We start from the raw sequence: 57,671 nt of genomic DNA, 5'->3' as shown, positions 1-57,671 counted from the left end.
TCGCCGGATAGCGCAGGGGCGTGTTGCACAGGTTTTTGCGACCCGTGGCGATCTGCATCACTATCAGCAGCGCCATCGGCGCGTACCCGGTTCACTGCTCTATTTTCCCACCAGAATGCCCGCTGCAGCCGTTGAATCTGTCCCGTCGGAGCCTTTTACGCTGTTGCTGGGAAACTCGGGCGATCCGAGTAACCGGCATATCGAAGGCTTAAAAGCGATTCACGCGCAGTTTGGCGAGCAGGTGCGTATCGAGGTCCCTTTGGGCTATCCGCCAGGTAATGAGGCTTATATCAGCCTCATTCAGGCCACTGCCGATGCGCTGTTCCCGAACGGGCAGGTGAATCTGATGCGTGAAAACCTGGCGTTTGATGATTACTTAGCCCTGCTGGCGCGCTGCCATATCGGCTATTTTATGTTTGAACGTCAGCAAGGGGTGGGAACACTCTGCCTGCTGATCCAGGCCAACGTGCCGTTTGTCCTGACCCGCAAAAATCCATTCTGGCGTGATGTGGCAGAGCAGCAGCTTCCGGTATTGTTCAGCGAAGATACGCTGTCGCCTGCGGTGATCGCCGAGGCACGTCGTCAGCTGATGAGCTGTGATAAACAGGCTATCGCCTTTTTTGCGCCGGGTTATCTGGCGGGCTGGCGAGCCGCGTTACAGCTCAGCGAAGGGGAGTTGTCATGAGTCTTATGCAGTTTGGCGGCCTGCTGGTGGTCTATCTGCTGTCGCTGGTTTTTATTCTGACCCTGACCTGGCGGGAGTTTAAGCGCGTCCGTTTTAACTTTCATCTGTTCTTCACGCTGCTGTTCTTACTGACCTTTTACTTCGGCTTCCCGCTGACCTCCGTGCTGGTGTTTCGCTTTAATGTTGAAGTGGTGCCGGTTGAGAACCTGCTGGAGGCGCTGCTGTCGGCCACGGCGTTTTACGCCATTTATTACGTCAGCTATAAAGTGCGGCTGAAACCCGCCAGCGCGTCTCCGGCGAAGCCCTGGCTGCAGATGAATCGCGTCGAAACCCATCTGACCTGCGTGATCCTGGCGCTGGTGGCGCTGGGTACCGTGACGGTGTTCTTCATTCATAACGGTTTTCTGCTGTTCCGCCTGACCGCCTATAACCAGATTTTCTCCAGTGAAGTGTCGGGTGTAGCGCTTAAGCGCTTCTTCTATTTCTTTATTCCGGCGATGCTGATCCCCTACTTTTTGAGCCCGACGCGCCGCAACTGGCTGCTGTTCCTGGTGGTGACCGTTGCCTTTGGTTTACTGACCTACGCGCTGGTGGGCGGTACCCGAGCCAATATCATTATTGCGTTTGCCCTGTTCCTGTTTATCGGGATTACCCGTGGCTGGATCACTTTGTGGATGCTGGCAACGGCGGGCGTGCTGGCGATTGCAGGAATGTTCTGGCTGGCACTGCGCCGCTATAACCTCGACGTTATGGGCGATGAAGCGTTTTATACTTTCCTCTATCTGACGCGTGATACCTTCTCGCCGTGGGAGAATCTCGCCTTGCTGCTGGATAACTACGCCAGAATTGAGTTTCAGGGGCTGGCACCGCTGTGGCGTGATTTCTACGTTTTCATTCCGACCTGGCTCTGGCCGGATCGGCCGCTGGCAGTGTTAAACAGTGCTAACTACTTCACCTGGGAAGTGCTGAACAACCATTCTGGCCTGGCGATTTCACCCACGCTGATAGGGTCGCTGGTGGTGATGGGCGGCGTCTGGGCGATTCCGATCGGTGCGGTCGCGGTAGGGATGATTATAAAAGCCTTTGATGCAATCTATCAGCGTGGCTGTCTTGAGACCAACCGTTACACCGGCGCCATCCTGCAAAGCTTCTGTTTTGGCGCGGTCTTTAACATGATCGTGCTGGCACGCGAAGGCCTTGATGCGTTCGGTTCACGCGTGGTGTTTTTCTGCATCATTTTTGCTGCCTGTCTGGGCATGGCTAAATTACTTTTCTGGTTACTGGATCGCGCAGGTTTGATTCGCGACCGCAGCAGGCGGGTGTTGCACAGCCCGCTCTGAGTAGCCTCTGGGATTGACGGAAGATATGACAAAGTTAACTGAGACGCCGCAGTACCGGATTCGCGGCGTTGAGTTGTATGGCTTCGAAAACATGCCGTCGGCGGTGAATTTTCTGATGCCGCCGCACAGCGTACGCAGCGGTATTTTAGTGGCGATTAATGCGGAGAAGATCCTGACCGCTGAGCGGGATGAGGGATTACGTACGCTGTTAGCGCAGGCGGAATATGCATACGCCGATGGCATCAGCATTGTGCGCTCGATTCGTAAAAAGTATCCACACGCGTCGGTGCAGCGCATTGCGGGTGCTGATTTATGGGAAGCGCTGATGGAACGCGCCGGGCGGGAAGGGACGCCTGTATTTCTTATCGGCGGTCGTCAGCAGGTGCTGGATGAAACCTGCGATAAGCTACGTCGTCAGTGGAATGTGAATATTGTCGGGGCGCAGGATGGCTATTTTGCGCCAGCCGATCAGGATGCGCTGTTTGCCCGGATTGCGGCCAGCGGCGCGAAGCTGGTGACTGTAGCGCTGGGGTCGCCCCGTCAGGAGCTATTGATGCTGGCGTGCCGTGCGCACTGGCCTGATGCGCTCTATATGGGCGTGGGTGGAACGTACGATGTTTTCACCGGCCATGTGAAGCGAGCGCCTGAGATCTGGCAGCGGTTGGGGCTGGAGTGGCTCTATCGTCTGATTCGGCAGCCTGGCCGCCTGCGCCGGCAATTAAAACTGCTTAAATATTTGCGCTATCACTGGCGTGGCGATCTCTGATATTGCTGATAAATGCCGCATTTTTACGCGTTGTGAGAGAGGAAATGCACTATTTGTCGACAAAATGCACAAAGCGTAATCAAACACGTCTTTTTATTTAAAAAGCACTAGACACGATGGGCGCTTATCTCTAGTATGCACATCCGCAACGGCGCTACGCGCCCGTAGCTCAGCTGGATAGAGCGCTGCCCTCCGGAGGCAGAGGTCTCAGGTTCGAATCCTGTCGGGCGCGCCATATCGTTTGTGCGCATGAGCTTCGGTGGTTGATTTACCGCGGTTGGCAGTAGAGATTTAAATGCTGCAGGTTTTTAACTTGTGACATTAAGTATTGTGGTGGCTATAGCTCAGTTGGTAGAGCCCTGGATTGTGATTCCAGTTGTCGTGGGTTCGAGTCCCATTAGCCACCCCAGATTTTGCTGGGAAACGCGAAGGTGGCGGAATTGGTAGACGCGCTAGCTTCAGGTGTTAGTGTCTTAACGGACGTGAGGGTTCAAGTCCCTCTCTTCGCACCAGGCAAAACAGTTAAAAAAATCGGCGAGTAGCGCAGCTTGGTAGCGCAACTGGTTTGGGACCAGTGGGTCGGAGGTTCGAATCCTCTCTCGCCGACCATTTTAGAAACCTGTCTGAAAAGACAGGTTTTTTTTCGTCTGCAGAAAAGAGGATGAGGACCTCCGAAGGAGGTTTGAGCCGAGCGTAGCGAGACAACGTTGCTTCAGCAACGGCCCGCAGGGCGCTGCTCGCAGAGCAGAGTAATCCTCTCTCGCCGACCATTTTAGAAACCTGTCTGAAAAGACAGGTTTTTTTTCGTCTGCAGATAAGAGGATGAGAATTTCTGCGGGAGATTTGGGTAGGGTGCAGAGGGGCAGCGTAGCTGTAAATCCGAGCCTGCGAAGGAAATACGGTCAGATCGGAAAGGCGCTAATGCCATCCATGGCCGCTCGGCCCGCGCCGTCCCTGGCGCGGGACGCTTTCCTCCTCTGACCGTATTCCCTGCGCGTTGAGCTTATGCATTGCGGCCAGATTGACTCTGGCTTGGGCTATCAGCCGTCTTAAGCGCTAATGTAAGTACCTGATGCGTGTGCCAGACGTGAAGCGAAGGGAGCATACGCCTGTGGTCAGAGCATCGCGCCGCCCGGATAAAAACGCCAGGAGCGTTTTTGAACAACGCAAAGCGTTGGCCCGGCTACGGGCGCACCTCAGGGATGAGGTGCGTAATCGCCCGCGCTGAGCCCGCCAGGGATGGCGTCTTTTGCGTCTTTGCGAAAGGCGTATGCTCCCTGAAGCCCGCACAGCAGTGAGAGCGGGCTGCTTGTTAGCTAATCCTTTGATGCCAGCTCACCCTTGATTTCGCCAGTTGTCAGATAAAGTTGCTTAAACAGTAGCAGCTGCGTCGTGAATTGCCGACAAATAAGTCATTGTTATTATTGAGCTTATAGAGAGATTGACCTTGCTGTCTCCATTCAGAGACAGAGAAAATGCCAGCTGTCGCTGGATACCGACATTTTCCGACAGGCCTGTTGAATGAAGCTTTGAGCTAATTCTTTAACCTACTGATTTATTGTGATTTTAAAAATAATCATAAACCTGGCACGGCTTGTGCAATACTTCTGCTGTAGATGCTCATTCCACCTCTTATGTCTGCTGATGCTACATAAACCTGGGAATGATGCAGAGCCAATTTTAGGTACCTGTTGTCTGCCTGCCTGTATCGCGAAAGTCTTACAGGGTTAACAGACACCACGTTGAGTCAGGTACCTCCCGGTTGTCTTACCGACCTGATCTTGCACCTGCCACTGGCAGGTGTTTTTTTTTGCCTGCGAAAGCGTGCTGGCAGATTGCGGGCACAAAAAAGCCGGGCAAGCCCGGCTTTATCAGGTATGAAAAGAGGATCAGGCGTTGGGATTGTTCTTCAGTGTGAGTAACAACCCTTCACGACGCATCTTCGCCGCTTCTTCCGGGCGACGCAGACGATCATAAACATCCGCCAGCCATGCATAATCAAACGCGTCAGGACGCTGTGCCAGCGCCTGCTGCAGTGCCTCAGCAGCCTGCTGCCATTCACCATGACGCATCAGCAACTGCCCCAGCGTACTGTGCAGCAGCGGTGTTGCGCCGTGTTGTTTGATTTGCTGGCGTAGAACTTTCTCCAGCGCTTCCGGATTACCGCTTTTGATGCGAGGCATCAGCAGTACCAGACGATCGTCATAATGACGCTTGAGGCCCTCCAGCACGATCGATTGCGCGGTGTCGTGATCGTTGCATTCAATCAAATGATCCGCCATGGCCACCTGCAGCGTCGTTTCCTGACGGGTTTTGCGGCTCAGATCGTTCCACCAGCGCTTCAGCCCATCGCTGCCCTGGTCGGCCATCGCCTGATTCATCAGACCCAGCCAGGCCTGCTGCTGTAATGCATCACGATGCAGCTCATCGCCGACCTGCGCCTTCTGCATGGCGGGCAGAATATCCAGCAATGCACTCCAGGCACCAGTACGGACATACGCCTGTTCGGCCAGGCGCAGCACTTCAGGATGACGCGGTGCCACTTCCAGCAGACGGTCAATGCTATGACGCGCAGCATGATCTTCGTTACGTGCCAGCTGAATACGTGCGCGGGCAATTTCTACCGGAATGGTGTTGCTCTCCGACAGCTCTGCAGCACGTTCAAGATGCTGATTGGCACGGATTTCATCACCACGCTGTTGCGCAGCTTCTGCTGCCAGCAGGTAGTTCGCCACTGGCACATCAGCGTGATCGGCATCTTTAGAAAGCAGTTTTTCCACCTGACGGTGATCGCCTTCTGCCAGCTTCATCAGCGCCGACTGAGTATGACGCTGGGCGCGACGGCGTTTACGTCCGGTAAACCAGCCACGGGTACGCGCGCCGGTGTGCAGCACGCGGCGCAGCAGCCATTCCACGGCCAGAATCACCAGCAGGCTGAGGATGAGGATAATGACCAGGCCGGTGACGCTGGTTTCGATGTTCCAGTTATCGGTCTGAATCAGCACGTAACCCTGATGACCGGCAATCATCGGTCCCAGCACTACGCCAGCAATCAGCAGGATAAAGAGGATAAATACCTTAAGCATGCTTAGCCTCCCTGCTGATTAGCAGCGGCAGAAGGTTGCGCTAACAGGTTCCGGACGCGGGTCTGCATCAGCTGTTCCAGCAACGGCTGACTTTCCAGGTTATCCGGCAGGTCCATATTGATGTTCTGCTGGCTCAGCTCATCCAGCTGGGCAAGGAAGGCTTTGGTAGCGGCATCATTGGTGTCGTACCAGGCGCGAACCCATGCGGACACGGTGTCGATAGATTGTTTATAAATCTCATCCTGATGACGCGGTACCGCCTGAGCAGCAATCAGCAGACGCGAGCGGATATTCTCACGCAGGTAAACATCCTGATTAGGTGCCAGCAGCGGCTGGGCGGTGTTATCGCGGCGGCGGATGGTAATAAAATCATCCATAAAGTTATGCCAGCTTTTCACCAGATTCTGACGCCATTCGCGCACGGAACCTGACAGTTCACCGCCATCGCTGTCCATCGGCGCATCATCGCTGTCGTTATCGGCCAGACGCAGATTATCAACGTTGTTCGACAGCTGGTTCAGTTTGAGGATCACGCCGTCATAATCGACCTGCGTAACCGAAGAGAGGTTACTGATATCCTGGGTCAGCGCACGACGCACATTCATGACGCTGGGATCGTTCATGTCGGCCAGGCTGGCATCGGCGCTTTTCAGCAGTGCAGCGGCGGTGGTGACATCCTGGTCGCTCCAGAGTTTGCGGCCAGCCAGTTTCACCAGATAGTCCGCCTGTGCCAGCAACCAGCTGCGCACGTCGTTGCCAGAAATCACGGCCACTTTTTCACGCAGGGTTTCCAGCTCTTTTGCTGACGCGTTTTGCTGTGTCTGGGCTGTCTGCAACGCGGTTTCGGCGCCGCTCAGTTGCTGAGTCAGCTGCTGTTTGTCGCTGCTGGCCTGCTGTTGCAACGCGCTTAATTGTTCGCTCAGCTTCTGATTGGTTTGTGCCTGTAAATCAGCCTGATGTTTCCCGTTAAGGTATAAACCCGCACCAATCGCCAGCGCAATGACAATCGCAACTGCACCCAGCACCATGCCACCATTTTTCGCATTACGCGGTGGTGTGCTGTTGCTGGAAGGAGAGCGGTCGACCGCTGGGGTGGTTTCTTCAACCATGGCGGAGGAGTCTTTTTGTTCCGTCATATGTGGCACATCCCATTGTTAAAGTTCAGCGTAACGCGCGCAGCAGCGCATCGTTATCGGCACCATCGGCTACCTGAATATCCTGCCAACCCAATCCTGCGGCCAGGGTAGCCAAACGTTCACTGACGACAACCAGTCGGCAGTTGAGCAGCCATTCCTCGCGATCAACTGCGGGGAACAGCGAAAAAAGCTGTTGTAACATTTCACCGCTGGTCACCACCAGCACGGAGACACCGCGATCGCGCCAGCGGCGTCCTTCAACGGGTCCATCATAATACTTCTGGCAGCGCTGATAACAGGCTGCAAACGACACCTCAGCACCTCGCCGGGTTAACGTCTGAGCCAGCAACTCGCGTCCGGGATCGCCACGCAGAATCAGCGCACGTTTACCCGCAACCTGCTGAAGGGTATTCAGCCGGATCAATTCTTCACTGGTTTCATGCGCATGAGGCCAGGTCACCTGCTGTCCGCTGGCGGTATGAAACGCCAGGGCGGTGCTGCGACCAATTGCATAATAGTCCAGCTCAGCGGGCCATGCTGTGACAGTGTGTTGTGCGTAATGTATAACCTGCTGAGAAAGGATAAAAACCAGGTCGCCAGGGCGAAGTGCGGCGAGCTTTTGTGGCAGAGAGGTGAGATCAGCGCCCGGCCCAAATTCGATCAGCGGCAGGCTCCACGCCTGTTTGCCAAGGGCATGCAGGCGTGACACCAGCTCTGCCGCTGCGGGTTCCGGGCGCGTCACCAGAATGGTCATGCCGGCGGCTGCCCCTGGTAAACTTCCTGCAGGATTTCACGCGCGCCGCCATTCAGCAGTTCATCGGCCAGTGAAATACCCATCTGTTCAGCCTGAGCGCGGGGACCACGGCGTTCGCCGCTGACCATGACCCGGCCATCCGGTGCGCCGACCATGCCGCGCAGCCAGAGGTCATCGCCTTCCAGCACCGCGAAACTGCCGATTGGCACCTGGCAGCCACCCTCTAAACGGGTATTCATGGCGCGCTCCGCTCGGACACAGACTTCGGTGTCATCGTGATTCAGCGCCTGCAACAGGCCAATTAAGGTGGTGTCGTCCAGACGGCATTCAATGCCGACCGCACCCTGACCCACGGCGGGCAGGGAAACTTCGGCAGGCATCGCCTGACGAATGCGATCTTCCAGTCCCAGGCGTTTCAGCCCGGCGACAGCAAGAATAATCGCGTCATACTCTCCGGCATCAAGCTTGCCGAGGCGGGTGCCGACATTGCCTCGCAGCGAGCGGATAACCAGGTCCGGACGGCGCGCACTAATCTGGCACTGACGGCGCAGGCTGGACGTGCCGACAATGGCACCCTGTGGCAGCGAGTCGATAGAGTCATAATGATGAGAAACGAACGCATCGCGCGGATCGTCGCGCTCGCAGATGGTTACCAGGCCCAGACCTTCCGGGAAATTGACCGGCACATCCTTCATCGAGTGCACCGCCATATCGGCACGGCCATCCTGCATCGCCAGCTCAAGCTCTTTGACAAACAGCCCTTTGCCACCCACTTTTGCCAGCGGCGTATCAAGGATGATGTCACCTTTCGTGACCATAGGCACCAGCTCAACGCGCAGTCCCGGATGGGCACTCATGAGTCGTTGCTGTACATAATGTGCCTGCCATAATGCGAGCGGGCTTTGTCTTGTAGCAATTCTGAAAATTTTGTCTAACATGCTGTTAACCATTTTTATCGTTCACTGAATATCCTATCATCTCTGGGTGAAGACTGTCAGTTTCAACGGATTGAAAACGGCCTGCGTGCGGTTTCAGGCCGGTTTATTAAGCCATAACGTGGGAACCAGAGCTGAAAAGGCGGGAAGCTGGTAAGAACGTGCTAAACTGTCAGGTAGCGCAACTTTCTTTACGGTCAATCTGCAGGGTGTTAGATTGATCACGTTTCCAGCAATTATCTGCCCACTTTTTTACTTTATAAGCGGCAGAGTGTGGAAACAGGGTGCTTAAACACTGGGACAATCAGGCGAAACGTCTTGTACCTCTACATTGAGACACTGAAACAGAGACTGGATGCAATCAACCAGCTGCGCGTTGATCGTGCGCTGGCTGCTATGGGACCCGCTTTTCAGCGCGTCTACAGTCTGCTGCCAACCTTATTACATTATCAACATCCGCAGATGCCGGGTTACCTTGAAGGTAGCGTTCCACATGGCATCAGCTTCTTCACGCCTGATGAAAATCAGCGTCAGCTGCTGGCCGATCTCACCGGCGACAGCGATCTGCGTCATGCCGATGCGCCGAAAGGCGAAATGCCGATCACGGCGATCTATTCTATGGGCAGCACCTCATCTGTCGGCCAGAACAGCGTCTCGGATCTCGATATCTGGGTCTGCCATCAATCCTGGCTTGATAATGAAGAGCGTCTGAATCTGCAGCGCAAATGTACGCTGCTGCAGAAGTGGTGCGTTTCGATGGGCGTAGAGGTGAGTTTCTTTCTGATTGATGAAAACCGCTTCCGCCACAACGAAAGCGGCAGTCTGGGCGGTGAAGATTGCGGTTCAACACAACACATTTTACTGCTGGATGAGTTCTACCGTACGGCAGTTCGTATGGCGGGTAAACGCATCCTGTGGAATATGGTGCCGGGCGAAGAAGAGCACAATTACGACGACTACGTAATGTCGCTCTACGCCAAAGGCGTGCTAACCCCTAATGAGTGGCTCGATCTTGGCGGCCTCGGCACGCTGTCGGCGGAAGAGTATTTCGGCGCCAGCCTGTGGCAACTCTATAAAAGCATCGACTCCCCGTATAAAGCCGTACTGAAAACGCTGCTGCTGGAAGCCTACAGCTGGGAATACCCGAATACGCAACTGCTGGCGATGGATATCAAACAGCGCCTGCATGACGGTGAAATCATCTGCTTCGGGCTTGATCCTTACTGCATGATGCTGGAGCGCGTTACGCACTATCTGACCAGCGTTGACGATCAGCCGCGTCTCGACCTGGTGCGTCGCTGTTTCTACCTCAAAGTGTGTGAAAAGCTCAGCACCGAAGATCATCAGCACCGCACCGGCTGGCGTCGCGAAATTTTATCGCAGCTGGTCAAAGAGTGGGGCTGGAACGAAGAGAAGATTGCCATTCTGGATAATCGCGCTGAGTGGAAAATCGAGCGGGTGCGCGAAGCCCATAATGAATTGCTGGATGCGATGATGCAGAGTTATCGCAACCTGATCCGCTTTGCCCGTCGCAATAACTTAAGCGTCAGCGCCAGCCCGCAGGATATCGGTGTGTTGACCCGTAAACTGTATGCTGCGTTTGAAGCGCTGCCGGGCAAAGTGACGCTGGTGAATCCGCAGATTTCGCCCGATCTCTCCGAACCCAATCTGACCTTTATTCATGTGCCGCCTGGCCGCGCCAACCGTTCCGGCTGGTATCTCTATAACCAGGCGCCGGACATGGATTCGATTATCAGCCATCAACCGCTGGAATATAACCGCTACCTGAACAAGCTGGTGGCGTGGGCGTGGTTCAATGGACTGCTGACCCGTAAAACCCGGCTGCATATTAAAGGCAATGAAGTTTGCGATCTGGCGCGTCTGCAGGAGCTGGTTAACGATGTTTCCAGCCACTTCCCGCTGCGTCTGCCCTCGCCGACGCCAAAAGCGCTCTACAGTCCGTGCGAAATCCGGCACCTTGCGATTATTGTTAACCTTGAACACGATCCGACGGCGGCCTTCCGCAATCAGGTGGTGCACTTCGACTTCCGTAAGCTGGATGTCTTTAGTTTTGGTCAGCAGCAGCAGTGCCTGATTGGCAGCATCGATCTGCTCTATCGCAACTCCTGGAATGAGGTGCGTACGCTGCACTTCAGCGGCGAACAGGCGATGATCGAAGGGCTGAAAACCATTCTCGGCAAGATGCATCAGGATGCTGCACCGCCCGATACGGTGGAGGTGTTCTGCTACAGCCAGCATCTGCGCGGTCTGATTCGGACGCGGGTACAGCAGCTGGTCTCAGAATGCATTGAGCTGCGCCTCTCCAGCACACGTCAGGAGCCGGGTCGCTTTAAAGCGCTGCGTATGGCGGGCGAGACCTGGGGCCTGTTCTTTGAACGCATGAGCGTTTCAGTGCAGAAGCTGGAAAACGCGGTTGAGTTTTATGGCGCGATCTCCAACAACAAGCTGCACGGACTGTCGATCAAAGTCGAAACGAATCAGACGCCGCTGCCACCCGTGGTCAACGGTTATGCCAGCGAAGGCATTATTCAGTTCTTCTTTGAAAACACCACTGATGAGCGCGGCTTCAATATCTACATCCTTGATGAGACCAATCGGGTTGAGGTCTATCATCACTGTGAAGGCAGCAAAGAGGAGCTGGTGCGCGACGTCAGCCGGTTCTACTCCTCATCGCACGATCGCTTTACCTATGGTTCAAGCTTTATCAACTTCAACCTGCCGCAGTTCTACCAGATTGTGAACACCGGTGAGCGATTCCAGGTGATTCCGTTCCGTAGCCAGACGCTGACGCAGCTGTGTACCTCGCAGCCTGACAACGACAACAGCGACTATCAGCCACGCTATCAGGTGCACTGATGCTGACGGGCTGCCTGCGCTCTGCAGGTGGCCGCTATCTTCCCGGCTTGTCACCCGCTTCACGCTATTTGCGGGCATTTCCTGTTGCTTTTCCACCTTCAACTGCGATGATAAGCATCCAGGTAAAGGACATGAAGAGCATAAAGAATGAAGAAAGTAATAAGCCTGTTGGCCATGACACTGGCAGTAATCAGCCTTGCAGGTTGTGGTCTGAAAGGACCGCTCTACTTCCCGCCGAAGGATCAGCCGAAGAAACAACAAGCCCCAACCGACCGCCAGAAAGCGGATGCCTCTAAAGCCGATGTCGGCGGGCTGGTTACCGGCAATTCAGGCGTAAAAGCGAACTAATCTGATGGCTTATCCGGCGGAGCAAAAAATGCAGTTCTCCAAAATGCACGGTCTCGGCAACGATTTTATGGTTGTGGATGCGGTGACACAAAACGTCTTCTTTTCGCCGGAATTGATCCGCCGGCTGGCCGATCGTCATCTGGGGATCGGTTTTGATCAACTGCTGATTGTTGAACCGCCTTACGATCCCGATCTTGATTTCCACTATCGCATTTTCAACGCCGACGGCAGTGAAGTCGCACAGTGCGGCAACGGTGCGCGCTGCTTTGCCCGCTTTGTTCAGCTGAAAGGGCTGACCAACAAAAGTGACATCCGGGTCAGTACGCAGAATGGCCGCATGGTGTTGACCGTCACGCCTGACGACCAGGTGCGCGTGAACATGGGCGAGCCAAACTTTGAGCCTCAGCAGGTGCCGTTTCGTGCCAACAAAGCCGAAAATCTCTATCTGCTGCGCGTGGCCGAACAGACGGTGATGCTGGGTGCGGTGTCGATGGGCAACCCGCACTGCGTTATCCAGGTCGAAAGTGTCAAAACCGCGCAGGTTGAACTGCTGGGTCCGATTCTGGAGAGTCATGAACGCTTCCCGGATCGCGTCAATGTCGGTTTTATGGAGATCATCAATCCCGAACATATCCGCCTGCGCGTCTACGAACGCGGAGCGGGTGAAACGCAGGCGTGCGGCAGCGGCGCCTGTGCTGCCGTTGCATGTGGCATTCAGCAGGGCATTCTGGCACCCAAAGTGCGTGTCGACCTGCCTGGCGGAACGCTGCACATCACCTGGAAAGGCGCCGGTCAGCCGCTCTATATGACCGGGCCTGCGACACACGTCTACGATGGGTTTATTCATCTATGAAAAATATCGAAGAGCAGGCTGACAGTTCGGTTCTGCTGGACGATCAGGCCGTCAGTGATTATCTGCGGCAGAATCCCGATTTCTTTATCCGCAATGCCCGTGCAGTTGAACAGATGGCCGTGCCGCATCCGGTGCGTGGCAGCGTCTCTCTGGTCGAATGGCATATGGCGCGGCAACGCAACCATATTCAGCGGCTGGAAGAAGAGATCACGCTGCTGATGGAGCAGGCCAGCGCTAACCACGAACTGTTTGACCGTCTGCTGTCGCTGGAGAGCCATCTGGCCGCGGCTGACTCGCTGCAGGATATGCTCAACCGTCTGCATCGCTGGGCGCGTGAGCTGGGCCTGGCGGGTGCCAATGTGCGGCTGTTCAGTGATAAATGGCTGCTGGGCGCGCCCTCCGATTTCTTTCAGCTGAGCCTCTCGCGTCAGGCGTTTGAACCGCTGCGTATTCAGCGCTTCGGTAACCAGCATCACTATCTTGGCAACATTAATGGGCCGGAACTGCTGCTGCTGTTGCCGCAGGCCAAAGCGATCGGGTCGGTTGCCATGTCGCTAATGGGTGAGGAGGGCGATCTCGGCGTGCTGGTGTTCAGCAGTCGTGACAGCCAGCACTATCAATCGGGCATGGGGACACTGCTGTTGCAGCATCTGTCGCAGATGATGCCTGATCTGCTCTCCCGCTGGGTTGAACGCGCATGAGCAGCGCGCTGCAGGAGGCCGTCGACGGATTTCTGCGCTACCTGAAAGTGGAGCGCCAGCTCAGTCCGTTAACCCAGAGCAGCTATGCGCGCCAGCTTGCCGCGCTGGTGGCGATTGCTGATGAGATGAAGCTCAGCAGCTGGGCGCAGCTGGAACCGGCGCAGGTGCGCAGCATGGCGGCGCGCAGCCGTCGCGCCGGACTGGCCGCCAGCAGCCTCGCGCTGCGGCTCTCCGCCCTGCGCAGTTTTCTCGACTGGCAGGTGAGCCAGGGTTTGCTTTCTGCCAACCCGGCCAAAGGGGTGATGACGCCGCGTAAAGCGCGCCATCTGCCTAAAAACATTGATGTAGATGAAGTAAATCAGCTGCTGGAGATCGACCTTAGCGATCCGCTGGCGGTGCGCGACCGGGCGATGCTGGAAGTGATGTATGGCGGCGGTTTGCGTCTCTCTGAACTGGTGAATATGGATTGTCGCCACGTCGATCTCGATTCAGGCGAAGTGTGGGTAGTCGGTAAGGGCAGCAAAGAGCGCCGGATACCGATTGGTCGCACGGCGGTCGCCTGGATCCAGCACTGGCTGCCGCTGCGTGAAACCTTTGGCGGCCAGGATGATGCGCTATTTCTTTCGACGCGCGGCAACCGCATCTCGCCACGCAACGTGCAGAAACGCTTTGCCGAATGGGGCATCAGACAGGGCGTGGCCAGCCATATCCATCCGCATAAGCTACGACACTCATTTGCCACGCATCTGCTGGAATCCAGCGGTGACCTGCGCGCCGTGCAGGAGTTGCTGGGTCACGCAAACCTGTCGACGACCCAGATCTATACCCATCTCGACTTCCAGCATCTGGCTTCGGTGTATGACGCTGCGCATCCCCGCGCCAAACGAGGAAAGAACGAATGAAGTTTTATCGTCCGCTGTCGGCCATAAAAGCCATGACCTTCGACCTTGATGACACTCTCTACGATAACTACCCGGTCATCCGTCGTACCACCCTGGAGTCCCATGCCGCGTTGCAGGCTTTTCATCCGGCGCTGCGTGACTTCACGCCGCAGGATTATCAGCAGTTGCGCGATGAGCTGCTGCAGCGAGAACCTGATATCTATCATGATGTTTCGGAGTGGCGACGCCGTTCGGTTGAGCTGGCGATGCTGAATATCGGCCTCTCTGCCGCTGAAGCTACCGCGGGTGCGGCAGAAGTGATGGCGGTCTTCCATCAGTGGCGGAGTCAGGTCGAGATGCCGGATGAGACGCACCAGACGCTGAAAGCCCTGGCGGAGAAAATCCCGCTGGTGGCGGTCACCAACGGCAACGCCTGCCCGGAGAAAATGGGCATTGCAGAATACTTCCGCTTCACGCTGCGGGCCGGGCCAGACGGGCGCGCCAAGCCGTGGCAGGATATGTATCAGCTTGCCGCGCAACGCCTTGATATCGCGCCACACCATATTCTGCACGTGGGTGATGACCTGACCACCGACGTGGCGGGCTCACTGCGCTGCGGGCTGCAGGCCTGCTGGATTAACCTGCGACAGAGCAACCTGATGCATATCCCGGATGCGCGCCTGTTGCCGCACGTCGAAATTTCGCGGTTGGCATCACTCACCTCACTGCTATAATGGCTGTAAATTTATCCAGTCGTCTCCACTTTTTGTTTTGCCGCCGTCCCTTATCCGGCACCTGTATCGCCGCCTGACTGGCAGCGATAATGCCTTGCGGCAGGCGGAATAATCAGTGTGACGACGGCGTTTTTTTCTTTGGTAATCGGTGCTTATGGACGTTTCTGAACTGCTCGATGGTTTGAATGACAATCAGCGCGCTGCCGTTGCGGCACCGCGCAGTAACCTGCTGGTGCTGGCAGGCGCGGGCAGTGGTAAAACGCGGGTGCTGGTGCATCGCATTGCCTGGCTGATGTCGGTGGAGAACTGCTCGCCCTATTCGATTATGGCGGTGACCTTTACCAACAAAGCGGCAGCGGAGATGCGTCACCGTATCGAGCATCTGATCGGCACCAGTCAGGGCGGAATGTGGATCGGAACCTTTCACGGTCTGGCGCACCGCTTACTGCGCGCCCACCATCTTGACGCCGGTCTGCCACAGGATTTTCAGATCCTCGACAGCGAAGATCAGCTACGTCTGCTCAAGCGCCTGATCAAATCAATGAACCTTGATGACAAACAGTGGCCTGCGCGTCAGGGCATGTGGTACATCAATGGCAAAAAAGATGAAGGCCTGCGACCAAAGCATATCGAAAGCTACGGCAATCCGATTGAGCAGACCTGGCTGCGCATCTATCAGGCCTATCAGGAAGCCTGTGATCGCGCCGGTTTAGTCGACTTTGCCGAGCTGTTGCTGCGCGCCCATGAGTTATGGCTCAACAAGCCACACATTCTTAATCACTACCGCGAACGCTTTACCAACGTGCTGGTGGATGAGTTCCAGGATACCAACAACATTCAGTATGCCTGGATTCGGATGCTGGCGGGCGACAGCGGCCGGGTGATCATCGTGGGCGATGATGACCAGTCGATCTACGGCTGGCGCGGCGCACAGGTCGAGAATATTCAGCGCTTTCTGCAGGATTTCCCCGGCGCGGAAACGATCCGTCTGGAGCAGAACTACCGCTCAACCAATAACATCCTGAAAGCCGCCAACGCCCTGATCGCTAACAACAATGGTCGCCTGGGTAAAGAGCTCTGGACCGAAGGCAGCGATGGCGAACCGATCTCGATCTACTGCGCCTTTAATGAGCTGGATGAAGCACGCTTCGTGGTTAACCGCATCAAAGTCTGGATGGAGAACGGCGGCGCGCTTAACGACTGCGCCATTCTCTATCGCAGCAACGCCCAGTCGCGTGTGCTGGAAGAGGCGCTGCTGCAGAGCAGTATGCCGTACCGTATTTATGGCGGCATGCGCTTCTTCGAACGTCAGGAGATCAAAGATGCGCTCTCCTATCTGCGTCTGATGGCGAACCGCAATGACGACGCGGCATTTGAACGCGTGGTAAATACCCCGACGCGCGGCGTGGGCGATCGCACGCTCGACGTGGTGCGTCAGACGGCCCGTGAACGTCAGATGACGCTGTGGCAGGCAACGCGTGAACTGCTGCAAAGCCGTGCGCTGGCTGGCCGCGCCGCGTCTGCGCTGCAACGCTTCTGTGAACTGGTTGATTCACTGGCAACCGAAACCGCCGAGTTACCGCTGCATGTTCAGACCGACCGGGTCATCAAAGACTCTGGCCTGTGGCTGATGTATGAGCAGGAAAAAGGTGAGAAGGGTCAGGCGCGTATCGAAAACCTTGAGGAGCTGGTGACCGCTACGCGGCAGTTCAGCTATCAGGATGAAGATGAAGATCTGATGCCACTGCAGGCCTTTTTATCCCACGCCGCGCTGGAAGCGGGCGAAGGCCAGGCAGACAAATGGCAGGATGCGGTTCAGCTGATGACGCTCCACTCGGCAAAAGGGCTGGAGTTCAGCCAGGTGTTTATCGTCGGCATGGAAGAGGGCATGTTCCCGAGCCAGATGTCACTGGATGAAGGTGGCCGGCTGGAGGAGGAACGTCGTCTGGCTTATGTCGGCGTGACCCGTGCGATGCTCAAGCTGACGCTGACCTACGCCGAAACCCGCCGACTCTATGGTAAGGAAGTGTATCACCGGCCGTCCCGTTTTATCGGCGAACTGCCCGAAGCGTGCATAGAAGAAGTGCGTCTGCGCGCCAGCGTCAGCCGTCCGGTAAACCATCAGCGGATGGGTGCCCCGGTGACCAAAAATGACAGTGGATTCGCGCTGGGTCAGCGTGTTCATCACGCAAAATTTGGCGAAGGCACCATCATTAATCTGGAAGGCAGCGGCGAGCATAGCCGTCTTCAGGTGGCGTTTCAGGGGCAGGGAATCAAGTGGCTGGTGGCGGCTTACGCGAAGCTGGAAACGCTTTAGCGTGCGGTTGACGGCTTTTTCGTCTCAGCGTAACATGCGCCCACTATTATCATGAGAGGACAATGCCTTGGACACGCCCAGTCGATGCTGGCTCAATGACCTGGATTCCAGGAATAACATCTAAGGCTACCTCTTTACGCGGGTAGCCTTAGCGGTTATCAGCGACCTCCCTTTTTGATTCCGTCGCGAGTCAGCACTGATTTATCTCTGAAACTCTGTTTCCGTGTTCAGGCTGCCCGTTCCATGTTGAGGAACGGCGGACTGCCTTGTCCCATTTAGTCTGCAATGGGGAGTATTGCTATGCTGAGCGCATTTAAACTGGATCACAGCCGCCTGACGCGACTGGAGCTGGAAGACGAAAACGATAAACTGACGACCTCTGTCTGGGTCGATCTGATCGAGCCGGAAGAGGGCGAACGTGATCGCGTGCAATCTGAGCTGGGCCAGAGTCTGGCAACACGGCCTGAGCTGGAAGATATCGAGGCCTCGGCACGCTTCTTCGAAGATGAAGATGGTCTGCATATCCACTCCTTCTTCTTCTATGAAGATGCTGACGATCACGCCGGTAACTCCACCGTGGCGTTCACCATCCGTGAAGGCCGTCTCTACACGCTGCGCGAACGTGAGCTGCCTGCGTTCCGTCTCTATCGCATGCGCGCCCGTAATCAGACCCTGATCGACGGCAATGCCTTTGAGCTGCTGCTTGACCTGTTTGAAACCAAAATCGAACAGCTGGCGGACGAAATCGAGAACATCTACAGCGCACTGGAGAAACTCAGCCGGGTGATCATGGAAGGTCAGCAGGGCGAAGAGTACGATCAGGCGCTGTCGCGACTAGCGGAACTGGAAGATATCGGCTGGAAGGTGCGCCTCTGTCTGATGGATACCCAGCGCGCCCTGAACTTCCTGGTACGCAAAGCACGTTTGCCGGGCAATCAGCTGGAGCAGGCGCGTGAAATTCTGCGCGATATCGAATCACTGCTGCCGCATAACGAATCACTGTTTCAGAAGGTCAACTTCCTGATGCAGGCGGCGATGGGTTTCATCAACATCGAGCAGAACCGCATCATCAAGATCTTCTCGGTGGTCTCCGTGGTGTTTCTGCCGCCGACGCTGGTGGCCTCCAGCTACGGGATGAACTTTGAGTTTATGCCGGAACTGAAGTGGAGCTTTGGTTATCCGGCGGCGATCGGCCTGATGATTCTGGCCGGACTGGCGCCTTATCTCTATTTCAAACGTAAAAACTGGCTTTAAAATAAGAACGGGCCATCTGAGATGGCCCGTTCTGCTGGCTCCTGTCCCCATTTCTGCGTAATCTTACCCTCCTGTTTTTACAAATTATTAACTTCTTATGGACGCTTTTTCGTTGCGCGCGCAGTGGACGCTGCTGCTGCTGATCTCAGTATTGCTGGGCGCGGTGCTGCACTATTTTCATGTGCCCGCTGCGCTGTTACTGGGACCGATGATTGTGGGTGTAGTGATGGGGCTGTCGGGTGCCACGCTGCGAATTGATAAACGGCTGTTCCTGCTCGCTCAGGCCGTACTGGGCTGCATGATTGCGCAGAGTCTGTCGCCTTCGATTCTGGCACCGCTGATTCAGGACTGGCCGATCGTGCTGACGGTGCTGCTGCTGACGCTGGCGGCCAGCGGCCTGTCAGGTTTTCTGCTGGTGCGCTTCAGTCATCTGCCTGGCCCGACCGGCGCATGGGGATCGTCGCCGGGCGGTGCATCGGCCATGGTGGCGATGGCGGGTGACTTTGGCGCTGACGTGCGGCTGGTCGCATTTATGCAATATCTGCGGGTGCTGTTTGTCGCCTCGGCGGCCGCACTGGTGGCGCGCATCGGGCTGGGTGATGAGGCGCACAGCGTCTCGCTGCTCTGGTTTCCACCGCTGAATCATGGCTTTGTTGTCACCCTGGTGGTGATGCTGACAGGCGCGTGGCTGGGCACACGACTGCGCATTCCTTCTGGCGCGCTGCTGCTGCCTGCGCTGGCGGGTGCGGCACTGCACAGTAGCGACATCGCGGTGTTACAGGTGCCGGAATGGCTGCTGGCCGTGGCCTATGCACTGATTGGCTGGAGCGTGGGATTACGTTTCACCCGCCCGATTTTTCTGCTGGCACTGCGCACGCTGCCGCAGATGCTGGCCTCGATCTTCGGGCTGATGCTGTTGTGTGGCGGGCTGGCGTGGATGCTGACGCGAATGCTGGATATCGATCTGATGACGGCCTATCTCGCCACCAGTCCAGGCGGGCTGGACACGGTGGCGATCATTGCGGCAGGAACCCAGGTCAACATGGCGTTTGTGATGGCGTTGCAGACGTTGCGTCTGTTTACCATCCTGCTGACCGGCCCGGCTTTAGCGCGCTTTATTTCACGCTATGCGCGAACGGGAACGGAATGAAAACGCCACCGCATCGCAGACAAATACCAGCAGCGCCAGCCAGATGAAGCCAAAGGTCACCATCTTGTCTGGCGTGATGGTCTCACCGTAAAACGCGACCGCCAGCACAAACATCAGCGTCGGACCGAGATACTGAAAGAAGCCTACGGTGGAAAGTCGCAGACGGCTGCAGGCTGCCGCAAACAGCATCAGCGGAATGGTGGTCACAATGCCCGCCGCTATCAGCTTCAGGTTGAGACTCAGTGGGTTGGCGGATAAGTGGCTGGTGGCGCTGTCGGCAAAGCCAAACAGGTAAATCGCCGCCAGCGGAAACAGCCACAGAGTTTCAATCAGCATGCCGCTCTGCGCATCGACCTGAATCTTTTTACGCACCAGGCCATACAGGGCAAAACTCAGCGCCAGGCCCAGCGCGATGATCGGTAACGAGCCAAACTGCCACAGCTGCACCAGCACACCGACGGTGGCCAGCAGCACGGCGAGCCACTGCAAGCGGCGAAACCGTTCGCGCAAAAACAGCATGCCGAACACCACGTTGATCAGCGGGTTAATAAAGTAGCCCAGGCTGGCTTCCAGCATATGCTGATTGTTGACTGCCCAGATAAACAGCAGCCAGTTGCCGCCGATAGTCACGGCCGTCAGCGCCAGCAGCAGCACTTTTTTAGGCTGGCGCAACACGCTGCGAACGCCGGGCCAGCTGCGGCTCAGGGTAATCAGTAACAGCATAAACAGTGCAGACCAGATCACCCGGTGCGTCATGATTTCCGTGGCGGGAACCTGCTTTACCAGTTTGAAATAAGCGGGCGCAATGCCCCAGATAAAGTAAGCGCCCAGTGCAAAGCCAACGCCCTGGCGGGTTTGTTGCGTATCCATATGCGTTCCATTCAATGGCGTGGTTAGCCGATAAGATAGGTGGCGGTAGCCGTGGCGATATAATCGCCCTGTTGATTGTGCAGTTCCACGCGCGCCACGGCGACTTTGTTACCGGCGCGCAGCAGGCTGCTGGTGGCGGTGAAGCGTTCGCCGCGTCCGGGACGCAGATAGTCGACGCGCATATCAATGGTACCCATGCGTGACAGACGCTGGCGCAGATCCGCTTCGCTGATGCTTTCCTGACGGGTTAACGCATTACTGACGCAGACCATGCCCGCCGCCACATCCAGTACCGACGCGATAACGCCGCCGTGCAGAATCTGCTGCGCCTGGTTGCCCACCAGCATGGTTTTGTTATTGAAGCTGATCTCTGCGTAGTCTGCGTCAAGGCGCATCAGTTCCAGGCCCAGCGCCTGATTAAACGGCATGTGATAAACGAAAATTTCGCCGACCAGCTGGCGAGCGTCCTGCTGTGTCAGCACGGGTGATGACATGATGATGTGTCCTGAAAAAATCGGGCCAGAGGGGCGCGGAATATGAATGAGTTGTGTATTCTATGCCGCCTGCGAGGGTGTTTCCAGTTTAAGAAATCAGCACTCATGCTCACTGCCATTTGCGTGTAGAATGGCCTGCTTTTTACGACACCCTTTCAGTTACTTTGATACGCAGCTGCTCACCGGAGAATTTTATGCGTAAGCATCGCGCCTTGCTGGCGGCAATGTTGATATTTCCTGCGCTGGCGCAGGCGGATGAAGCCCATATTAAAGAGGTTCATGACGCGCCACAGGTTCAGGGCAGCATTATTGCTAACCTGCTGGAGAAGCATGACAACCCGTTTGTTCTCTATCCTTACGAGAACAACTATCTGCTTTATACCTATACCAGCGACCTCAATAAAGAGGCGATCTCCTCCTATAACTGGGGAGAGAATGCCCGCAAAGATGAAGTGAAATTCCAGCTCAGCCTGGCGTTTCCGCTGTGGCGCGGTATTCTGGGCGACAACTCGGTGCTGGCAGCCTCTTACACCCAGCGTTCCTGGTGGCAGCTGTCGAATAGCGCTGAGTCATCGCCATTCCGCGAGACCAACTATGAGCCGCAGATTTTCCTGGGCTGGGCGACCGACTATTCGCTGGCGGGCTGGACACTGCGTGATGTCGAAGTGGGTCTGAATCACCAATCCAACGGACGAAGCGATCCCACCTCGCGCAGCTGGAACCGCGTCTATGCGCGTCTGATGGCAGAGAATGGTAACTTCCTGGCGGAAATCAAACCCTGGTATCGTATCCCTGAAGGGGCGAACAGCGATGATAATCCTGATATCACCAAATACATGGGTTACTACCGCACCCGTCTGGGCTATAAGCTCGGCGACAATATCTTCAGCGTAGAGGGCAACTATAACTGGAACAGCGGTTATGGCGGCGCTACCCTGGGCTGGAGCTACCCTATCACTGAGCACGTTCGCTTCTATACTCAGGTGTTTAGCGGTTACGGTGAATCACTGATCGATTACAACCATCGCCAGACGCGTCTGGGTGTGGGTGTAACACTTAACGACTTGTTCTAATCCATAACGAAAGACAGGAATCGCGTGGCAACCTCGGCAGTTCTTAATCAGGAAGCGCTGGCGCAGCAGGTATTGCAGGATACCTTCGGCTACCAGCATTTTCGTCCCGGTCAGCAGACGATCATTAATGAGGCGCTGAGCGGGCGCGATTGTCTGGTGGTGATGCCCACCGGCGGTGGTAAATCGCTCTGTTATCAGATCCCTGCGCTGGTGCGCGAGGGGCTGACGCTGGTGGTGTCGCCGCTGATCTCGCTGATGAAAGATCAGGTCGATCAGCTGCTGGCGAACGGCGTGGCGGCGGCGTATCTCAACTCCACCATGACGCGCGATCAGCAGCAGACGGTGATGGCCGACTGCCGTACCGGTCGGGTTAAGCTGCTCTACATCGCCCCGGAACGCCTGATGATGGATAACTTCCTGGACAGTCTGGCGCACTGGCAACCGGCGATGCTGGCGGTGGATGAAGCGCACTGTATTTCCCAGTGGGGCCACGATTTCCGCCCGGAATATGGCGCACTCGGCAAGATGCGTCAGCGCTTCCCGGAATTACCGGTAATGGCGCTGACCGCGACCGCGGATGAAACCACCCGCAACGACATCGTTAACCTGCTGCATATGCAGGATCCGCTGATCCAGATCAGCAGTTTTGACCGCCCCAATATTCGCTACACGCTGGTGGAGAAATTTAAACCCACCGATCAGCTGCTGCGTTACGTTCAGGATCAGCGCGGCAAGTGCGGCATTATCTACTGCAACAGCCGGGCGAAGGTGGAAGACACCGCCGCGCGACTGCAAAGCCGGGGGTTCAGCGTCGGGGCATACCACGCCGGTATCGACAGCGAACAGCGTGGCCGGGTGCAGGAAGCGTTTCAGCGTGACGATCTGCAAATCGTGGTGGCGACGGTGGCCTTTGGCATGGGCATCAACAAGCCCAACGTCCGTTTTGTGGTTCACTTCGATATCCCGCGCAACATCGAGTCCTATTATCAGGAAACCGGGCGAGCCGGACGTGATGGTCTGCCTGCCGAAGCGATGATGCTTTACGACCCGGCCGATATGGCCTGGCTGCGTAAATGTCTGGAAGAGAAAGTGCCCGGACCGCTGCAGGATATTGAGCGTCACAAACTCAACGCCATGGGCGCGTTTGCTGAAGCGCAGACCTGCCGCCGTCTGGTGCTGCTGAACTATTTTGGCGAGGGCCGCCAGCAGCCGTGCGATAACTGCGATATCTGTCTTGACCCGCCTAAACGTTATGACGGCCTGGTTGAAGCGCAAAAAGCGCTCTCCGGTATCTACCGCGTGGGTCAGCGTTTTGGTATGGGCTATATCGTTGAGGTGCTGCGCGGGTCCAACAATCAGCGTATCCGTGAGCAGGGTCATGACAAGCTGCCGGTCTATGGACTGGGCAAAGATCAGAGCCACGAACACTGGGTGAGCGTGTTACGTCAGCTAATCCATCTGGGGCTGGTGACGCAGAACATCGCTATGCATTCGGCTCTGCAGCTCACCGAAGCGGCGCGCCCGGTGCTGCGCGGTGAAGTGCCACTGATGCTGGCGGTGCCGCGTTTGATCACCGCAAAAACAAAAAGCAGCAGTCCGGCGAAGTTTCACGGTGGCAACTACGATCGCAAACTGTTCGCCAAGCTGCGTAAGCTGCGAAAAGCGATCGCCGATGAAGAGAATATTCCGCCTTACGTGGTGTTCAATGACGCCACACTGATAGAGATGGCAGAACAGATGCCGGTCAGCGCGTCCGAGATGCTCAGCGTCAACGGCGTGGGTCACCGCAAACTGGAGCGCTTTGGCAAACCTTTCCTGGTGATGATCAAAGAGCATCTTGATGATGAAGAGTAAAGGACACTGATTATGCTGATGTTATTCGCCACTGTGGCGCTGGTGCATCTGGTGGCGCTGATGAGCCCCGGCCCCGATTTCTTTTTCGTGTCACAGACTGCCGCCAGCCGCTCGCGCAAAGAGGCGATGATGGGTGTACTGGGCATTACGCTGGGCATTGTGGTCTGGGCGGGTGTGGCGCTGATGGGACTGCATCTGATTCTGGAAAAAATGGCCTGGCTGCATCAGATCATCATGGTCGGCGGTGGACTTTATCTGTTGTGGATGGGCTGGCAGCTGATGTGCTCGGCACGTCAGCGTCACAAACAGCCGCAGCAGGATGAGCCGGTGGTTGCGTTGCCGAAACGCGGCATGAGCTTTCTCAAAGGCCTGCTGACGAACCTGTCGAATCCTAAAGCCATTATCTACTTCGGCAGCGTCTTCTCGCTATTTGTTGGCGACGATGTCGGTTCGGCGGAGCGCTGGGGTCTGTTCCTGCTGATTGTCGGTGAAACCTTTGCCTGGTTTACCCTGGTGGCGGCGATTTTTGCGCTGCCGTGGATCCGCGCTAAGTATCAGCGACTGGCGAAATGGGTCGATGGCATGGCCGGCGTACTGTTTGCCGGTTTTGGTATCCACCTGATTCTTTCGCGTTAAACACCGTTTCAGTCCTTATGCCGGCGTGCGCGTTGCGCCTCCGGCAGAAACCTCCCTTGCTGTCGCTTCCTCCAGAGAGTTCGCTTGTGTGACGGATGTCACATTCCAGGGCTCAGGGAGTTTTGCTGTTGCAACCGCAGATAAATCGTCACTCTTTATTAATCATTCATATCCATATCTCCATTAAAGTCGGGAAGCAGGCGCAACGTTTATGGAGAGGATGATGAGAGTGAAGTTCATATTACTGGTGTTGATGACGGCCTGTATCAGCGCCTGCGCCTCGCCGGATGCCGCCCGCAACCCTGCGCCAGAGCCGGGCCAGACCGATGAGGTCACCTCGATCCTGATGCAGACGCTGCCCGATGTCGATCAGACGCAGGGCGAAAGGATTAGCCGGATCTCTGCGACGTTTCTCGGAACACCCTATGAAGCGGATACGCTGATCGGTTCTCCCACGCGTCCGGAAGCGCTGGTGATCAATTTCAACGGTGTGGATTGTTACACGCTGCTTGATTACGTGCAGGCGCTGAGCCGCAGCCACGATCGTGCCAGCTTTGAGGCTAACCTGATTCGGACCCGCTACGCTGGCGGTGAGGTCAGCTACCGGAATCGTCGCCACTTTTTTTCCGACTGGTTTGCCGATAGCCCGCGCAATGCCGATGACGTGACCCGCACTCTTAGCCCGGATACGGTGACGGTGGTGAAGCACCTGAATCGTCAGGCCAGCGGAGCAGAACAGGTGCCCGGTCTGGGTGTGATTGCACGTCCTGTCACTTACATTCCGGCCCGGGCGATCACACCGCAGGTGCTGAACCAGATTCAGACCGGCGATTACGTGGGGGTTTACGCCACCAGTCAGAGCCTGGATGTTACGCATGTGGGGATTGCTGTCCGGCATGATGGCCGCTTGTGGTTCAGGAACGCCTCTTCGCTGGCCGTTAATCGAAAAGTTGTCGATGCGCCGTTCAGGGAATATATGCGTTCGAAGCCGGGCATCATTGTGTTGCGTGCGGTTCCACTGACAGCGCCGTAGCGGGGCCAGGGAAGAAGGGATAATCTTTCGCGCCGAATTCGGCGCGTCAGACGTTAAGCGATTTTTCTGGTGCTGGCCAGCAGCGCGCCTACTGCCATAAACAGCCCGCCAAAAATGCGGTTCATTAACTTCATCTGTTTTGGTCCCTTAATCCAGCCCGCAATCCGCGTTGCCAGCGTGGCGTAGCCAATCATCACGATGATATCGACCACAACGGTGGTGACGCCGAGCACCAGATACTGCATAAATAGCGGCTGATGCGGCTGAATAAATTGCGGGAACAGGGCGGCGAGAAAGACGATACTTTTCGGGTTGGTCAGGTTAACCAGCACGGCGCGTTTGAACAGGCGACGACGCGGCATCGCTCTGGCGACTGCATCCAGATCAATGCCACCCGCTGAGCGCCACTGCTGAATACCCAGCCAGACCAGATAGGCCGCACCGGCCCATTTCAGAATCTCAAACGCCAGCAGCGACTGAGAAAACAGCGCGCCCAGACCGATGCCGACCAGCACGATATGCAGCGCCAAACCGACCTGCAAACCGGAGATAGAGGCCACCGTGCCGCGATAGCCGTGGCTGATACCGGTACTCATGGTGTTGATTGCGCCGGAACCGGGCGACAGGCTGAGAATTGTAGTGGTAAGCAGATAGGTCAGCCACCATTCGATGGTCATGGGTCAGGCTCTCTTTAGTAGCGGAATTGTGACACAATACGCCAGAAATAAGCGCGGCGCTACGGCCTGCGCATGGCATTCAGGACTCTGTATCCGGTCATCAGGAGGGCGAATGAATCAACACAAAGCCAGCTGGCTGCGACGAGAAAAAGCCTTTGCTGCCTTCGCTACCGGGCCATTGCTCGATTTCTGGCACAGCCGCGAAGAGCTTGAGTTTACCGGCGTGGGTAATCTGACGCTGCGCTACGTCCGCTTCACATCACCGCAACACAAGCGTGTGATCCTGATTGTGCCGGGACGCATCGAGAGTTACATAAAATATCCTGAGCTGGCGTACGATCTGTTTCACTGCGGATTTGATGTGGTAATCCTTGACCATCGCGGCCAGGGGCGTTCCGATCGCCTGCTGGAAGATTCACATCGCGGTCACGTGGCGGAATTTACCCATTATGTCGACGACCTTGAAACGCTCTATCTGAAAGAGATTATCAGCGGTCACTACCAGCAGCGCTATGCGCTGGCTCACTCTATGGGCGGCGCAATCTTAACGCTGTTTCTGGCGCGTCAGCCGCAGGCGTTTCATGCGGTCGCGCTGGTGGCGCCGATGTTTGGCATTGCTTTACCGCTGCCCTCTTTTCTGGCCCATCGGATCCTGGACTGGGCGGAGAAGCGTCCGGCGATGCGCGATGGCTATGCGCTCGGCACCGGCCGCTGGCGTGCGCATCCGTTTGGCATTAACCGGCTGACGCACAGCACCGAGCGTTACCGGCGAAATCTGCGCTTTTATGCGGACGATCCGGCGATTCGCGTTGGCGGGCCAACCTACCATTGGGTACGTGAAGGCATCCATGCAGGTCGCAACATCATCAGTCAGGTCGATAAGATCACCACGCCACTGCTGCTGTTACAGGCCAGCGATGATCGGGTGGTCGACAATCGTTCGCAGGACCTTTTTTGTGCCGCGATGGCAGCGGCGGGTCATCCGTGTGAGGGCAATAAGCCACGGGTGATCGACGGTGCGCGTCATGAGATCCTGTTTGAAAAGGATGAGATGCGCGCCGAAGCACTCAATGCAGTGGTCGACTTTTTTTCCTCGCACCACTGACGTTATTTATCCGACCGGTTAAGGCCGGCAGAACCAGATACCCGAGGTTTTCATGTATCACATCGTTGCATCCGATCTGGATGGCACGCTGCTTTCTCCCGAACATCGTCTGACCCCTTTTGCGCGTGAAACGCTGCAGCAGCTGGTCGCGAAAGATATTCACTTTATATTCGCCACCGGCCGTCATCATATCGATGTCGGACAGATGCGCGACAGCCTGGCGATTCCGGCCTATATGATCACCTCAAACGGCGCGCGCGTGCACAACGCCGAGGGCGAACTGGTGTTCAGTCATAATCTGGATGAGGATATCGCCAGCGATCTGTTTGGCCTGCAATATCATCACAGCGATATTCTGACCCACGTTTACCGCGACGATGAGTGGTTTGTCAGCCGCTCAAGCCCGGCTGAGCAGGACTATTTCCGCGAGTCGGTGTTCAACTATCAGGTCTATGAGCCGGGTCTGCTGCCAACCGATAATATCAGCAAGGTCTTTTTCACCTGCGAAAATCCCGAGCATCTGATCCCGATGGAACAGGCGATTGAAGCGCGCTGGGGCGATCGGGTTAACGTCAGTTTCTCACTGCCTACCTGTCTGGAAGTGATGGCGGGCGGCGTGTCGAAAGGGCATGCGCTGGAAGCGGTCGCGAAAACGCTGGGCCATTCACTGGAAAGCTGTATCGCCTTTGGCGACGGCATGAACGATGTGGAGATGCTGAGCATGGCGGGTAAGGGCTTTATCATGCAGAACGCCCATCAGCGGTTGAAAGATACGCTGCCGGAGCTGGATGTGATCGGTTCAAATGCCGATGATGCCGTGCCGCAGACGCTGCGCACGCTCTATCTTGCTTAAACCGTCAGCGCAAAAAAAGGGCCGGATATCCGGCCCTTTTTTATTACCGTCAGGCAGGGGTCTTTTTGTGTTTGTGTTCGCTGACCATGGTCAGTAACAGCAGGATAACCGCCAGCACACAGCCAGCAATCATCACCATGAAGCCGCCGTCCCAGCCGAAGTAATCGACGGTGTAACCGACAATGGCGCTGGCCGCCACCGATCCACCCAGATAGCCGAACAGGCCGGTGAAGCCCGCCGCCGTCCCCGCCGCTTTTTTCGGGGCCAGCTCCAGCGCGTGCAGACCAATCAGCATCACCGGACCGTAGATCAGGAAGCCAATCACAATCATACAGGCCATATCGACGCCAGGATTGCCCGCCGGGTTAAGCCAGTAGATCACGGTCGCGATGGTTACCAGCGTCATAAAGAACACCCCGGTCGCACCGCGATTACCGCGGAACACTTTGTCCGACATCCAGCCGCACAGCAGCGTTCCGGGGATCCCCGCATACTCATACAGGAAGTAAGCCCACGACGATTTATCCAGCGTGAAATGTTTTACTTCTCTGAGGTAGGTCGGCGACCAGTCGAGAATGCCGTAGCGCAGCAGATAAACAAATACGTTGGCCAGCGCGATGTACCACAGCAGCTTGTTCGGCAGTACATATTTCATGAAGATCTGTTTAGCCGTCAGCTCCTCTTCATGGCTGGCATCATAGTCGGGCGGATAGTCGTTTTTGTACTCTTCAATCGGTGGCAGACCACAGGATTGCGGCGTATCACGCATCAGCGCAAAGGCCAGAATCGCAATGGCGATGGCGCCAAACGCCGGCATATAGAGTGCCGCTTTCCAGTCGTTGAACCACGCCATACCGAGCAGGAACAGCAGAGGCGGAATACCGCCGCCGACATTATGGGCGCAGTTCCAGACCGAAACGATCCTGCCGCGCTCCTTCTGCGACCACCAGTGAACCATGGTACGTCCACAAGGTGGCCAGCCCATGCCCTGGAACCAGCCGCAGATAAACAGCAGCACGAACATCACCATAATGCTGGAGGTGGCCCAGGGAACGAATCCCATGATCAGCATCACTGTCGCAGCCAGAATCAGGCCTGCCGGTAAGAAGACGCGCGGGTTTGAGCGGTCAGAGACCGATCCCATGATGAATTTTGAAAAGCCGTAGGCGATGGAGATGCCGGATAAGGCAAAACCGAGATCGCCACGTGAAAAACCCTGCTCTACCAGATAGGGCATGGCGAGTGCGAAGTTTTTTCTGACCAGATAGTAGGCGGCGTAACCAAAGAAGATCCCGATGAAAATTTGCCAGCGCAGACGACGGTAGAGCGGATCAACGTGATCCTCCGCCACCTGCGGCTGACGTGGTGCAGGTTTAAAAATGCTCAGCATCAGTGAGGCCCTCCAGGGCACATTATGGTTTTTAATTCCCAGCAGGTTGGAGCAGGAAAAGAGCAGAAGAAAATGGACGCAGAATGTTCCATTTCGCGCAAAGAATAGTGTTAGTTGCGCAACGTTACTGTGATGAATGACACATTTGTTACACTTTTATTACATTCTGGAGCGGAAGTGATCATGCGATGGATTATTTCGCGCATTTTATCTGGCTGAAAGATCTTTATGCAGACAGTTATGTCAGGAAGCGAAAGCCCTTTCCGATGGCTATTCTGATCGCCTGGTTTGTAATCAGATGTCAACCAGATTTCACAGCCTGATGACAGCACATTGTTTACACTGACGGCTTGTTAATTTCGGGGTCGTCACCGTGTTTTTATTGATTATTACCACCATTCTGTGGGCCTTTTCGTTCAGTCTGATTGGCGAATACCTTGCCGGGCAGGTGGACAGCTGGTTCTCTGTACTGATGCGACTGGCGCTGGCTGCGCTGGTATTTTTACCTTTCCTGCGCTGGCGTGGTCATCGCCCTTCAACGCTGTTGCTTTACATGCTGGTCGGGATGCTGCAGTTGGGCGTGATGTATCTGCTGAGTTTCGAAGCCTATCTCTACCTTAGCGTGTCGGAATTCCTGCTGTTTACGGTGATGACGCCGCTTTATGTGACGCTGATTTACGATCTGATCAGCCGTCGTCCACTGCGCATCGGCTATATCTTCAGTGCACTGCTGGCTGTGGCAGGTGCGGCCATTATTCGCTATGACAAAGTCAGCGATCATTTCTGGTTTGGTCTGCTGTTAGTGCAACTGGCAAATATCTGCTTTGCGGCGGGAATGGTGGGCTATAAGCGTCTGCAGGAGACCCGCCCGATGCCGCAGCACACGGCCTTCTCCTGGTTCTATCTGGGTGCGGTGTTGATTGCGGTGATCGCCTGGTGTGCCTGGGGCAATCCACAGAAGTTGCCGACCACCTCATTGCAGTGGGGCATTCTGGTCTGGCTGGGCATTGCGGCTTCCGGTCTCGGCTATTTTATGTGGAATTATGGTGCGACCCAGGTCGATGCCGGCACGCTGGGCATTATGAATAACATGCACGTTCCTGCCGGGCTGCTGGTGAATCTGGCTATCTGGCAGGAGAAACCGCACTGGCCAAGCTTTATTGCGGGCGCACTGGTGATCCTCGCCTCGCTGTGGGTGCATAAGCGCTGGGTGGTAGGGCGCGGTGACCGATCATAAACAGGGCTGTTGCATGGGTGCGGCCTCCCGGGCTGGCGCGTCCGATCGCGAAGGAATCTCACATCCCTGTGGATCGGCCGGGCCATCCCTGGCCCGGACGCTTCGCTCTTCAGACGCGCCAGCCCTGGAGACTTAACAGCATCATCGCAGTTGAACCAGGGGCTCAGAGCGAATATGAAGGAGGGGATGGAGCGCTGAAACGTAGAGCATTCGCGATGGAGCTGGCGTGTGCGATCGCGAAGGAATCTTCCAGGATGGTTCAGAAATGCTCCCGGCGCTTTTTTCCCCTGCGACGAAGGCTCTACCGATGACCCGCTTTCACTCCCCAGGGCTGGCCTGGTGTTGCTAATTAAAAAGCCATGAAGAAGCTTAAGGGAAGAGGTGGCGCAACTGAGGAGCAAAGCGTCCGAGCCAGGGATGGCGAGGCCGTGCTGCATGGATGCAGGCTTTCTTTGCGATCAGATGCGCCACTTCTGACCACGCAGGTACCCGAAGCGATCAGCCACAGACGTTAAGCAGGCTTTTCACTCTTAGGACGCTGAATCATCGCCAGCCCTTTCAGGAAGTTACGCAGAATCTGATCGCCGCATTCGCGATAGTTCTTATGATCAGGTTTGCGGAAAATCGCACCAATCTCAGCCTGTGAAACGGTAAAATTCACGCGTTTCAGTACATCAGGAATGTCGGTGGTTTTCAGATCAAAAGCGATACGCAGCTTTCTCATGAAGATGTTATTGGTCATCTTGCGCTCAATCGACGGCGCGGGCGCATCTTCACTTTTGCCGCGACGGTAGAAGATCAGGCCATTCAGGAAATAACCCATCAGCACATCGGGGCAGGGACGGAACGCAGCATCGTCATCTTTTTTCAGCCACGCCTGAATATCCGCCAGCGGCACGTCACATTGCGCCAGCGCAAAAATCTCCACCATTTTGGCATCGCTCAGGTTGAGCATATAGCGCACGCTGCGCAGAATATCATTGTTAGTCATGGTGAAATCTTCTCGTGGTCAGTCGACAGGCTGCGCATTATAGGGGATTTTGCCCGCCTTCGCGCAGGTTTGTGCCCGCCAGATTATCGCTGCAACACCGCACCGGGCAGCGCGGCGTCGCGCACAAAAGGCAGATGCTCACAGGCGTGCTGACGGGCAAAGCGGATAAACGCTTCCAGCACCGGCTGACGTTGCTCCCCTTCGCGCACGGCCGCATAAAGACGGCTCCACAGGCCATCGCCCAGCGTGCGGGTGACCACCAGACCCTGCTTCTCAAAACTCTCCACCACCCAGTGCGGCAGCGCGGCAATCCCCATACGTGCCGAGACCATCTGAATCATCAGCAGGGTATTATCCACACTTTTCAGTGCCGGACTGACGCCTGCGGGCTGCAGGAAGTGACGCCAGATATCCAGACGCTGACGCTGCACCGGATAGATCATCAACACCTCATCGGCTAGATCTTCCGGTGAAATCTGCTCAACCTGCGCCAGCGGGTGATCCGTTGCCAGCACCAGCCGCACTTCATAATCAAACATCGGGGAGTAGAACAGACCCGAGCGCGCCAGGATATCGGAGGTCAGCACCACATCCAGCTCACCCTGTTGCAGGGCGGGTTGAGGATCAAAGGTCACGCCCGATTTGAAATCCATCACCACCTGCGGCCAGCTCTGACGGAATTTATCCAGCGCGGGGGTCAGCCACTGAATGCAGCTATGGCACTCTATTGCCACCCGCAGCGTGGTCTGATGTGGCTCATGGCAGGCCTGCAATGCCTGCTGAATCTGCGGCAGCACCTGCTCTGCCAGCTGCAGCAGAATATCGCCCTGCGGCGTAAAGCGCAGCGGCTGACTTTTACGCACGAACAGGCGGAATCCCAGCCGCTGCTCCAGATCGCTGAACTGATGAGACAACGCCGATTGCGTCTGATGAAGCTGGGCCGCCGCCGCCGCCAGCGAGCCCGTATTGCGCAGAGCCTGAAGCGTCCGCAGGTGCTTGAGTTCGATCATGAGAGTCCTTCACATCGAAAATGAACATATTGCGCTTGAGCAATATACAGTACCCGCAGAGTATAGCAGTGTAAACATCTGGACGGCTAAACATCTTTGGCTGCCCATTTCAGCCAAAGTGAAAGATTATCTGGAGAACAGCACATGACTATCCTGAACCATACCCTCGGCTTTCCCCGTATTGGCCTGCGCCGTGAACTGAAAAAAGCGCTGGAGAGTTACTGGGCTGGCGACAGCACGCAGCAGGCGTTACTGGCGACGGGCCGTGAGCTGCGTGCGCGACACTGGCAACAACAGAAAGAGGCGGGCGTCGATCTGCTGCCGGTCGGCGATTTCGCCTGGTATGACCATGTGCTGACCACCAGCCTGATGCTGGGTAACGTGCCCGCGCGTCATCAGAACAAAGCCGGCACAGTGGATCTCGACACCCTGTTCCGCCTGGGACGCGGTCGTGCGCCGACCGGTGAGCCTGCGGCGGCGGCAGAAATGACCAAATGGTTTAACACCAACTATCACTACATGGTGCCGGAATTTACCCAGGGTCAGACGTTTAAACTGACCTGGACCCAACTGCTGGACGAGGTGGATGAGGCACTGGCGCTGGGACACAACATCAAGCCAGTGCTGCTGGGGCCGGTGACGTATCTGTGGCTGGGTAAAGTGAAGGGTGAGCCGTTTGAACGTCTGTCGCTGCTGGAGGGAATTCTGCCGGTCTATCAGCAGGTGCTGGCGGAACTGGCTAAGCGCGGCATCGAATGGGTACAGATTGATGAACCCGCTCTGGCACTGGAGCTGCCGCAGACGTGGCGCGAAGCCTTCCAGCCGGCGTATGACGCACTGCAGGGTCACAGCAAACTGCTGCTGACCACCTATTTTGACAGCATCGGCCAGAACATTGATGTGATTCGTGCGCTGCCGGTGCAGGGGCTGCATGTCGATCTGGTCCATGGTCGTGATGATATTCAGCAACTGAATCAGCAACTGCCCGCCAGCTGGCTGCTGTCGCTCGGCGTGATCAACGGACGCAACGTCTGGCGCGCCGATCTGAGCCGCTGGTTCAGCCGCTTGCAACCGCTGACCAGAGCGCGTGAACAGGTGTGGATCGGCTCCTCCTGCTCGCTGCTGCACAGCCCTATCGACCTGAGCGTCGAGACCCGTCTGGATGATGAAGTCAAAAGCTGGTTCGCCTTTGCGCTGCAGAAATGTGCCGAGCTATCACTGCTGAGTCAGGCACTCAACAACAACGATGCGACGGCGCTGGAAGCCTGGAGCGCACCGGTACACGCCCGCGCTCACTCCCGCCGCGTGCATAATGCGGCGGTGGGCCAGCGTATTAAGGCCATTACCCCACAGCACAGTGAACGCCAGAGCGCTTATCCGGTGCGGGCGGTCCTGCAGCGTCAGCGTTTCAATCTGCCAGCCTGGCCTACCACCACCATCGGCTCTTTTCCGCAGACCACTGAAATTCGCGGCCTGCGCCTCGACTTTAAACAGGGCCGGCTCGACAGCAACCATTATCGCACCGGCATCGCGGAGCACATTAAGCAGGCGATTATCGAACAGGAGCGGCTGGGGCTGGATGTGCTGGTTCACGGTGAAGCGGAACGTAACGACATGGTTGAGTACTTCGGCGAACATCTGGAGGGGTTTGTCTTCACACAGAATGGCTGGGTTCAGAGCTACGGTTCACGCTGTGTGAAACCGCCTGTCATTATTGGCGATGTCAGTCGTCCGGAGGCGATCACCGTTGAGTGGGCCAGATATGCCCAGTCGCTGACCAACAAGCCGGTAAAAGGGATGCTGACCGGTCCGGTAACCATCCTCTGCTGGTCATTCCCGCGTGAAGATGTGTCACGCGAAACCATCGCGAAACAAATCGCGCTGGCGCTGCGTGATGAAGTCGAAGACCTGGAGAAGGCGGGCATCGGGATTATCCAGATTGATGAGCCTGCGCTGCGTGAAGGTCTGCCACTGCACCAGTCTGAATGGGCCGCCTACCTGAACTGGGCGGTGGAGGCCTTCCGACTGAATGCGGCGGTGGCGCGGGATGAAACGCAGATTCACACCCATATGTGTTACTGCGAGTTCAACGACATCATGGACGCTATCGCGGCGCTGGATGCCGATGTGATCACCATCGAAACCTCGCGATCTGACATGGACCTGCTGGAGGCGTTTGAAAACTTCGACTACCCGAATGAAATCGGCCCCGGCGTCTACGACATCCATTCGCCTAACGTCCCCAGCGTGGAGTGGATAGAAGAACTGTTGCTGAAGGCGGCGAAACGTATTCCGGAAGCGCGTCTGTGGGTGAACCCGGACTGCGGTTTGAAAACACGGGGCTGGACGGAAACGCGTCAGGCGCTGGCGAACATGGTGACGGCGGCGAAGAAATTGCGTGGAGAAACGGCGTAGGGAATCGGGTCTGGTGGACGAAAAAATCAGGGGCGCAGACGCGCCCCTTTTTCATTTACTGTGATGCAACACCATACTGCCTGAACCAGGCCAGCATCCGCTGCCAGCCATCATTGGCAGATTCAGCATGGTAGCTTGCACGATAGTCAGCATTAAAGGCATGGCCCGCTTCGGGATAGACGATGATCTCTGCGGTTGCATTGGCGGCATGCAGTGCCTGACGCATCTGCTCGACGCTCTCCAGCGGGATACCCTCATCCTGGCCACCATACAAACCTAATACCGGCGCATTCAGGTCGACCGCAATATCAATAGGATGTTTCTGCTGCTTCAGCGTACGCTCACCGGTCAGTCGTCCATACCACGCCACGGCGGCGCGCAGTTGCGGGTTATGCGCGGCGTAGAGCCAGCTGATGCGACCACCCCAGCAAAAACCGGTGATGCCCATGCGACGAATATCGCCGCCGTTGCGTGCGGCCCAGTTGGCGGCATGATCGAGATCGGCCAGCACCTGGCTGTCAGGCACTTTGCTGACCAGCTCGCTGAACAGCGTCGGGATATCATTATACTCAGCGGGATCGCCCTCGCGGAAATAGAGCTCAGGCGCAATCGCCAGATAGCCTTCCAGCGCCAGGCGGCGGCAGATATCCCGGATGTGTTCATGCACACCAAAGATCTCCTGCACGACCAGTACGACTGGCCACGGGCCTTCCGCTGACTGGGGTTTTGCAAAGAATGCCGGCATATTTTCGCCCTGGCTGGGCACTGAGGTTTCACCCGCGTGAATCGCCGGGCTGTCGGTAATGATGGTGGTGGAGGCGGTGGGCTGCACGGCAGGGGCAAAGCCGCCCGTCGCCGGTTTTTGTGCCATATTATCACTGGGTTTCATTATTCTCTCCGTGCAAGCATTTGCGCAATCACGTAACTATAGCCTGGCCGGAAAGCGTATGCGCCAGGTGTCGGGTCACAGAATCAGCAGCGAATAAAATCATCCTCCTCTTTAACATTGCGCAGACCCTGACACAGCCCCACCGAGAGCTATCCGCGCCAGGAAGATGCTATTGTGTGATTGTTGTCACAATTTATCTTTAGGGAAATGTAACTTTCATTTTCTTAAGTGAATGTTGTCACATATTTATTGGGCGTGCTGGCGTAGAGTGGCGCGCTACCTTCCCTTAACAGGAGTCTGAAAATGACACAGTCTGACGTTTTCCATCTTGGCCTGACCAAAGCCGATCTGCAGGGCGCCACCCTGGCGATTGTGCCGGGCGATCCGGAGCGCGTGAAGAAAATTGCCGGACTGATGGAAGATGCCACGCATCTCGCCTCACACCGTGAATTTACCTCCTGGCTGGCAAAAATTGATGGTAAGCCGGTCGTGGTCTGCTCAACCGGCATTGGCGGTCCGTCTACCTCGATTGCGGTCGAAGAGCTGGCGCAGCTTGGCGTGCGTACCTTCCTGCGTGTCGGTACCACGGGCGCTATCCAGCCGCATATCAATGTCGGCGATGTGCTGGTGACCACCGCATCCGTTCGCCTGGACGGGGCCAGCCTGCATTTTGCGCCGATGGAGTTTCCGGCAGTGGCTGATTTCGCCTGCACCACCGCGCTGGTTGCCGCCGCAGAAGCCTGTGGCGCGAAAACACATATTGGCATCACCGCCTCTTCTGACACCTTCTATCCGGGTCAGGAGCGCTACGACACCGTCTCGGGCCGCGTAGTCAGTCGCTTCAGGGGATCGATGAAAGAGTGGCAGGAGATGGGCGTTCTCAACTATGAGATGGAATCCGCTACACTGTTAACCATGTGCGCCAGCCAGGGTCTGCGAGCCGGCATGGTGGCGGGCGTGATTGTGAACCGCACTCAGAAAGAGATCCCGGATGCGGTCACCATGAAACAGACAGAAAGTGACGCAGTGAAGATTGTGGTCGAAGCGGCGCGTCGCTTACTATAACGACCGCGTCTGGCAGCAGGTTTTTTGTCCAGACTCAAAACCTGCTGCCGGTAGTTAACGGCGCGTAACATCAGTGAAACCTGAGAGTTTTTATGCGCAATACGATTCCCGTCCGACGTCCTGCCCCTGGTGCTAATCCGGCCGCACTCAAAGCCATGCTGGAACGCAGTGCCGAACGTTTCCGTGCCGCCATGCAACAGGGCGACTATGCGCTGGCCGCTCAATGCTGTGAAGAGGTATTGCGCACGATGCCCAATCAGATGCAGGTGCTGAGCGACTACGCGCTCTGCCTGCTGCGTCTGGGTCAGTACAATAAATCGTACAAAATCTACCAGAAGATTTATCAGTCGCCGCCCGCGGTGCAGGCTACCGCCTCTGAAACCTGGCTGGATGGCCTGACCGAAGTGTGTGGCTGGCTGGATAAAAAGGATGAGGTGGCGCGTCATGGGCTGGCCTCGCTGATGCGCTCTGATGCGCGTTTCAGTCAGGGGCAGCGCGCCACGTTTCCCACTCCGCAACCGGAGCCTGTCGATCTCACTCATCCGCACCAGAATGTCATCGCTTTCTGCCTCTATGGCGATCAGCCGCGCTACTGTGAAACCTTAATCAAAAACGTTGAAGTGGCGCCTGAGCTCTATCCCGGCTGGGTCTGCCGCATCTACCTCGATGACAGCGTGCCGCAGCATGTCTGGCAGCGCCTTGACCAGCCGCACGTCCAGCTGATCGATATGTCCCACGAGAAAACGCTGTTTCCGACCCTGTGGCGTTTCCTGGTGATGGACGATCCTGGCGTGAAGCGTTTTATCGTGCGTGATGCCGACTCGCTGCTCTCGGAGCGCGAAGCGGCGGCGGTTAACGCCTGGCTGGCGTCGCCTTACTGGTTCCACCATATGCGTGACTACTTCTCCCATACTGAGCTGCTGCTGGCAGGGATGTGGGGCGGCTGTCACGGCGTCTTCCGGGATGTGGAACAGGCGATGCGCGATTTCATTGCGCAGTATCAGGGCAGCCAGCGCTTCACCGATCAATATTTCCTCAAGGTGGCGTTGTGGCCGACGGTGCGTGAAAGCCTCCTGAGCCACGATGCGCTGTTTCATTTTCATCAGGCCCAGCCGTGGCCTGACCATGCCCCCGTGCGCTGGCAGACGCCGCATTTCCATGTGGGCAGCAATGCCGGTTTTGCCAGTATGACCGGCAAATCCAGCGCCGCTGAGGGAAGCAGACAGCGCGTCGCGATCACCTCGGGCGGGACAACCTGGCACTATCTGGCGGAGGTTAAAAAGGGTGAATGGCTATTGCCCATGCCGTTTTTCCTGATTGATGAGTGGCAGGCTGGCAAGCTTACGGTGACGGCGCTGTAAGGCGCTGAATCCTGTTAAAATTATCTGGACATTCATACAGTGCGACTCTACCTTTCCCTCAGCAGCCTGAGTCGCGGGGGAAATCATGGATCAGCACATCATTATCAGCGCCTGTCTGGCGCTTGCCGGGTTAGGGATTGGCTGGATGCTGGCACAGTTACGTGCCGGCCATCAGGTCGCCAGTTTCCAGACCGAGCGCCGTCTGCAGGAAGAGGCGCAACAGCGTCAGCAGCAGCAAATCGAACAGCTTCAGCAGCAGACGCAGCAGCGTGAGCAGGAGCTTCGTCAGCTGCACGGCGCGCTGAGCGGCGCCAATGAGCGGCTGCAACAGCTTGATTACTGGCGTAATGAAAGTGAGCAGCTTAATCGTGAACTGCGCAATCAGCTGGAGGTCAACAGCGCACAGGAAGCGGAGCTGCGTGAGGTGACCATTCGCCTTGAAGAGACCCGTTTCGCCGCAGAAGAGAAACAGCGCCTGCTGACCAACAGCGAACAACGCCTTAGCGCCCAGTTTGAAAACCTCGCCAACCGTATTTTCGAAAACAGCGGCCGTCGCGTCGATGAACAGAACCGGCAAAGTCTGGACGGGCTGATTGGTCCGTTGCGTGAACAGCTTGATGGCTTCCGTCGTCAGGTTCATGAAAGCTTTGGCGCAGAGGCGCGTGAACGGCATACCCTGACCCATGAAATCCGGCAGTTACAGCAGCTGAATGCGCAGATGGCGCAGGAGGCGCTTAACCTGACCAAAGCGCTGAAGGGCGATAATAAAATCCAGGGTAACTGGGGTGAAGTGGTGCTGAGCCGGGTACTGGAAGCTTCCGGACTGCGTGAAGGCTACGAATATGAAACCCAGGTGAGCATTCAGTCAGAACAGCAGGGCAGGATGCAGCCGGATGTGATTGTGCGCCTGCCGCAGGGCAAAGATGTGGTGGTGGACGCCAAAATGACGCTGGTGGCCTATGAGCGCTACTTCAATGCGGATGATGAGATCGAGCGAGAGCAGGCTATTCAGGAACATGTCGCTGCCATGCGGGCGCACATCCGCCTGCTGGGACGAAAAGATTATCAACAATTGCCCGGCTTACGATCGCTGGATTATGTGCTGATGTTTATCCCGGTGGAGCCCGCCTTTTTGCTGGCCATTGACCGCCAGCCTGAGCTGATTGGTGAGGCGCTGCAGCAGAATATCATGCTGGTCAGCCCTACCACGCTGCTGGTGGCGTTGCGTACCATTAATAATCTGTGGCGCTATGAGCATCAGAGCCGCAATGCACAGCGTATTGCCGATCGGGCAACGCGGCTCTATGACAAGATGCGGCTGTTTGTCGATGACATGAGCGGCATTGGTCACAGCCTGGATAAGGCGCAGAACAGCTATCGCGAGGCGATGAAAAAGCTGTCAGAAGGGCGCGGCAACCTGATTGCGCAGACTGAAGGATTTCGTGCGCTGGGCGTGGAGATCAAACGGCCAATTAATCCTCAGCTGGCCGAACGAGCCATGCCGGAAAACCGGGCGGCTGATGACGCAGATGATGACAGTGATGCGGATGAGAGTGAGATGCATGTGAGGCGCCTCCACGAATAGTATGGGCGCAGCGTGCCTGACTTCCGTGACTCTGATACACTTCGGGAAGTATTGTTTGTGGAGCAGGTAAAACCGATGGCAGATGAATCACAGCAGGAAACTACCCATTTTGGCTTTCAGACGGTCGCCAAAAGCGAAAAAGCTGACAAAGTCGCGGACGTGTTTCACTCCGTAGCGGCAAAATATGACCTGATGAACGATTTGATGTCTTTTGGCGTCCATCGTATCTGGAAGCGTTTTACCATTGACAGCAGCGGCGTACGTCGCGGTCAGCGCGTGTTGGATCTGGCGGGTGGTACCGGCGATCTGACGGCTAAATTTTCTCGCCTGGTGGGCGAAACGGGTCAGGTTGTACTGGCCGATATCAACAGTTCCATGCTGAAGATGGGCCGCGAAAAGCTGCGCAATCAGGGCGTGGTCGGCAACGTGAGTTACGTACAGGCCAACGCCGAAGCCCTGCCTTTCCCCGATAACTATTTCGACTGCATTACCATCTCTTTTGGCCTGCGTAACGTTACGGAAAAAGAGAAGGCGCTGGCCTCTATGTTCCGGGTACTCAAGCCGGGCGGACGCCTGCTGGTGCTGGAGTTCTCTAAACCCGTTCTGGATCCGCTGAGCAAAGCGTATGACGCCTACTCGTTCCACATTCTGCCGCGTATCGGACAGCTGGTGGCGCAGGATGCAGAGAGCTATCGCTATCTGGCCGAATCGATCCGCATGCATCCCGATCAGGAGACCCTGAAAGCGATGATGAACGATGTTGGTTTTGAAAATACCACTTACTCCAATATGACCGGCGGCATTGTGGCGCTGCATCGTGGATTTAAGTTCTGAGTGAGATGGTAATGAACCTGACGCCCTTGATTACCGCGGGCCTGGAAACGGCGCTGAACCGTATTCTCTATCGCGATCGTGGCCTGAAACCGGCGCGGCAACGCCTGAATGGCAAAGTGTTGACGCTGCGCCTGAATGAGTTCTCTCATCCGCTGGTGCTGGTCTTCAGTGAACAGCAGGTCGATGTGTTGGCTGACTGGCAGGATCGCAGTGACTGCACGGTGATCACCTCGCTGAAAACCCTGCCGAAGCTGCGCGATCGCCAGCAGCTGACGCCGCTGATCCGTAGCGGTGAACTGCAGGTTGAAGGTGATCTGCAGGTGGTGCAGCAGTTCTCTGCGCTGATGGATCTGGCTGAGCTGGATCCGGCAGAATATCTGGCTCCCTGGGTCGGCGATATCGCCGCACAGGGGATCAGCCAGCGCTCACAACAGGCATTACGCTTTTTCAAAGGTGAAGTGCAGCGTCGCCAGGATTATCTCGGACAGGCCATAACCGAAGAGTGGCGTGTTGCGCCTGGCTCGCTGGAGTTAGCCTGGTTTTCTGAGGAGGTCGACGCGATGGAACGTTCGCTTGAGGCGCTTGATGCGCGTCTGGCGCAGCTGGAGGCAAAATGAGTTTTGGAGAGATCCGCCGCTTATATCTGATCATGAAGGTGTTTCTGACCTATGGCCTTGATGAACTGATTCCTCAGACACGCCTCACTTTCCTGTTTCGCCTGTGGCGTCGCTCTGTTTTCTGGATCCCTAATCTGCATCAGCATGAACCGATCGGCGCACGTATGCGCATGGCGATGGAGCAGCTGGGTCCGGTCTGGATCAAGTTTGGCCAGATGCTGTCGACCCGTCGTGATCTCTTCCCGCCGCTGATTGCCGATCAACTGGCGATCCTGCAGGACCGTGTTGCGCCGTTCGATGGCGTCAAAGCCAAAGCGCAGATTGAAGCTTCAATGGGCGCGCCGATTGAAACCTGGTTTGATGATTTTGATATCAAGCCACTGGCTTCGGCATCCATTGCGCAGGTGCACACCGCCACGCTGAAATCAACTGGCAAGAAAGTGGTGATCAAAGTGATTCGCCCCGATATTTTGCCGGTGATTCGGGCGGACATGAAACTGATCTATCGCCTGGCCCGCTGGGTCCCGCGCCTGTTGCCGGATGGCCGTCGTCTGCGTCCGGTCGAGGTGGTGCGCGATTATGAGAAAACCCTGCTTGATGAGCTGAATCTGTTACGTGAAGCGGCCAACGCCATTCAGCTGCGCCGGAATTTTGAAGATAGCCGCATGCTCTATGTGCCGGAAGTCTATTCCGACTACTGCAGCGAAACCATGATGGTGATGGAGCGCATCTACGGCATTCCGATTTCAGATGTTGCCACGCTGGAGCGTCATGGCGTTAATATGAAGCTGCTGGCAGAACGTGGCGTGCAGGTCTTCTTCACCCAGGTCTTCCGCGACAGCTTCTTCCATGCGGATATGCATCCTGGCAATATTTTTGTCAGCTATGAACATCCCGAAGATCCACAATATATCGGCATCGACTGCGGTATCGTGGGTTCACTGAACAAAGAAGATAAGCGCTATCTGGCTGAAAACTTTATCGCCTTCTTCAACCGTGACTACCGTAAGGTCGCGGAGTTGCACGTTGACTCAGGCTGGGTGCCGCCCGATACCAACGTAGAAGATTTCGAGTTTGCGATTCGTACGGTCTGCGAGCCGATTTTTGAAAAACCGCTGGCTGAAATCTCCTTCGGGCATGTGCTGCTGAACCTGTTCAACACCGCACGCCGCTTTAATATGGAAGTGCAGCCGCAGCTGGTCCTGCTGCAAAAAACGCTGCTCTATGTTGAAGGCATCGGCCGTCAGCTCTATCCGCAGCTCGACCTGTGGAAGACAGCCAAGCCCTTCCTGGAAGAGTGGATCAAAGATCAGGTGGGATTACCGGCTATTATCCGTGCGGTAAAAGAGAAAGCGCCATTCTGGGCTGAGAAACTCCCTGAGCTGCCGGAGCTGTTTTACGACAGCATGCGCCAGCACAAACTTTTGCGGCACAGCGTCGATAAATTAGTGGGCGATATGAATGCGCAGCGCGTCCGGCACCATCAGGCGCGTTACCTGTTCGGCGTCGGTGCAACGTTGCTGTTAAGCGGAACGGCTGTGCTGCTCACCCGACCGGATTGGGACTTTTTCCCGGCGGTGTTGATGGCAGCAGGAATTGTCTCCTGGTTAATCGGCTGGCGTAAGACAAACTGATTGTCACGTCCGTCTAAAAAAAGGTAATGTCGCTGGCTCAGGCCCGGTTGAAAAGGGCACTCTGTGGTGCATTACCTCATCGTTTTCACAGAATATTAGAGGCTATCTCATGGGCGGTATCAGTATCTGGCAATTGTTAATCATTGCCGTGATTGTTGTACTTCTGTTCGGTACCAACAAATTACGTAATCTGGGTTCAGATTTGGGTTCTTCGATTCGTGGCTTCAAAAAAGCCATGGGTGACGAGGACGACAAAAAGGATCAACCGAAAGAGCAGGACGCTGACTTCGCTGCCAAAACGCTGGCGGACAAACAGCAAACTTCGGCTAACAAAGAAGAAGCCAAGAACGACAAGCAGGTGTAAACCGTGTTTGATATTGGTTTTAGTGAACTGGTATTGGTGTTCGTGATCGGGCTGATTGTACTCGGCCCGCAACGTTTACCGGTTGCGGTGAAAACCGTGGTCGGCTGGATCAGGGCGATTCGTTCGCTGGCAGCCAATGTACAACATGAACTGGCGCAGGAGCTCAAGCTGCAGGAGTTGCAGGAGAGCCTGAAAAAGGTGGAAGAAGCGGGCCGTGGCACGCTCTCACCCGAGCTGAAAGAGTCGATGGAAGAGCTGCGTAAAACTGCGGATTCAATGAAACGCTCGGTCAGTCAGAGCATCGACATTGAAAAAGAGGAAGACGAGGCAAACACCATCCATTCGGCACAGCACAGGCCCGCGCCTGCTCCGGCTGAGCCTTCGGCGACACCGGCTACAGCAGAACACCAGGCCAGTGCCCCGGCACAGACACCGTCTGCGGTTTCAGACTCAGGTCCGGCGGTGCAATCCTCTGCCGCACCTTCAGCCGTCGCCACTGCTCCGGCACCGGCCTCTTCAGCGGTTTCATCAGGTCCGGCGGTGCAGTCCTCTGCCGCACCAACCGCTGTGGCCAGCGCACCGGCACAGGCACCCGCTGGCGACGTCGCCAGGCCGGCCGACCCTGCGCGTCAGTCCGCTACCCCCTCTTCTGCAAGTGATGAACGATAATGGCCGTTGAAGATACCCAACCGCTCATCAGTCATCTGATTGAGCTGCGTAAGCGACTACTGAACTGCATCATCGCCGTATTAGCGATTTTCCTGGTGCTGGTTTATTTCGCCAACGACATCTACCAGCTGGTCGCGGCACCGCTAATCAGCCAGATGCCGGTGGGCTCCAGCATGATCGCGACCGATGTGGCCTCACCGTTTTTCACCCCGATTAAGCTGACCATTATAGTGTCGGTGTTTCTTGCGGTGCCGGTGATCCTCTATCAGGTCTGGGCATTTGTCGCCCCGGCGCTTTACCGTCATGAGCGCAGGCTGGTTATGCCGCTGCTGTTTTCCAGCACCTTCCTGTTCTACTTCGGCGTGGCCTTTGCCTATTTCGTGGTCTTCCCGCTGGCATTTGGTTTTTTCACCAAGACAGCGCCGATCGGCGTGACCGTAGCAACGGATATCTCCAAATACCTCGACTTTGTCATGACGCTGTTTATGGCATTTGGCGTGGCGTTTGAGGTGCCGGTGGCGATTGTGTTGCTGTGCTGGACCGGTATCACCAGCCCGGAAGAGTTGAAGAAGAAACGTCCCTATATTCTGGTGGGCGCCTTCGTGGTCGGGATGTTGCTCACACCGCCGGATGTTTTTTCCCAAACTTTGCTCGCTATTCCGATGTACTGCCTGTTTGAAGTCGGCGTATTCTTTTCCCGTTACTATGTGGGTAAAGGCCGCCGGTTACAGGATGAAGAAGAGAATACCGACTCCTGATGCGGACAGCTTTACCCGCACTGGCGGGAAGCGATCAATCCAAACCGCCCTGATGGGCGGTTTTTGTTTATAAACTGTGGGAAAAATTATGTTTGATATCGGTGTAAACCTGACCAGCACGCAATTCGCCTCCGACCGGCAAAAGGTGGTTAAACGCGCGCGTGATGCGGGCGTCACCGGCATGCTTATTACCGGCACTAACGCGCTGGAGAGCCAGCAGGCTCAGCGACTGGCTGAAGATCAAGCGGGCTTCTGTTGGTCTACCGCGGGCGTTCATCCTCATCATGCCAGCGAATGGTCAACGGAAATTGCCAGCACCCTGCGTCGCCTGGCTGAAAAACCGGAAGTGGTTGCCATCGGTGAATGCGGACTCGATTTCAATCGCAATCTGTCGGCTCATGAGCAGCAGGAGTATGCGTTTGATGCGCAGCTGGCTCTGGCGGCGGAACTCAATATGCCGGTCTTTCTGCACTGCCGCGAAGCCCATGCGCGTTTCGCCGCAGTGCTGGCGCCCTGGCTGCCAAAACTGCCTGGCGCGGTGATCCACTGCTTTACCGGCACGCGTGATGAAATGGAAGCCTGTCTGGGCATGGGGTTATCGGTAGGGATTACGGGCTGGGTATGCGATGAGCGCCGTGGTCTGGAGTTGCGCGAGCTGCTGCCACTGATTCCGGCCGATCGCCTGCTGCTGGAAACGGATGCCCCATATCTGCTGCCGCGCGACATGCGTCCACGCCCGACTTCGCGCCGTAATGAACCCTGCTTTTTACCGCATATTGTGCACCAGGTGGCGACATGGCGTGGTGAGAGTGCTGAGGAACTGGCGACCCGCATCGACCATAATGCGCGGACGTTATTCAGACTGGCTTAAATCTTGCGAAACTGCTTGTTGTCGACGCTGCGCATTACCTGCTTGTTCAGCAAATTAAGCAACAGAATTGAGCGCGTTTCACCATCCGGCTCGGCAAAGATGGCGCGCAGCCCTTCAAACGTCCCGTCGGTGATGACCACTTCATCACCGCTTTGCGGCGTTTCAGGGTCAAGCAGGATTTGCGGGACGTCTGTTTCCAGCGCTTCAATCACGGCTGAAGGCACGGTCGCGGGCGTCGTGCCAAAGCGCACGAAGTGGCTGACGCCACGGGTGCTGCTGATCGTCGTGGTGTGAATGGCTTCCGGATCAAACTCGATAAACAGATAATTCGGGAACAGTGGCTCACTCACGGTGGTGCGTTTACCGCGCACGATCTTTTCCAGAGCGATCATCGGGCTGAGGCAATGCACTTCCTGCCGCTCCAGATGCTCCTTCGCGCGCAGTAGCTGTCCACGTTTGCAATAGAGTAAGTACCAGGATTCCATAACTGCTCCCATTGAATGGACGCTAAGAATAGCAAACCTGCTGCCAGAGTTATAGCGCAGGGGCAGGGTAAAGCGTCCCGCAAAGAAAATAAACTGAGACTTTTCTTAAGATGCCCGATGGCAGCAGAAAAGGTGACTGAAAATTGACGTCTGCTATTGCTCTGTATCAGACTCAATGACCATCACATCTGCAAAAGGATCCTCTGATGGAACTCTTTCTGTTGAGCAACGGCAAGCTGGCGGATGATGCGCCGCTGCTGGGCTATGCGCAGCCGCAGCTGCACGCCATGATTGCCCGACGCGCTATCCGCTCGGCGGTACTGATCCCCTACGCGATTATTCGTGGCGATCAGCAGCAACGCGCCGCCGAACTCAGTGCCTCTTTGGGCATTCAGGTTGAGCGGGTTCAGGCATTCGCCTCACCGGCTGAAGCGATTGCGCAGGCAGAGCTGATTTTAGTCAGCGGCGGCAACACCTGGTTCCTGAATCAGATGCTGCATGAGCAGGGTCTGATCGGAGCGATTCAGCGCGCGGTGCGGGAGCGACAGGTACCTTATGTCGGCTGGAGCGCAGGCTGCAACGTGGCGACGCCCTCAATCCGTACCACGAACGATATGCCGGTGCGCAGCAGCGTGGTGCTGCCTGCGCTGGGACTCTTTCCGGTGCAGATTAATCCCCACTATCTGGATGCCAGCGTCAGCGGTCATATGGGCGAAACCCGTGACGAACGGCTGGCAGAGTTCTGTGCAGTTAATCCGACCGAGTCGGTGATTGCACTGCGTGAAGGCAGTTTTCTGCACGTTCACGACAATCAGCTGCGCTATCACAGCGTGCGAAACGAAGATTTTAAACTGTTTCGCCACGGCGAGCCGATTCAGGGGTATCACGATGCCCGCGCGTTACAACCGCTGGTTCCCTTTCAGTGCGTATGACGCTGCCATATAAACCTCAGCATAACCGCTTAATCAGACCTATAATGGCCGATTCACTCTGGCCGGAAAGCTAAAGCCGCATGAAATATCACGATTTAAGAGACTTTCTCGCGCTGCTCGAACAGCGCGGTGAGCTAAAGCGCATTACCCAGTCGATCGATCCTGAACTGGAAATGACCGAAATCGCCGACCGCACCCTGCGTGCCGGTGGCCCGGCTCTGCTGTTTGAAAACCCGAAAGGGTACGACATGCCAGTGCTGTGCAATCTGTTCGGCACACCAAAGCGTGTGGCAATGGGCATGGGCCAGGAAGAGGTCAGCGCACTGCGTGAAGTGGGTAAACTGCTGGCCTTCCTGAAAGAGCCGGAGCCGCCAAAAGGCTTCCGCGATCTGTTCGACAAGATGCCGCAGTTTAAGCAGGTCCTGAACATGCCGACCAAACGCCTGCGCAATGCACCCTGTCAGGAAGAGGTGTTCAGCGGCGATGAAGTCGATCTGACGCGGATTCCGGTGATGAAGTGCTGGCCGGGCGATGCGGCACCGCTGATTACCTGGGGGCTGACCGTGACGCGCGGCCCGCACAAAGAGCGGCAGAATCTCGGTATCTACCGGCAGCAGGTGATCGGCAAAAATCGGCTGATCATGCGCTGGCTGTCGCACCGTGGCGGCGCGCTCGACTATCTGGAGTGGACGAAAGCGCATCCGGGTGAGCGTTTTCCGGTCTCGGTGGCGCTGGGTGCCGATCCTGCCACTATCCTTGGGGCCGTAACGCCGGTGCCCGATACGCTGTCAGAATATGCGTTTGCCGGTTTACTGCGCGGCAATAAAACCGAAGTAGTGAAATGCCTCTCGAACGATCTCGAAGTTCCCGCCAGCGCGGAAATCGTGCTGGAAGGGTATATCGAAGCAGGCGATATGGCGCCGGAAGGACCTTACGGCGACCACACCGGCTACTACAATGAAGTAGATAGCTTCCCGGTGTTTACCGTTACGCATATTACGCAGCGCCATAAGCCTATCTATCACTCCACCTATACCGGCCGTCCGCCAGATGAACCTGCGGTGCTGGGGGTGGCGCTGAATGAAGTGCTGGTGCCGATTCTGGTGAAGCAGTTCCCGGAGATCGTGGACTTCTATCTGCCGCCAGAAGGGTGTTCATACCGGCTGGCGGTCGTGACGATTAAAAAGCAGTACGCGGGGCATGCCAAACGTGTCATGTTTGGCGTCTGGTCGTTTCTGCGGCAGTTCATGTACACCAAATTTGTTATTGTGTGTGACGATGACGTTAATGCGCGTGACTGGAACGACGTGATCTGGGCGATCACTACGCGTATGGATCCGGCCCGCGATACGGTATTAGTGGAAAATACCCCAATCGATTATCTCGATTTCGCTTCGCCCGTTTCCGGGCTGGGATCGAAGATGGGGATGGATGCGACCAATAAGTGGCCAGGTGAAACGCAGCGCGAATGGGGTACACCTATCGTCAAAGATCCTGCGGTCACCGCGCGCATTGATGCTATCTGGGATGAGCTAGGTATTTTTGATCAGCCGCCACAGCGTTGATGGCGAGCACAACCATAAAGACGACCCGACAGAGGGAACGCATGACAACGTTAAGCTGTAAAGTAACTTCGGTTGAGGCGATTACCGACACGGTCTATCGCGTTCGCCTGATCCCTGAAGCGGAATTCAGTTTTCGCGCGGGACAGTATCTGATGGTAGTGATGGACGAGCGTGACAAGCGTCCGTTCTCACTGGCCTCAACGCCGATGGAAAAAGATATCATTGAGCTGCATATCGGCGCGTCCGATCTGAACCTCTATGCCATGGCCGTCATGGATCGCATCCGTAACGATCGCCAGATTACGGTTGATATGCCGCACGGCGACGCCTGGCTGCGTGAAGAGAGCAGCAAGCCGCTGATCCTGATTGCAGGCGGCACCGGTTTCTCCTATGCCCGTTCGATTCTGCTCACTGCACTGGCGGAACAGCCAGAGCGCGATATCGCCATTTACTGGGGCGGACGTGAGCTCAAGCATTTGTACGATCTGGAAGAGCTGGATGCGCTGGCGGTGAAGCACCCGAACCTGAAAGTGATTCCGGTTGTCGAGCAACCTGAAGCGGGCTGGCAGGGCCGTTCAGGCACGGTACTGACAGCAGTGATGCAGGACTTCAGTACGCTGAGCGAGCATGAGATCTACATCGCCGGACGTTTTGAGATGGCGAAGATTGCCCGCGATCGTTTCTGTGCCGAGCGTGGCGCGGTGGAGTCACAGATGTACGGCGATGCGTTTGCCTTTATCTGATGCGCTGAAGCAGCCTGTAGCAGACAGAAAAAACCCGCCGGTTTACTGGCGGGTAAATCTGACAAAGTAAGACTCAACGTATTACAGACGCTCGAATACGGTCGCAATGCCCTGACCCAGTCCGATACACATGGTGGCGAGGCCAAAACGGGCATCGCGTCGCTCCATAATATTCAGCAATGTCGTGCTGATGCGTGCGCCGGAGCAGCCCAGCGGATGGCCTAACGCAATCGCGCCGCCATTCAGATTGACCTTATCATCCATCCGTTCCAGCAAACCTAAGTCCTTGATGCAGGGCAGCGTCTGCGCGGCAAAGGCTTCATTCAGCTCAAACACATCGATATCACTGACGCTCAGTCCCGCCCGTTTTAATGCCAGTTTGCTGGCCGGTACCGGTCCATAGCCCATAATCGAAGGATCACAGCCCACCACCGCCATGCTGCGGATGCGCGCGCGCGGTGTCAGCCCCAGTTCACGGGCGCGTGATTCACTCATGACCAGCATGGCGGCCGCGCCATCTGACAACGCCGACGATGTACCCGCCGTGACGGTGCCGTTTACCGGATCGAAGGCGGGTTTGAGTGCCGCCAGTCCTTCGGCGCTGGTCTCTTCGCGAATCACCTCATCGAAGTCATAGCGTTTAAGAATGCCGTCGCTGTCGTGACCATAGGTGGCGACAATCTCTGTTGCAAAGTCCCCACGCTGGGTGGCCTGCCAGGCCCGCTGGTGTGAACGCAGGGCAAATGCATCCTGCTGCTCACGGCTGATATTATGCATTCGCGCCAGCATTTCAGCCGTTAAGCCCATCATGCCTGCTGCTTTTGCCACGGTTCGGCCCAGACCGGGATGAAAGTCGACGCCGTGATTCATCGGCACATGTCCCATATGCTCCACGCCACCGATCAGACAGCACTGCGCATCGCCGACCATAATGGCGCGGGCCGCATCATGCAGCGCCTGCATTGAAGAGCCACACAGTCGGTTGACGGTGGTGGCCGGCACTGAATGCGGGATTTCGGCCAGTAGCGCGGCGTTACGCGCGATATTAAATCCCTGCTCCAGCGTCTGCTGTACGCAGCCCCAGACGATATCGTCCAGTGATGTCGGGTTCACCGCCGGGTTGCGGCTCAGGAGTTCGCGCATCAGGTGCGCAGAGAGATCTTCAGCGCGCACGTGACGAAAGGCGCCGCCTTTTGAACGTCCCATTGGCGTGCGCACCGCATCAATAATCACCACATTTTCCATCTTTTTGCCCTCATGCGCTTTTCAGCGCGGCTTCATCAATCGGTTTGGCGGCGGGATACCAGCTTTCATGCTGATGGGCTTTCTGCACCAGCAGCGCAGGCAGGGCATATAAGCCTCCGAGCGCGCTATAACGCCGGGCCTGATCCACCACGTTGCTGTTGCCCAGGGTATCGAGATAGCGGAAAGCGCCGCCACGGAAAGGCGGGAAGCCGAGACCATAGACCAGCGCCATATCCGCTTCCGCTGGCGAGGCAATAATCTTCTCTTCCAGGCAGCGCACTACTTCATTCAGCATTGGCAGCATCATGCGATTCAGGATCTCTTCGTCGCTGAAGACCCGCTTAGGCTGGCAGACCTGCTCCAGCAGCGTATCCACTTCGGTATCAGCCACTTTTATCAGCTTGCCCTTTTTATCTTCTTCCCAGCGCCAGAAGCCTTTGCCATTTTTCTGGCCAAAACGACCGGCATCAAACAGCAGATCGATCGCATCACGATAGTCATGCTTCATACGATCCGGGAAACCGTCAGCCATGACGCTTTGCGCGTGGTGCGCGGTATCGATGCCGACCACATCCAGCAGCCATGAGGGGCCCATCGGCCAGCCAAACTGTTTTTCCATCACTTTATCAATCTGACGGAAATCGGCGCCGTCGCGCAGCAGCAGGCTGAAAGCGGCGAAGTAGGGGAACAGCACCCGGTTAACAAAGAAGCCCGGACAGTCATTCACTACGATCGGGGTTTTGCCCATTTTGCTGGCCCAGGCCACCACTTTGCTCAGGGTCGCTTCACTGGTTTTCTCGCCACGAACCACCTCTACCAGCGGCATACGCGGTACCGGATTGAAGAAGTGCATGCCGCAGAAGTTTTCAGGACGCTGCAGCGCCTGCGCCAGCTGGCTGATGGGAATGGTCGAGGTATTGGAGGCCAGAATCGCATCCTCACGCAGATGCTGTTCGGTTTCCGCCAGCACTTTTGCCTTGATCAGCGGATTCTCTACCACCGCTTCAACCACCACATCAGCCTGTTCAAAACCGGCGTAATCCAGCGTGGGCTGGATAGTGGCGATCACACTGGCGAGTTTGTTGCCGTCGATTTTGCCGCGTTCCAGCAGCTTATTGAGCAGCTTGCTGGCTTCGTTCATCCCCAGCGTTAACGCCTGTGGATTAATATCTTTCATTCTGACCGGCACGCCTTTCCACGCAGACTGGTAGCTGATGCCGCCACCCATGATGCCTGCGCCCAGTACCGCTGCCTGAGCGGGTGCGCCGCTTTCGCTGCCGCGCTTTTTCGCCAGACCTTTCACGTACTGGTCGTTGAGGAAGATGCCGACCAGCGCGCGTGCTTCATCAGACTGGGCCAGCGGCACAAACGCTGCGGTTTCAAGCTTCAGCGCGTCATCGCGGCCAAGGCTGGCTGCAGCTTCAATGGTTTTTACCGCCATCAGCGGAGCGGGATAATGCTTGCCTGCGGTTTGCAGCACCATGGCTTTCGCGATAGTGAAGCTCATGGCCGCTTCAATCGGGCTGAGTTTCAGCGGAGCCAGCTTAGGGGCCCGGCGGGCGCGCCAGCTGCCATCAGTGGCAGCGGCCTTAAGCATAGTGATTCCCGCCTCACGCAGTTTCTCGCGAGACACCACCGCATCGACCAGACCGAGTTTAAGAGCGGCATTGCCATCGACATCTTTTCCCGCCGCAATAATTTCCAGCGCACTGTCGGCACCCAGCAGGCGCGGCAATCGCACGCTGCCGCCAAATCCCGGCATGATGCCGAGTTTGGTTTCCGGCAGGCCAATACGGGCGTCCGCAGTAGCGATACGCAGATCGGTTGCCAGTACGCATTCACATCCGCCGCCCAGTGCATAGCCGTCAATGGCGGCCAGAGTCGGTACCGGCAAATCTTCCAGACGATTGAAGATGCTGTTGGCGTAACTCAGCCACTGGCTCAGTTTTTCGGTGGGTGCATCAAACAGTGAAAGGAACTCGGTGATATCTGCCCCTACAATAAAGGCAGGTTTAGCGGAGCTCAGCAGCAGGCCGCGCAGTTCTGGCTGCTGCTCCAGCACAGCTATTGCCTCGCCCAGGCTGGCGACAGTTTGCGTATCGAGCTTGTTGACCGAGCCCGTAGCGTCAAAAACCAGCTCGGCGATGCCATCGTCCAGCCAGTGAAGAGTAAGGTTAGCGCCTTGGTAGAGCATGTGCGTCTCCTGAAACCGCGAAAGGTGATCTGGTCATACCAGATGATCGTGAGTGTGGGAGCGATGTTAATTTTTTGCAAACTGGTCTTTGCTTATTTGCTAACAAGATCACAGCTGCGCCGACTTCGGCATCTGCGCAAGGGGTATGCTAAACTGCGGCCATTTCGCGACACTGGAGAGACGTCAATGGATTCACTGAAGACCTTGTATCACGCGCACATCGCCACGTTGCAACAACGGGCGCAGCAGGTGCTGGCACGCAATAAACTGGATGCGATGTTGATCCATTCCGGTGAGTTGTTGACGGTGTTTCTGGATGATCACACTTATCCGTTTAAGGTGAATCCGCAGTTCAAGGCCTGGGTGCCGGTGACGCAGGTGCCCAACTGCTGGCTCTGGATTGATGGGGTGAACAAACCGAAACTGTGGTTCTACTCTCCGGTGGATTACTGGCATAACGTTGAACCGTTGCCGGATAGCTTCTGGACCGGGGATGTTGACGTTATCGGCCTGAAAAATGCGGATGAGATAGCGCAGTTGCTGCCTGCACAGCGTGATAACGTCGCCTATATCGGCCCGGTTAACGCGCGTGCATCTCAGCTCGGCATCGCCTCTGGCAATATTAATCCCAAAGCGGTCATCGACTTCCTGCACTTCCATCGCAGCATCAAAACTGATTATGAACTCGCCTGTCTGCGCCAGGCGCAGAAGCTGGCGGTTGCCGGTCATCGCGCGGCGAAAGAGGCGTTCTCGGCGGGCTTAAGTGAGTTCGATATCAATCAGGCGTATCTGACCGCTACCGGTCATCGCGACACCGATGTACCTTACGGCAATATCATTGCGCTGAATGAGCACGCTGCGGTGCTGCACTACACCCGGCTGGATCATCAGCCACCGGCGAAACGCCATAGCTTTTTGATTGATGCGGGTGCCGAGTATCTTGGCTATGCCGCTGATTTGACCCGCAGCTATGCGGCGCAGAGCAGTTCGCTCTATGCCAGAATGGTTGAGGCGATGAACACTGAAGAGCTGGCCCTGATAGCCACGCTGAAACCGGGCGTACGCTACACCGATTACCATCTTCAGATGCATCAGCGTATTGCGAAGATGTTGCTGAAGTTTGAGCTGGTTCAGGGAATCAGCGAAGAAGCGCTGGTGGCTGAAGATCTGACCGGTCCGTTTATGCCACATGGCCTGGGGCATCCGCTGGGTCTGCAGGTCCATGACGTTGCCGGTTTTATGCAGGATGAGCAGGGCACGCATCTCGCCGCGCCAGCGCAATACCCTTATCTTCGCTGCACCCGCGTGCTGCAACCGGGCATGGTATTAACCATTGAGCCGGGCTTCTATATTATTGATTCGTTACTCAAGCCGCTGCGTGAAGGCCGTTTCAGTCAGCACTTTAACTGGCAGGCCATTGATGCACTTCGGCCTTATGGCGGAATTCGTATCGAGGATAACGTGGTGATCCATGCGCATCGCGTTGAGAACATGACCCGCGATCTGCATCTGGCCTGATGGAGGCCTTTGATATTCCCGCTGTGCCAGTAAGCAGCAGTGAGGAGACAATCAAAAAGAGTCGCTTCATTACGCTACTGGCGCACACTGAGGGTGCAGAGGCAGCGCGCGCGTTTGTCCAGCAGGTTAAAAGCGAGCATCCCACTGCCCGGCATCACTGCTGGGCCTGGGTAGCGGGCGCGCCGAATGATTCTCAGCAACTCGGTTTCTCTGATGATGGTGAACCTTCGGGTACGGCAGGGAAACCGATGCTGGCGCAACTGATGGGCGCGGATATTGGCGAGATTACCGCTGTGGTGGTGCGTTATTACGGTGGCATCATGCTGGGAACCGGCGGCTTAGTGAAAGCATATGGTGGTGGCGTCCAGCAGGGGCTTAAGCAGTTGCCACGGCAGCGCAAAGTGCCGATGAAGCTGTTCACTTTGCAATGTGACTATGCACAGCTCAGTGATATTGAACGGCTGGTACAGCGTTTTGAAGGTAAGGTGACCGACAGCCAGTTTCAGGATCGTATTGCGTTGACGCTGGCTGTACCTTACGGACAGATCGACGGGTTCAAAAAAAATCTGTCAGACTTTAGTCGGGGCGCGTTATCGCTGATCCCGCTCACACCATGATGTTCATCTCTTTTATTTAAAGGAACGGCTGAATGCACTTTCGCGCCATTACCCGCATAGTCGGTCTGCTGGTGATCCTCTTTTCAGTGACGATGATTTTGCCCGGCCTGGTCGCCTTAATTTATCGCGATGGCGCAGGGCGGGCGTTTAGCCAGACCTTTATGATGGCGCTGGTGATCGGCTCGCTGCTGTGGTGGCCGAATCGCAAAAAGAAAACCGAACTCAAACCGCGGGAAGGGTTTCTGATTGTGGTCCTGTTCTGGACGGTGCTGGGCAGCGTAGGGGCGATGCCCTTTATCTTTGCCGAACAGCCGCATCTTTCGGTGACGGATGCGTTCTTTGAATCTTTCTCTGGCCTGACAACCACCGGTGCCACCACGCTGGTGGGGCTGGACTCGTTGCCTAAGGCGATTCTCTTCTATCGGCAGATGCTGCAGTGGCTGGGCGGTATGGGGATCATCGTATTAGCCGTGGCGATACTGCCGATTCTGGGCGTCGGGGGCATGCAGCTCTATCGCGCTGAAATGCCGGGGCCGCTGAAAGATAATAAAATGCGACCGCGTATCGCCGAGACGGCTAAAACACTCTGGCTGATCTACGTCCTGCTGACGATAGCCTGTGCGCTGGCATTGTGGCTGGCGGGAATGCCAGCGTTTGATGCTATTGGCCACAGTTTCTCGACTATCGCCATTGGCGGCTTCTCAACCCATGATGCCAGTATCGGCTATTTTAACAGTGGCACCATCAATACCATTGTGGCGGTGTTTCTGCTGATCTCAGGCTGTAACTACGGCCTGCACTTTGCCATGTTAAGCGGACGCAATCTGCGTGTGTACTGGCGCGACCCTGAGTTCCGCATGTTTATTGGCGTTCAACTGACGCTGGTGTTGATCTGTACCCTGGTGCTCTGGTTCCATAATGTCTATGAAAGTGGCTGGCAGACGCTGAACCAGGCCTTTTTCCAGGTGGTCTCAATGGCGACGACGGCGGGATTCACGACCGACAGCATCGCACGCTGGCCATTGTTCCTGCCGGTACTGCTGTTGTGCTCTGCCTTTATCGGCGGCTGTGCCGGTTCAACCGGCGGTGGTCTGAAGGTGATTCGCATACTGCTATTATGCAAGCAGGGTAACCGTGAGCTTAAGCGTCTGGTTCACCCCAATGCGGTCTACACCATTAAGCTGGGCAACCGGGCGCTGCCGGAACGTATCCTTGAAGCTGTATGGGGATTCTTCTCGGCTTATGCGCTGGTGTTCCTGATCAGCATGCTGGCGATCATCGCTACCGGTGTTGATGACTTCTCGGCTTTTGCTGCCGTTGCCGCGACGCTCAATAACCTCGGCCCTGGCTTAGGGGTCGTAGCTGATAACTTCACTTCAATGAATGACGTGGCGAAATGGATTCTTATTTCCACCATGTTATTCGGGCGTCTCGAGGTATTCACCTTGCTGGTGCTGTTCACGCCTACTTTCTGGCGTGAATAATTAATAAGGATGCTGACATGAAAGCGCTGATTCTCTATTCCACTCGCGACGGACAAACCAAGAAGATTGCCTCTTCTATTGCTGATGTGATCCGTCAGCAGCAGCAGCAGTGTGATGTACTGAACATTCAGGATGCCACTCTGCCTGACTGGGCACAGTATGATCGCGTGTTAATTGGCGCATCTATCCGCTATGGCCATTTTCAGCCGGTCGTCGATAAGTTCGTTAAACAACACCTTCATGAGTTGCAGCAGCGTACCAGCGGTTTCTTTTCGGTGAACCTGACGGCGCGCAAACCTGAGAAGCGCTCTCCTGAAACCAATGCCTATACGCAGAAGTTCCTGGCACACTCGCCGTGGCAGCCTGATTGCTGTGCCGTGTTCGCAGGCGCGCTCTATTACCCGCGCTATCGCTGGTTCGATCGCGTCATGATCCAGTTGATTATGCGCATGACCGGTGGTGAGACAGATTCGACGAAAGAAGTGGAGTATACGGACTGGCAGCAGGTAAGCACTTTTGCCAATGATTTTGCACAGTTACCAGGCAAATCGTAGCGAAATAGCGCGATTTGATGAAAATTACTGCGAACGATAATCTTTTCGTAATAAACACTTGTCAGCCCGCGCGAACTCCCTATAATGCGCCTCCATCGACACGGAACACCGGCAACGGGAAACGGGTTGAGAGGCACAGGAGACTGAGCCGCCGGAGAAAAACTTCTGAGAAAGAGGTTGACTCTGCAGGAGGAAAGCGTAATATACGCCACCTCGCGACAGGACGCTAACG

Annotated in this window: 51 protein-coding genes, 4 tRNA genes and 1 other RNA gene (1 of these 56 running past the window's edge); 42 read left to right on the top strand and 14 right to left on the bottom strand. The window is 56.2% G+C overall.

Annotated features, from left to right (window positions below):
- The 8 genes from AFL22_RS17900 to AFL22_RS23565 all read left to right on the top strand — a co-directional run.
- Nucleotides 1-685: the 3' portion of a TDP-N-acetylfucosamine:lipid II N-acetylfucosaminyltransferase gene (locus AFL22_RS17900; RefSeq protein ID WP_052271840.1), read on the top strand. The gene continues 383 nt to the left of window position 1, outside the view; the window shows 685 of its 1,068 coding nt (coding positions 384-1,068); its start codon lies off the left edge, out of view; it ends in the stop codon at nt 683-685.
- Nucleotides 682-2,025, top strand: a complete 1,344-nt coding sequence (gene wzyE, locus AFL22_RS17895; RefSeq protein WP_033767575.1) for an ECA oligosaccharide polymerase — start codon at nt 682-684, stop codon at nt 2,023-2,025. Before AFL22_RS17900 ends, wzyE begins: the two co-directional genes overlap by 4 nt.
- A 25-nt stretch (nt 2,026-2,050) precedes the next feature.
- Entirely contained in the window at nt 2,051-2,791 is a 741-nt protein-coding gene (gene wecG / locus AFL22_RS17890; protein WP_010671671.1) for a lipopolysaccharide N-acetylmannosaminouronosyltransferase, read from the top strand.
- Nucleotides 2,792-2,949: 158 nt separating this feature from the next.
- Nucleotides 2,950-3,026: transfer RNA gene (locus tag AFL22_RS17885), tRNA-Arg, on the top strand.
- Between the two features lie 98 nt (nt 3,027-3,124).
- Nucleotides 3,125-3,200 (top strand) — tRNA-His (locus tag AFL22_RS17880).
- Between the two features lie 16 nt (nt 3,201-3,216).
- Nucleotides 3,217-3,303 (top strand) — tRNA-Leu (locus AFL22_RS17875).
- Nucleotides 3,304-3,323: 20 nt separating this feature from the next.
- Nucleotides 3,324-3,400 (top strand) — tRNA-Pro (locus AFL22_RS17870).
- A gap of 31 nt (nt 3,401-3,431) precedes the next feature.
- A non-coding RNA gene (locus tag AFL22_RS23565) (RtT sRNA) lies at nt 3,432-3,561 on the top strand.
- A 1,119-nt stretch (nt 3,562-4,680) separates the two neighbouring features.
- On the opposite strand, the gene hemY is transcribed toward AFL22_RS23565, so the two are convergent.
- Genes hemY through hemC form a run of 4 tightly spaced genes read right to left on the bottom strand, consistent with a single transcriptional unit; the run spans nt 4,681 to nt 8,705 of the window.
- Nucleotides 4,681-5,877 carry a protoheme IX biogenesis protein HemY gene (gene hemY / locus AFL22_RS17865; protein ID WP_010257339.1) on the bottom strand — a complete coding sequence of 399 codons (1,197 nt, stop codon included), beginning with the start codon at nt 5,875-5,877 and terminating at the stop codon, nt 4,681-4,683.
- Nucleotides 5,878-5,879: 2 nt separating this feature from the next.
- Nucleotides 5,880-7,013: a uroporphyrinogen-III C-methyltransferase gene (gene hemX, locus AFL22_RS17860; RefSeq protein ID WP_010257336.1), complete on the bottom strand. Its 1,134-nt coding sequence runs from the start codon at nt 7,011-7,013 to the stop codon at nt 5,880-5,882.
- A gap of 25 nt (nt 7,014-7,038) precedes the next feature.
- On the bottom strand, nt 7,039-7,767 hold the full coding sequence (gene hemD, locus AFL22_RS17855; protein WP_052271839.1) for a uroporphyrinogen-III synthase: 729 nt from the start codon (nt 7,765-7,767) through the stop codon (nt 7,039-7,041).
- Nucleotides 7,764-8,705 carry a hydroxymethylbilane synthase gene (gene hemC / locus AFL22_RS17850; protein ID WP_052271856.1) on the bottom strand — a complete coding sequence of 314 codons (942 nt, stop codon included), beginning with the start codon at nt 8,703-8,705 and terminating at the stop codon, nt 7,764-7,766. Before hemC ends, hemD begins: the two co-directional genes overlap by 4 nt.
- 315 nt (nt 8,706-9,020) lie before the next feature.
- Here hemC and AFL22_RS17845 point away from each other — a divergent pair, with 315 nt between their 5' ends.
- The 9 genes from AFL22_RS17845 (at nt 9,021) to AFL22_RS17805 (ending at nt 19,817) form a co-directional block, all read left to right on the top strand.
- Nucleotides 9,021-11,579 (top strand): class I adenylate cyclase, encoded by a 2,559-nt coding sequence (locus tag AFL22_RS17845; RefSeq protein ID WP_010257330.1) that lies wholly within the window; start codon nt 9,021-9,023, stop codon nt 11,577-11,579.
- A gap of 147 nt (nt 11,580-11,726) precedes the next feature.
- Nucleotides 11,727-11,927 carry a lipoprotein gene (locus AFL22_RS17840; protein WP_010257328.1) on the top strand — a complete coding sequence of 67 codons (201 nt, stop codon included), beginning with the start codon at nt 11,727-11,729 and terminating at the stop codon, nt 11,925-11,927.
- Nucleotides 11,928-11,955: 28 nt separating this feature from the next.
- Nucleotides 11,956-12,780 carry a diaminopimelate epimerase gene (gene dapF, locus AFL22_RS17835; RefSeq protein ID WP_010257326.1) on the top strand — a complete coding sequence of 275 codons (825 nt, stop codon included), beginning with the start codon at nt 11,956-11,958 and terminating at the stop codon, nt 12,778-12,780.
- Nucleotides 12,777-13,481: a DUF484 domain-containing protein gene (locus AFL22_RS17830; protein WP_010257324.1), complete on the top strand. Its 705-nt coding sequence runs from the start codon at nt 12,777-12,779 to the stop codon at nt 13,479-13,481. The genes dapF and AFL22_RS17830 overlap by 4 nt, the downstream gene beginning before the upstream one ends.
- On the top strand, nt 13,478-14,383 hold the full coding sequence (xerC, locus tag AFL22_RS17825; RefSeq protein ID WP_010671674.1) for a tyrosine recombinase XerC: 906 nt from the start codon (nt 13,478-13,480) through the stop codon (nt 14,381-14,383). The genes AFL22_RS17830 and xerC overlap by 4 nt, the downstream gene beginning before the upstream one ends.
- Entirely contained in the window at nt 14,380-15,096 is a 717-nt protein-coding gene (yigB, locus tag AFL22_RS17820) for a 5-amino-6-(5-phospho-D-ribitylamino)uracil phosphatase YigB (RefSeq protein WP_052271838.1), read from the top strand. Before xerC ends, yigB begins: the two co-directional genes overlap by 4 nt.
- 154 nt (nt 15,097-15,250) lie before the next feature.
- Nucleotides 15,251-17,413 carry a DNA helicase II gene (gene uvrD, locus AFL22_RS17815; protein ID WP_010257313.1) on the top strand — a complete coding sequence of 721 codons (2,163 nt, stop codon included), beginning with the start codon at nt 15,251-15,253 and terminating at the stop codon, nt 17,411-17,413.
- 300 nt (nt 17,414-17,713) lie between these two features.
- Complete coding sequence (corA, locus tag AFL22_RS17810) at nt 17,714-18,667, top strand: magnesium/cobalt transporter CorA (RefSeq protein WP_003854370.1); 954 nt, start codon at nt 17,714-17,716, stop codon at nt 18,665-18,667.
- Between the two features lie 97 nt (nt 18,668-18,764).
- On the top strand, nt 18,765-19,817 hold the full coding sequence (locus tag AFL22_RS17805; RefSeq protein WP_045140893.1) for an AbrB family transcriptional regulator: 1,053 nt from the start codon (nt 18,765-18,767) through the stop codon (nt 19,815-19,817).
- Here the strand turns inward: AFL22_RS17805 and rarD are convergent.
- Both rarD and AFL22_RS17795 read right to left on the bottom strand, forming a co-directional pair.
- Nucleotides 19,788-20,687: an EamA family transporter RarD gene (gene rarD, locus AFL22_RS17800; RefSeq protein ID WP_010257306.1), complete on the bottom strand. Its 900-nt coding sequence runs from the start codon at nt 20,685-20,687 to the stop codon at nt 19,788-19,790. The two genes, AFL22_RS17805 and rarD, sit on opposite strands and share 30 nt — an antisense overlap.
- Nucleotides 20,688-20,710: 23 nt before the next feature.
- Nucleotides 20,711-21,181 (bottom strand): thioesterase family protein, encoded by a 471-nt coding sequence (locus AFL22_RS17795; RefSeq protein ID WP_010257304.1) that lies wholly within the window; start codon nt 21,179-21,181, stop codon nt 20,711-20,713.
- 194 nt (nt 21,182-21,375) lie between these two features.
- Between AFL22_RS17795 and pldA the strand changes: the two genes are divergently transcribed.
- The 4 genes from pldA to AFL22_RS17775 all read left to right on the top strand — a co-directional run bounded on the left by pldA (nt 21,376) and on the right by AFL22_RS17775 (nt 25,777).
- Nucleotides 21,376-22,254, top strand: a complete 879-nt coding sequence (gene pldA / locus AFL22_RS17790) for a phospholipase A (RefSeq protein ID WP_010257301.1) — start codon at nt 21,376-21,378, stop codon at nt 22,252-22,254.
- 24 nt (nt 22,255-22,278) lie between these two features.
- Nucleotides 22,279-24,108 carry an ATP-dependent DNA helicase RecQ gene (gene recQ / locus AFL22_RS17785; protein WP_010257299.1) on the top strand — a complete coding sequence of 610 codons (1,830 nt, stop codon included), beginning with the start codon at nt 22,279-22,281 and terminating at the stop codon, nt 24,106-24,108.
- Between the two features lie 12 nt (nt 24,109-24,120).
- The gene (rhtC, locus tag AFL22_RS17780) at nt 24,121-24,744 is read left to right on the top strand and encodes a threonine export protein RhtC (protein WP_010257296.1); all 624 of its coding nucleotides are present in this window, start codon (nt 24,121-24,123) and stop codon (nt 24,742-24,744) included.
- A gap of 223 nt (nt 24,745-24,967) precedes the next feature.
- The gene (locus tag AFL22_RS17775; protein ID WP_052271837.1) at nt 24,968-25,777 is read left to right on the top strand and encodes a DUF1460 domain-containing protein; all 810 of its coding nucleotides are present in this window, start codon (nt 24,968-24,970) and stop codon (nt 25,775-25,777) included.
- Between the two features lie 53 nt (nt 25,778-25,830).
- Here AFL22_RS17775 and rhtB read toward each other — a convergent pair whose 3' ends face one another.
- Complete coding sequence (gene rhtB / locus AFL22_RS17770) at nt 25,831-26,454, bottom strand: homoserine/homoserine lactone efflux protein (RefSeq protein WP_052271836.1); 624 nt, start codon at nt 26,452-26,454, stop codon at nt 25,831-25,833.
- 112 nt (nt 26,455-26,566) lie between these two features.
- Here rhtB and pldB point away from each other — a divergent pair, with 112 nt between their 5' ends.
- Nucleotides 26,567-27,559 (top strand): lysophospholipase L2, encoded by a 993-nt coding sequence (gene pldB / locus AFL22_RS17765; protein ID WP_010257288.1) that lies wholly within the window; start codon nt 26,567-26,569, stop codon nt 27,557-27,559.
- A gap of 52 nt (nt 27,560-27,611) precedes the next feature.
- Nucleotides 27,612-28,412 carry a sugar/pyridoxal phosphate phosphatase YigL gene (gene yigL, locus AFL22_RS17760; RefSeq protein ID WP_010257286.1) on the top strand — a complete coding sequence of 267 codons (801 nt, stop codon included), beginning with the start codon at nt 27,612-27,614 and terminating at the stop codon, nt 28,410-28,412.
- Nucleotides 28,413-28,461: 49 nt separating this feature from the next.
- On the opposite strand, the gene glpT is transcribed toward yigL, so the two are convergent.
- Entirely contained in the window at nt 28,462-29,802 is a 1,341-nt protein-coding gene (gene glpT, locus AFL22_RS17755; RefSeq protein WP_010257284.1) for a glycerol-3-phosphate transporter, read from the bottom strand.
- A gap of 373 nt (nt 29,803-30,175) precedes the next feature.
- Here glpT and AFL22_RS17750 point away from each other — a divergent pair, with 373 nt between their 5' ends.
- Entirely contained in the window at nt 30,176-31,039 is an 864-nt protein-coding gene (locus AFL22_RS17750; protein WP_033773271.1) for a carboxylate/amino acid/amine transporter, read from the top strand.
- Between the two features lie 511 nt (nt 31,040-31,550).
- Here the strand turns inward: AFL22_RS17750 and AFL22_RS17745 are convergent.
- Together AFL22_RS17745 and metR are read right to left on the bottom strand one after the other, a co-directional pair.
- Nucleotides 31,551-32,030 (bottom strand): DUF1456 family protein, encoded by a 480-nt coding sequence (locus AFL22_RS17745; protein WP_010257278.1) that lies wholly within the window; start codon nt 32,028-32,030, stop codon nt 31,551-31,553.
- 83 nt (nt 32,031-32,113) lie between these two features.
- On the bottom strand, nt 32,114-33,040 hold the full coding sequence (gene metR, locus AFL22_RS17740; RefSeq protein ID WP_003854400.1) for an HTH-type transcriptional regulator MetR: 927 nt from the start codon (nt 33,038-33,040) through the stop codon (nt 32,114-32,116).
- A 144-nt stretch (nt 33,041-33,184) separates the two neighbouring features.
- Between metR and metE the strand changes: the two genes are divergently transcribed.
- The gene (metE, locus tag AFL22_RS17735; RefSeq protein WP_052271835.1) at nt 33,185-35,455 is read left to right on the top strand and encodes a 5-methyltetrahydropteroyltriglutamate--homocysteine S-methyltransferase; all 2,271 of its coding nucleotides are present in this window, start codon (nt 33,185-33,187) and stop codon (nt 35,453-35,455) included.
- Nucleotides 35,456-35,510: 55 nt separating this feature from the next.
- On the opposite strand, the gene AFL22_RS17730 is transcribed toward metE, so the two are convergent.
- Nucleotides 35,511-36,344: a dienelactone hydrolase family protein gene (locus tag AFL22_RS17730; protein ID WP_010671680.1), complete on the bottom strand. Its 834-nt coding sequence runs from the start codon at nt 36,342-36,344 to the stop codon at nt 35,511-35,513.
- A gap of 303 nt (nt 36,345-36,647) precedes the next feature.
- On the opposite strand from AFL22_RS17730, the gene udp reads away from it, so the two are divergent.
- From udp to tatD, 10 genes are all read left to right on the top strand, one after another.
- Complete coding sequence (udp, locus tag AFL22_RS17725) at nt 36,648-37,409, top strand: uridine phosphorylase (RefSeq protein WP_010257266.1); 762 nt, start codon at nt 36,648-36,650, stop codon at nt 37,407-37,409.
- A 92-nt stretch (nt 37,410-37,501) separates the two neighbouring features.
- Nucleotides 37,502-38,770, top strand: coding sequence for a tetratricopeptide repeat protein (locus AFL22_RS17720; RefSeq protein ID WP_052271834.1), 1,269 nt, complete (start codon nt 37,502-37,504; stop codon nt 38,768-38,770).
- An 85-nt stretch (nt 38,771-38,855) separates the two neighbouring features.
- Nucleotides 38,856-40,355 (top strand): DNA recombination protein RmuC, encoded by a 1,500-nt coding sequence (gene rmuC, locus AFL22_RS17715; RefSeq protein WP_010257260.1) that lies wholly within the window; start codon nt 38,856-38,858, stop codon nt 40,353-40,355.
- 75 nt (nt 40,356-40,430) lie between these two features.
- Nucleotides 40,431-41,189 carry a bifunctional demethylmenaquinone methyltransferase/2-methoxy-6-polyprenyl-1,4-benzoquinol methylase UbiE gene (gene ubiE, locus AFL22_RS17710; RefSeq protein WP_008926452.1) on the top strand — a complete coding sequence of 253 codons (759 nt, stop codon included), beginning with the start codon at nt 40,431-40,433 and terminating at the stop codon, nt 41,187-41,189.
- An 11-nt stretch (nt 41,190-41,200) separates the two neighbouring features.
- Complete coding sequence (locus AFL22_RS17705) at nt 41,201-41,806, top strand: SCP2 domain-containing protein (protein ID WP_010257253.1); 606 nt, start codon at nt 41,201-41,203, stop codon at nt 41,804-41,806.
- Nucleotides 41,803-43,440, top strand: coding sequence for a ubiquinone biosynthesis regulatory protein kinase UbiB (ubiB, locus tag AFL22_RS17700; RefSeq protein ID WP_010257248.1), 1,638 nt, complete (start codon nt 41,803-41,805; stop codon nt 43,438-43,440). Before AFL22_RS17705 ends, ubiB begins: the two co-directional genes overlap by 4 nt.
- Before the next feature lie 109 nt (nt 43,441-43,549).
- Nucleotides 43,550-43,804 carry a Sec-independent protein translocase subunit TatA gene (gene tatA, locus AFL22_RS17695; protein ID WP_010257244.1) on the top strand — a complete coding sequence of 85 codons (255 nt, stop codon included), beginning with the start codon at nt 43,550-43,552 and terminating at the stop codon, nt 43,802-43,804.
- Between the two features lie 3 nt (nt 43,805-43,807).
- A complete protein-coding gene (tatB, locus tag AFL22_RS17690) occupies nt 43,808-44,473 on the top strand; it encodes a Sec-independent protein translocase protein TatB (protein ID WP_052271833.1) in 666 nt (221 codons plus the stop codon).
- Nucleotides 44,473-45,231 carry a Sec-independent protein translocase subunit TatC gene (gene tatC, locus AFL22_RS17685; RefSeq protein WP_010257238.1) on the top strand — a complete coding sequence of 253 codons (759 nt, stop codon included), beginning with the start codon at nt 44,473-44,475 and terminating at the stop codon, nt 45,229-45,231. Before tatB ends, tatC begins: the two co-directional genes overlap by 1 nt.
- Before the next feature lie 88 nt (nt 45,232-45,319).
- On the top strand, nt 45,320-46,102 hold the full coding sequence (gene tatD, locus AFL22_RS17680) for a 3'-5' ssDNA/RNA exonuclease TatD (protein WP_052271832.1): 783 nt from the start codon (nt 45,320-45,322) through the stop codon (nt 46,100-46,102).
- On the opposite strand, the gene rfaH is transcribed toward tatD, so the two are convergent.
- Nucleotides 46,099-46,587 carry a transcription/translation regulatory transformer protein RfaH gene (gene rfaH, locus AFL22_RS17675; protein ID WP_010257230.1) on the bottom strand — a complete coding sequence of 163 codons (489 nt, stop codon included), beginning with the start codon at nt 46,585-46,587 and terminating at the stop codon, nt 46,099-46,101. The genes tatD and rfaH overlap by 4 nt on opposite strands.
- A 206-nt stretch (nt 46,588-46,793) precedes the next feature.
- Here rfaH and pepE point away from each other — a divergent pair, with 206 nt between their 5' ends.
- The 3 genes from pepE to fre all read left to right on the top strand — a co-directional run bounded on the left by pepE (nt 46,794) and on the right by fre (nt 49,827).
- Entirely contained in the window at nt 46,794-47,519 is a 726-nt protein-coding gene (pepE, locus tag AFL22_RS17670) for a dipeptidase PepE (RefSeq protein ID WP_010257226.1), read from the top strand.
- Nucleotides 47,520-47,599: 80 nt separating this feature from the next.
- Nucleotides 47,600-49,084: a 4-hydroxy-3-polyprenylbenzoate decarboxylase gene (gene ubiD / locus AFL22_RS17665; RefSeq protein ID WP_010257222.1), complete on the top strand. Its 1,485-nt coding sequence runs from the start codon at nt 47,600-47,602 to the stop codon at nt 49,082-49,084.
- Nucleotides 49,085-49,125: 41 nt separating this feature from the next.
- Nucleotides 49,126-49,827 (top strand): NAD(P)H-flavin reductase, encoded by a 702-nt coding sequence (fre, locus tag AFL22_RS17660; protein ID WP_010257219.1) that lies wholly within the window; start codon nt 49,126-49,128, stop codon nt 49,825-49,827.
- 81 nt (nt 49,828-49,908) lie between these two features.
- Here fre and fadA read toward each other — a convergent pair whose 3' ends face one another.
- Nucleotides 49,909-51,072, bottom strand: coding sequence for an acetyl-CoA C-acyltransferase FadA (fadA, locus tag AFL22_RS17655; protein WP_052271831.1), 1,164 nt, complete (start codon nt 51,070-51,072; stop codon nt 49,909-49,911).
- Nucleotides 51,073-51,082: 10 nt separating this feature from the next.
- Nucleotides 51,083-53,266: a fatty acid oxidation complex subunit alpha FadB gene (gene fadB / locus AFL22_RS17650; RefSeq protein ID WP_010671686.1), complete on the bottom strand. Its 2,184-nt coding sequence runs from the start codon at nt 53,264-53,266 to the stop codon at nt 51,083-51,085.
- A gap of 186 nt (nt 53,267-53,452) precedes the next feature.
- Here fadB and pepQ point away from each other — a divergent pair, with 186 nt between their 5' ends.
- Genes pepQ through hemG form a run of 4 tightly spaced genes read left to right on the top strand, consistent with a single transcriptional unit; the run spans nt 53,453 to nt 57,439 of the window.
- The gene (gene pepQ / locus AFL22_RS17645) at nt 53,453-54,784 is read left to right on the top strand and encodes a Xaa-Pro dipeptidase (RefSeq protein ID WP_010671687.1); all 1,332 of its coding nucleotides are present in this window, start codon (nt 53,453-53,455) and stop codon (nt 54,782-54,784) included.
- Complete coding sequence (locus AFL22_RS17640; RefSeq protein WP_010257205.1) at nt 54,784-55,401, top strand: IMPACT family protein; 618 nt, start codon at nt 54,784-54,786, stop codon at nt 55,399-55,401. The genes pepQ and AFL22_RS17640 overlap by 1 nt, the downstream gene beginning before the upstream one ends.
- A 32-nt stretch (nt 55,402-55,433) precedes the next feature.
- Nucleotides 55,434-56,885, top strand: coding sequence for a Trk system potassium transporter TrkH (gene trkH / locus AFL22_RS17635; RefSeq protein WP_010257200.1), 1,452 nt, complete (start codon nt 55,434-55,436; stop codon nt 56,883-56,885).
- 17 nt (nt 56,886-56,902) lie between these two features.
- The gene (hemG, locus tag AFL22_RS17630) at nt 56,903-57,439 is read left to right on the top strand and encodes a menaquinone-dependent protoporphyrinogen IX dehydrogenase (RefSeq protein ID WP_052271830.1); all 537 of its coding nucleotides are present in this window, start codon (nt 56,903-56,905) and stop codon (nt 57,437-57,439) included.
- Nucleotides 57,440-57,671: the final 232 nt, after the last annotated feature.

The organism is Pantoea sp. CFSAN033090 (genome assembly GCF_001264395.1).
Classification (GTDB): domain Bacteria; phylum Pseudomonadota; class Gammaproteobacteria; order Enterobacterales; family Enterobacteriaceae; genus Pantoea; species Pantoea agglomerans.
This window is presented reverse-complemented; position numbering and strand designations above follow the sequence as displayed.

Coding starts and splice junctions, on each gene's coding strand:
- AFL22_RS17720 (WP_052271834.1), top strand. CDS start 37,502: ATGCGCAATACGATTCCCGTCCGACGTCCTGCCCCTGGTGCTAATCCG.
- AFL22_RS17795 (WP_010257304.1), bottom strand. CDS start 21,181: ATGTCATCACCCGTGCTGACACAGCAGGACGCTCGCCAGCTGGTCGGC.
- fadA (WP_052271831.1), bottom strand. CDS start 51,072: ATGGAAAATGTGGTGATTATTGATGCGGTGCGCACGCCAATGGGACGT.
- AFL22_RS17730 (WP_010671680.1), bottom strand. CDS start 36,344: ATGAAACCCAGTGATAATATGGCACAAAAACCGGCGACGGGCGGCTTT.
- udp (WP_010257266.1), top strand. CDS start 36,648: ATGACACAGTCTGACGTTTTCCATCTTGGCCTGACCAAAGCCGATCTG.
- ubiB (WP_010257248.1), top strand. CDS start 41,803: ATGAGTTTTGGAGAGATCCGCCGCTTATATCTGATCATGAAGGTGTTT.
- pepE (WP_010257226.1), top strand. CDS start 46,794: ATGGAACTCTTTCTGTTGAGCAACGGCAAGCTGGCGGATGATGCGCCG.
- metE (WP_052271835.1), top strand. CDS start 33,185: ATGACTATCCTGAACCATACCCTCGGCTTTCCCCGTATTGGCCTGCGC.
- rhtB (WP_052271836.1), bottom strand. CDS start 26,454: ATGACCATCGAATGGTGGCTGACCTATCTGCTTACCACTACAATTCTC.
- AFL22_RS17745 (WP_010257278.1), bottom strand. CDS start 32,030: ATGACTAACAATGATATTCTGCGCAGCGTGCGCTATATGCTCAACCTG.
- fre (WP_010257219.1), top strand. CDS start 49,126: ATGACAACGTTAAGCTGTAAAGTAACTTCGGTTGAGGCGATTACCGAC.
- glpT (WP_010257284.1), bottom strand. CDS start 29,802: ATGCTGAGCATTTTTAAACCTGCACCACGTCAGCCGCAGGTGGCGGAG.
- xerC (WP_010671674.1), top strand. CDS start 13,478: ATGAGCAGCGCGCTGCAGGAGGCCGTCGACGGATTTCTGCGCTACCTG.
- wzyE (WP_033767575.1), top strand. CDS start 682: ATGAGTCTTATGCAGTTTGGCGGCCTGCTGGTGGTCTATCTGCTGTCG.
- rmuC (WP_010257260.1), top strand. CDS start 38,856: ATGGATCAGCACATCATTATCAGCGCCTGTCTGGCGCTTGCCGGGTTA.
- hemY (WP_010257339.1), bottom strand. CDS start 5,877: ATGCTTAAGGTATTTATCCTCTTTATCCTGCTGATTGCTGGCGTAGTG.
- hemX (WP_010257336.1), bottom strand. CDS start 7,013: ATGACGGAACAAAAAGACTCCTCCGCCATGGTTGAAGAAACCACCCCA.
- ubiE (WP_008926452.1), top strand. CDS start 40,431: ATGGCAGATGAATCACAGCAGGAAACTACCCATTTTGGCTTTCAGACG.
- AFL22_RS17805 (WP_045140893.1), top strand. CDS start 18,765: ATGGACGCTTTTTCGTTGCGCGCGCAGTGGACGCTGCTGCTGCTGATC.
- pldA (WP_010257301.1), top strand. CDS start 21,376: ATGCGTAAGCATCGCGCCTTGCTGGCGGCAATGTTGATATTTCCTGCG.
- hemG (WP_052271830.1), top strand. CDS start 56,903: ATGAAAGCGCTGATTCTCTATTCCACTCGCGACGGACAAACCAAGAAG.
- pepQ (WP_010671687.1), top strand. CDS start 53,453: ATGGATTCACTGAAGACCTTGTATCACGCGCACATCGCCACGTTGCAA.
- AFL22_RS17640 (WP_010257205.1), top strand. CDS start 54,784: ATGGAGGCCTTTGATATTCCCGCTGTGCCAGTAAGCAGCAGTGAGGAG.
- AFL22_RS17775 (WP_052271837.1), top strand. CDS start 24,968: ATGAGAGTGAAGTTCATATTACTGGTGTTGATGACGGCCTGTATCAGC.
- wecG (WP_010671671.1), top strand. CDS start 2,051: ATGACAAAGTTAACTGAGACGCCGCAGTACCGGATTCGCGGCGTTGAG.
- pldB (WP_010257288.1), top strand. CDS start 26,567: ATGAATCAACACAAAGCCAGCTGGCTGCGACGAGAAAAAGCCTTTGCT.
- trkH (WP_010257200.1), top strand. CDS start 55,434: ATGCACTTTCGCGCCATTACCCGCATAGTCGGTCTGCTGGTGATCCTC.
- AFL22_RS17840 (WP_010257328.1), top strand. CDS start 11,727: ATGAAGAAAGTAATAAGCCTGTTGGCCATGACACTGGCAGTAATCAGC.
- tatC (WP_010257238.1), top strand. CDS start 44,473: ATGGCCGTTGAAGATACCCAACCGCTCATCAGTCATCTGATTGAGCTG.
- AFL22_RS17705 (WP_010257253.1), top strand. CDS start 41,201: ATGAACCTGACGCCCTTGATTACCGCGGGCCTGGAAACGGCGCTGAAC.
- AFL22_RS17830 (WP_010257324.1), top strand. CDS start 12,777: ATGAAAAATATCGAAGAGCAGGCTGACAGTTCGGTTCTGCTGGACGAT.
- corA (WP_003854370.1), top strand. CDS start 17,714: ATGCTGAGCGCATTTAAACTGGATCACAGCCGCCTGACGCGACTGGAG.
- hemC (WP_052271856.1), bottom strand. CDS start 8,705: ATGTTAGACAAAATTTTCAGAATTGCTACAAGACAAAGCCCGCTCGCA.
- fadB (WP_010671686.1), bottom strand. CDS start 53,266: ATGCTCTACCAAGGCGCTAACCTTACTCTTCACTGGCTGGACGATGGC.
- ubiD (WP_010257222.1), top strand. CDS start 47,600: ATGAAATATCACGATTTAAGAGACTTTCTCGCGCTGCTCGAACAGCGC.
- rhtC (WP_010257296.1), top strand. CDS start 24,121: ATGCTGATGTTATTCGCCACTGTGGCGCTGGTGCATCTGGTGGCGCTG.
- uvrD (WP_010257313.1), top strand. CDS start 15,251: ATGGACGTTTCTGAACTGCTCGATGGTTTGAATGACAATCAGCGCGCT.
- metR (WP_003854400.1), bottom strand. CDS start 33,040: ATGATCGAACTCAAGCACCTGCGGACGCTTCAGGCTCTGCGCAATACG.
- yigB (WP_052271838.1), top strand. CDS start 14,380: ATGAAGTTTTATCGTCCGCTGTCGGCCATAAAAGCCATGACCTTCGAC.
- hemD (WP_052271839.1), bottom strand. CDS start 7,767: ATGACCATTCTGGTGACGCGCCCGGAACCCGCAGCGGCAGAGCTGGTG.
- dapF (WP_010257326.1), top strand. CDS start 11,956: ATGCAGTTCTCCAAAATGCACGGTCTCGGCAACGATTTTATGGTTGTG.
- rfaH (WP_010257230.1), bottom strand. CDS start 46,587: ATGGAATCCTGGTACTTACTCTATTGCAAACGTGGACAGCTACTGCGC.
- tatD (WP_052271832.1), top strand. CDS start 45,320: ATGTTTGATATCGGTGTAAACCTGACCAGCACGCAATTCGCCTCCGAC.
- tatA (WP_010257244.1), top strand. CDS start 43,550: ATGGGCGGTATCAGTATCTGGCAATTGTTAATCATTGCCGTGATTGTT.
- rarD (WP_010257306.1), bottom strand. CDS start 20,687: ATGGATACGCAACAAACCCGCCAGGGCGTTGGCTTTGCACTGGGCGCT.
- yigL (WP_010257286.1), top strand. CDS start 27,612: ATGTATCACATCGTTGCATCCGATCTGGATGGCACGCTGCTTTCTCCC.